Source organism: Marinobacter sp. MA (assembly GCF_048298425.1).
In the GTDB taxonomy this organism is placed as follows: Bacteria; Pseudomonadota; Gammaproteobacteria; order Pseudomonadales; family Oleiphilaceae; genus Marinobacter; species Marinobacter salsuginis.
On record NZ_CP103058.1, the window covers coordinates 685,183 to 742,853 of the forward strand.

At 56.7% G+C, this 57,671-nt stretch carries 48 protein-coding genes, 7 tRNA genes and 3 rRNA genes (1 of these 58 running past the window's edge); 44 read left to right on the forward strand and 14 right to left on the reverse strand.

The window, feature by feature from the left end:
• Window positions 1–46 precede the first annotated feature (46 nt).
• Together gluQRS and dksA are read right to left on the reverse strand one after the other, a co-directional pair.
• Window positions 47–919: a tRNA glutamyl-Q(34) synthetase GluQRS gene (gene gluQRS, locus NUW46_RS03090; protein WP_418141353.1), complete on the reverse strand. Its 873-nt coding sequence runs from the start codon at window positions 917–919 to the stop codon at window positions 47–49.
• Between the two features lie 61 nt (window positions 920–980).
• Entirely contained in the window at window positions 981–1,421 is a 441-nt protein-coding gene (gene dksA, locus NUW46_RS03095) for an RNA polymerase-binding protein DksA (protein WP_008173182.1), read from the reverse strand.
• A gap of 179 nt (window positions 1,422–1,600) precedes the next feature.
• On the opposite strand from dksA, the gene sfsA reads away from it, so the two are divergent.
• Window positions 1,601–2,332, forward strand: a complete 732-nt coding sequence (gene sfsA / locus NUW46_RS03100; RefSeq protein ID WP_418141354.1) for a DNA/RNA nuclease SfsA — start codon at window positions 1,601–1,603, stop codon at window positions 2,330–2,332.
• Here the strand turns inward: sfsA and NUW46_RS03105 are convergent.
• From NUW46_RS03105 to NUW46_RS03115, 3 genes are read right to left on the reverse strand one after another with little or no spacing between them, the layout of a single operon-like run.
• Complete coding sequence (locus tag NUW46_RS03105) at window positions 2,316–2,687, reverse strand: Rieske (2Fe-2S) protein (protein WP_209399004.1); 372 nt, start codon at window positions 2,685–2,687, stop codon at window positions 2,316–2,318. The two genes, sfsA and NUW46_RS03105, sit on opposite strands and share 17 nt — an antisense overlap.
• A complete protein-coding gene (locus NUW46_RS03110) occupies window positions 2,684–3,052 on the reverse strand; it encodes a pentapeptide repeat-containing protein (RefSeq protein ID WP_069184808.1) in 369 nt (122 codons plus the stop codon). Before NUW46_RS03110 ends, NUW46_RS03105 begins: the two co-directional genes overlap by 4 nt.
• Before the next feature lie 40 nt (window positions 3,053–3,092).
• A complete protein-coding gene (locus NUW46_RS03115) occupies window positions 3,093–4,643 on the reverse strand; it encodes an AAA family ATPase (protein ID WP_418142004.1) in 1,551 nt (516 codons plus the stop codon).
• A gap of 247 nt (window positions 4,644–4,890) precedes the next feature.
• Between NUW46_RS03115 and mrcB the strand changes: the two genes are divergently transcribed.
• Window positions 4,891–7,131: a penicillin-binding protein 1B gene (mrcB, locus tag NUW46_RS03120; RefSeq protein WP_305967285.1), complete on the forward strand. Its 2,241-nt coding sequence runs from the start codon at window positions 4,891–4,893 to the stop codon at window positions 7,129–7,131.
• Entirely contained in the window at window positions 7,128–7,709 is a 582-nt protein-coding gene (locus NUW46_RS03125; RefSeq protein WP_418141355.1) for a tetratricopeptide repeat protein, read from the forward strand. Before mrcB ends, NUW46_RS03125 begins: the two co-directional genes overlap by 4 nt.
• Before the next feature lie 48 nt (window positions 7,710–7,757).
• Here the strand turns inward: NUW46_RS03125 and NUW46_RS03130 are convergent, their stop codons facing one another.
• Window positions 7,758–8,705 carry a DUF4382 domain-containing protein gene (locus tag NUW46_RS03130; protein WP_418141356.1) on the reverse strand — a complete coding sequence of 316 codons (948 nt, stop codon included), beginning with the start codon at window positions 8,703–8,705 and terminating at the stop codon, window positions 7,758–7,760.
• Window positions 8,706–8,927: 222 nt separating this feature from the next.
• Here NUW46_RS03130 and NUW46_RS03135 point away from each other — a divergent pair, with 222 nt between their 5' ends.
• The 4 genes from NUW46_RS03135 to NUW46_RS03150 all read left to right on the forward strand — a co-directional run bounded on the left by NUW46_RS03135 (window position 8,928) and on the right by NUW46_RS03150 (window position 11,965).
• A complete protein-coding gene (locus NUW46_RS03135; RefSeq protein WP_167352719.1) occupies window positions 8,928–9,515 on the forward strand; it encodes an RNA polymerase sigma factor in 588 nt (195 codons plus the stop codon).
• Between the two features lie 10 nt (window positions 9,516–9,525).
• Window positions 9,526–10,218 (forward strand): anti-sigma factor family protein, encoded by a 693-nt coding sequence (locus NUW46_RS03140; RefSeq protein WP_069184812.1) that lies wholly within the window; start codon window positions 9,526–9,528, stop codon window positions 10,216–10,218.
• The gene (locus NUW46_RS03145) at window positions 10,215–10,589 is read left to right on the forward strand and encodes a hypothetical protein (protein ID WP_227549547.1); all 375 of its coding nucleotides are present in this window, start codon (window positions 10,215–10,217) and stop codon (window positions 10,587–10,589) included. The genes NUW46_RS03140 and NUW46_RS03145 overlap by 4 nt, the downstream gene beginning before the upstream one ends.
• A 137-nt stretch (window positions 10,590–10,726) precedes the next feature.
• Complete coding sequence (locus NUW46_RS03150) at window positions 10,727–11,965, forward strand: tetratricopeptide repeat protein (protein ID WP_418141357.1); 1,239 nt, start codon at window positions 10,727–10,729, stop codon at window positions 11,963–11,965.
• Window positions 11,966–11,999: 34 nt separating this feature from the next.
• Here the strand turns inward: NUW46_RS03150 and NUW46_RS03155 are convergent, their stop codons facing one another.
• The 6 genes from NUW46_RS03155 to NUW46_RS03180 form a co-directional block, all read right to left on the reverse strand.
• A complete protein-coding gene (locus NUW46_RS03155; protein WP_064228558.1) occupies window positions 12,000–12,920 on the reverse strand; it encodes a lipase family alpha/beta hydrolase in 921 nt (306 codons plus the stop codon).
• Between the two features lie 327 nt (window positions 12,921–13,247).
• Window positions 13,248–14,528 carry a glutamate-1-semialdehyde 2,1-aminomutase gene (hemL, locus tag NUW46_RS03160; protein WP_349343846.1) on the reverse strand — a complete coding sequence of 427 codons (1,281 nt, stop codon included), beginning with the start codon at window positions 14,526–14,528 and terminating at the stop codon, window positions 13,248–13,250.
• Window positions 14,529–14,543: 15 nt separating this feature from the next.
• Entirely contained in the window at window positions 14,544–15,203 is a 660-nt protein-coding gene (gene thiE, locus NUW46_RS03165; protein ID WP_069184817.1) for a thiamine phosphate synthase, read from the reverse strand.
• Window positions 15,200–15,958 (reverse strand): bifunctional hydroxymethylpyrimidine kinase/phosphomethylpyrimidine kinase, encoded by a 759-nt coding sequence (gene thiD, locus NUW46_RS03170; RefSeq protein ID WP_153634909.1) that lies wholly within the window; start codon window positions 15,956–15,958, stop codon window positions 15,200–15,202. Before thiD ends, thiE begins: the two co-directional genes overlap by 4 nt.
• 41 nt (window positions 15,959–15,999) lie before the next feature.
• Window positions 16,000–16,422, reverse strand: coding sequence for a protoporphyrinogen oxidase HemJ (gene hemJ / locus NUW46_RS03175; protein ID WP_418141358.1), 423 nt, complete (start codon window positions 16,420–16,422; stop codon window positions 16,000–16,002).
• Window positions 16,423–16,425: 3 nt separating this feature from the next.
• A complete protein-coding gene (locus tag NUW46_RS03180; protein ID WP_418141359.1) occupies window positions 16,426–18,201 on the reverse strand; it encodes a chloride channel protein in 1,776 nt (591 codons plus the stop codon).
• A gap of 154 nt (window positions 18,202–18,355) precedes the next feature.
• Here NUW46_RS03180 and argC point away from each other — a divergent pair, with 154 nt between their 5' ends.
• The 4 genes from argC to erpA all read left to right on the forward strand — a co-directional run bounded on the left by argC (window position 18,356) and on the right by erpA (window position 21,053).
• Complete coding sequence (gene argC / locus NUW46_RS03185) at window positions 18,356–19,393, forward strand: N-acetyl-gamma-glutamyl-phosphate reductase (protein ID WP_418142005.1); 1,038 nt, start codon at window positions 18,356–18,358, stop codon at window positions 19,391–19,393.
• Window positions 19,394–19,409: 16 nt separating this feature from the next.
• Window positions 19,410–20,150: a DUF6776 family protein gene (locus NUW46_RS03190; protein WP_069184836.1), complete on the forward strand. Its 741-nt coding sequence runs from the start codon at window positions 19,410–19,412 to the stop codon at window positions 20,148–20,150.
• A gap of 1 nt (window position 20,151) precedes the next feature.
• Window positions 20,152–20,637 carry a bactofilin family protein gene (locus NUW46_RS03195; RefSeq protein WP_069184821.1) on the forward strand — a complete coding sequence of 162 codons (486 nt, stop codon included), beginning with the start codon at window positions 20,152–20,154 and terminating at the stop codon, window positions 20,635–20,637.
• Between the two features lie 83 nt (window positions 20,638–20,720).
• Window positions 20,721–21,053 (forward strand): iron-sulfur cluster insertion protein ErpA, encoded by a 333-nt coding sequence (erpA, locus tag NUW46_RS03200; protein WP_205632679.1) that lies wholly within the window; start codon window positions 20,721–20,723, stop codon window positions 21,051–21,053.
• A gap of 11 nt (window positions 21,054–21,064) precedes the next feature.
• Here the strand turns inward: erpA and NUW46_RS03205 are convergent, their stop codons facing one another.
• Complete coding sequence (locus NUW46_RS03205; protein WP_418141360.1) at window positions 21,065–22,162, reverse strand: anhydro-N-acetylmuramic acid kinase; 1,098 nt, start codon at window positions 22,160–22,162, stop codon at window positions 21,065–21,067.
• A 7-nt stretch (window positions 22,163–22,169) separates the two neighbouring features.
• Window positions 22,170–23,579, reverse strand: a complete 1,410-nt coding sequence (locus NUW46_RS03210) for a peptidoglycan DD-metalloendopeptidase family protein (protein WP_418141361.1) — start codon at window positions 23,577–23,579, stop codon at window positions 22,170–22,172.
• Between the two features lie 305 nt (window positions 23,580–23,884).
• Here NUW46_RS03210 and tyrS point away from each other — a divergent pair, with 305 nt between their 5' ends.
• The 33 genes from tyrS to rplC form a co-directional block, all read left to right on the forward strand.
• On the forward strand, window positions 23,885–25,087 hold the full coding sequence (gene tyrS / locus NUW46_RS03215) for a tyrosine--tRNA ligase (RefSeq protein ID WP_222466618.1): 1,203 nt from the start codon (window positions 23,885–23,887) through the stop codon (window positions 25,085–25,087).
• Window positions 25,088–25,558: 471 nt separating this feature from the next.
• Window positions 25,559–27,098: ribosomal RNA gene (locus NUW46_RS03220) — 16S ribosomal RNA — on the forward strand.
• 91 nt (window positions 27,099–27,189) lie between these two features.
• Window positions 27,190–27,266 (forward strand) — tRNA-Ile (locus NUW46_RS03225).
• A 123-nt stretch (window positions 27,267–27,389) separates the two neighbouring features.
• Window positions 27,390–27,465: transfer RNA gene (locus tag NUW46_RS03230), tRNA-Ala, on the forward strand.
• A gap of 325 nt (window positions 27,466–27,790) precedes the next feature.
• Window positions 27,791–30,682: ribosomal RNA gene (locus NUW46_RS03235) — 23S ribosomal RNA — on the forward strand.
• Between the two features lie 99 nt (window positions 30,683–30,781).
• Window positions 30,782–30,896, forward strand: a 5S ribosomal RNA gene (gene rrf, locus NUW46_RS03240).
• The 16S, 23S and 5S rRNA genes sit together here with 2 tRNA genes alongside, the layout of an rRNA operon.
• Window positions 30,897–31,214: 318 nt before the next feature.
• Window positions 31,215–32,327, forward strand: coding sequence for a hypothetical protein (locus tag NUW46_RS03245; protein ID WP_418141362.1), 1,113 nt, complete (start codon window positions 31,215–31,217; stop codon window positions 32,325–32,327).
• 10 nt (window positions 32,328–32,337) lie between these two features.
• Window positions 32,338–33,417 (forward strand): hypothetical protein, encoded by a 1,080-nt coding sequence (locus NUW46_RS03250; RefSeq protein ID WP_418141363.1) that lies wholly within the window; start codon window positions 32,338–32,340, stop codon window positions 33,415–33,417.
• Window positions 33,414–33,962, forward strand: a complete 549-nt coding sequence (locus NUW46_RS03255; RefSeq protein ID WP_069184027.1) for a hypothetical protein — start codon at window positions 33,414–33,416, stop codon at window positions 33,960–33,962. Before NUW46_RS03250 ends, NUW46_RS03255 begins: the two co-directional genes overlap by 4 nt.
• Window positions 33,963–33,982: 20 nt before the next feature.
• Entirely contained in the window at window positions 33,983–36,385 is a 2,403-nt protein-coding gene (locus NUW46_RS03260; RefSeq protein WP_418142006.1) for a DUF6160 family protein, read from the forward strand.
• A 102-nt stretch (window positions 36,386–36,487) separates the two neighbouring features.
• Entirely contained in the window at window positions 36,488–37,453 is a 966-nt protein-coding gene (locus NUW46_RS03265) for a biotin--[acetyl-CoA-carboxylase] ligase (RefSeq protein WP_418141364.1), read from the forward strand.
• Complete coding sequence (locus NUW46_RS03270) at window positions 37,450–38,184, forward strand: type III pantothenate kinase (RefSeq protein WP_418141365.1); 735 nt, start codon at window positions 37,450–37,452, stop codon at window positions 38,182–38,184. Before NUW46_RS03265 ends, NUW46_RS03270 begins: the two co-directional genes overlap by 4 nt.
• Window positions 38,181–38,849 carry a hypothetical protein gene (locus NUW46_RS03275; protein WP_069184024.1) on the forward strand — a complete coding sequence of 223 codons (669 nt, stop codon included), beginning with the start codon at window positions 38,181–38,183 and terminating at the stop codon, window positions 38,847–38,849. The genes NUW46_RS03270 and NUW46_RS03275 overlap by 4 nt, the downstream gene beginning before the upstream one ends.
• 31 nt (window positions 38,850–38,880) lie before the next feature.
• A tRNA-Thr gene (locus NUW46_RS03280) sits at window positions 38,881–38,956 on the forward strand.
• 39 nt (window positions 38,957–38,995) lie between these two features.
• Window positions 38,996–39,080: transfer RNA gene (locus tag NUW46_RS03285), tRNA-Tyr, on the forward strand.
• A gap of 11 nt (window positions 39,081–39,091) precedes the next feature.
• Window positions 39,092–39,166: transfer RNA gene (locus NUW46_RS03290), tRNA-Gly, on the forward strand.
• A gap of 14 nt (window positions 39,167–39,180) precedes the next feature.
• Window positions 39,181–39,256 (forward strand) — tRNA-Thr (locus NUW46_RS03295).
• Between the two features lie 51 nt (window positions 39,257–39,307).
• The gene (tuf, locus tag NUW46_RS03300) at window positions 39,308–40,504 is read left to right on the forward strand and encodes an elongation factor Tu (protein WP_136629937.1); all 1,197 of its coding nucleotides are present in this window, start codon (window positions 39,308–39,310) and stop codon (window positions 40,502–40,504) included.
• Between the two features lie 37 nt (window positions 40,505–40,541).
• Window positions 40,542–40,617: transfer RNA gene (locus tag NUW46_RS03305), tRNA-Trp, on the forward strand.
• 33 nt (window positions 40,618–40,650) lie between these two features.
• Window positions 40,651–41,019 carry a preprotein translocase subunit SecE gene (gene secE, locus NUW46_RS03310; protein WP_418141366.1) on the forward strand — a complete coding sequence of 123 codons (369 nt, stop codon included), beginning with the start codon at window positions 40,651–40,653 and terminating at the stop codon, window positions 41,017–41,019.
• A 12-nt stretch (window positions 41,020–41,031) separates the two neighbouring features.
• Window positions 41,032–41,565 (forward strand): transcription termination/antitermination protein NusG, encoded by a 534-nt coding sequence (nusG, locus tag NUW46_RS03315; protein WP_069184020.1) that lies wholly within the window; start codon window positions 41,032–41,034, stop codon window positions 41,563–41,565.
• 118 nt (window positions 41,566–41,683) lie between these two features.
• A complete protein-coding gene (gene rplK, locus NUW46_RS03320; protein ID WP_008174831.1) occupies window positions 41,684–42,115 on the forward strand; it encodes a 50S ribosomal protein L11 in 432 nt (143 codons plus the stop codon).
• 1 nt (window position 42,116) lies between these two features.
• The gene (rplA, locus tag NUW46_RS03325; RefSeq protein WP_008174833.1) at window positions 42,117–42,815 is read left to right on the forward strand and encodes a 50S ribosomal protein L1; all 699 of its coding nucleotides are present in this window, start codon (window positions 42,117–42,119) and stop codon (window positions 42,813–42,815) included.
• Window positions 42,816–43,035: 220 nt separating this feature from the next.
• On the forward strand, window positions 43,036–43,566 hold the full coding sequence (rplJ, locus tag NUW46_RS03330; RefSeq protein WP_064228578.1) for a 50S ribosomal protein L10: 531 nt from the start codon (window positions 43,036–43,038) through the stop codon (window positions 43,564–43,566).
• 40 nt (window positions 43,567–43,606) lie between these two features.
• Window positions 43,607–43,984 (forward strand): 50S ribosomal protein L7/L12, encoded by a 378-nt coding sequence (gene rplL / locus NUW46_RS03335; protein ID WP_069184021.1) that lies wholly within the window; start codon window positions 43,607–43,609, stop codon window positions 43,982–43,984.
• A gap of 241 nt (window positions 43,985–44,225) precedes the next feature.
• Window positions 44,226–48,305: a DNA-directed RNA polymerase subunit beta gene (gene rpoB, locus NUW46_RS03340; RefSeq protein ID WP_069184023.1), complete on the forward strand. Its 4,080-nt coding sequence runs from the start codon at window positions 44,226–44,228 to the stop codon at window positions 48,303–48,305.
• A 76-nt stretch (window positions 48,306–48,381) separates the two neighbouring features.
• A complete protein-coding gene (rpoC, locus tag NUW46_RS03345; protein WP_418141367.1) occupies window positions 48,382–52,596 on the forward strand; it encodes a DNA-directed RNA polymerase subunit beta' in 4,215 nt (1,404 codons plus the stop codon).
• A 167-nt stretch (window positions 52,597–52,763) separates the two neighbouring features.
• Entirely contained in the window at window positions 52,764–53,138 is a 375-nt protein-coding gene (rpsL, locus tag NUW46_RS03350) for a 30S ribosomal protein S12 (RefSeq protein ID WP_008174844.1), read from the forward strand.
• A gap of 114 nt (window positions 53,139–53,252) precedes the next feature.
• Window positions 53,253–53,723, forward strand: a complete 471-nt coding sequence (gene rpsG / locus NUW46_RS03355; protein ID WP_008174847.1) for a 30S ribosomal protein S7 — start codon at window positions 53,253–53,255, stop codon at window positions 53,721–53,723.
• 18 nt (window positions 53,724–53,741) lie between these two features.
• Entirely contained in the window at window positions 53,742–55,847 is a 2,106-nt protein-coding gene (fusA, locus tag NUW46_RS03360; protein WP_418141368.1) for an elongation factor G, read from the forward strand.
• Between the two features lie 35 nt (window positions 55,848–55,882).
• Window positions 55,883–57,079, forward strand: coding sequence for an elongation factor Tu (tuf, locus tag NUW46_RS03365; protein WP_202348123.1), 1,197 nt, complete (start codon window positions 55,883–55,885; stop codon window positions 57,077–57,079).
• A gap of 185 nt (window positions 57,080–57,264) precedes the next feature.
• Window positions 57,265–57,576, forward strand: coding sequence for a 30S ribosomal protein S10 (gene rpsJ / locus NUW46_RS03370; protein WP_004580743.1), 312 nt, complete (start codon window positions 57,265–57,267; stop codon window positions 57,574–57,576).
• 76 nt (window positions 57,577–57,652) lie between these two features.
• Window positions 57,653–57,671: the 5' end (the start) of a 50S ribosomal protein L3 gene (rplC, locus tag NUW46_RS03375; RefSeq protein ID WP_008174858.1), read on the forward strand. Its footprint extends 620 nt past the window's final position; the window shows 19 of its 639 coding nt (coding positions 1–19); it begins with the start codon at window positions 57,653–57,655; its stop codon lies off the right edge, out of view.

A 57,671-nucleotide genomic window follows, 5' to 3' on the forward strand; every position in this document is an offset into this window, starting at 1 on the left:
CATGCTATCCGCGCTGAGGTGTGAGAAAGGCTTTATACCATGTCCCTCACCGGGATGTCAGGTGGATGGCGCCCCGGTGCCAGTTCTCCCGGCCCCATTCCAGCAAGGATTCCGGGGAACCGGTTGCCAGTTCCGAAGGAGGATTCTGGCCAAGGGCAACGAGGGCTGCGAACAGGTTGTCGACAGGCACTTCGTCGTTTAGCGCCGGGGCGTGGGTCTGCTTGCTGAGTTTCTGGCCGTGTTCGTTCAGTATGACCGGGATGTGTAGCCAACGGGGAGGGCGGGCGCCCAGAGCCCGGTAGATCTGCTGCTGTTGCGCTGTCATATCCAGCAGATCCGACCCGCGCACCACGTCCGTGATGCCCTGATCAATGTCATCAACAACCACCGCCAGTTGATAGGCGTAGAACCCCTCTTTACGGAGGATCACGGGATCATCAAGCTCAGCCCGCACGGTTTGATGCTGTGGGCCCAGGAGTTGATCCTGCCAGTGGCAGTCCTCATCTTCCAGGGCAAAGCGGATGGCGAAAGGGCGGTCACCGTCTATGGCTTTGCGGCTGCGGCATTGGTGGGGGTGTCGCCCCCCATTGGCTTGCAGTTCTTTCCGTGAGCATTGGCAGCGATAGGCGTAGCCGCTTTCGAGTAATTGATCGATGGCGGCCTGATAGGCGTCGTGACGTCTGGATTGAAACCGTACCGGTTCGTCGGGGAACAGGCCATGGGCGTCCAGGCTGGCAAGAATCTGGCCGGTCGCTTCCGGCGGCTCTCTCAGCGGATCGAGATCTTCCAGGCGAATAAACCATTGGCCGCCCTGGCTGCGGGCCTCCAGAAAGCTGGCAAGCGCAGTAACCAGTGAGCCGAAATGCAGCGGGCCGGTCGGAGAGGGCGCAAAGCGGCCCCGATAGGAAGAGTTGTTCATGATCGTCAGTCAGCCGGCGGGGCAGGAATAGCCCGCGGCCGGCAGCTGTTGAAGGTTCGGCTCAGATGCCGGTCTGGCGTTCGCGAATCTCGGCCAGAGTCTTGCAGTCGATGCACAGGGTCGCAGTCGGACGCGCTTCCAAACGGCGGATACCGATTTCCACGCCGCACTGATCGCAGAAGCCGTAGTCGTCCTTGTCGATGCGGTCGATGGTCTGGTCAATTTTCTTGATCAGTTTCCGCTCCCGGTCGCGGGTGCGCAGTTCCAGGCTGAATTCTTCTTCCTGGGTTGCGCGATCGCTGGGATCCGCGTAATTTGCGGCGTCTTCCTGCATGTGGTGCATGGTGCGGTCGACTTCTTCCATCAGCTCCTGCTTCCATTGCAGCAGCAGATCCTTGAAGTGCTGGAGCATTTCCGCACTCATGTACTCTTCACCCTTCTTCATTTCATAGGGGGTGAAGTTGGTAAAACGTTCGCGTGGTTGTTCTGCAGTCGTTGCCATTGAACCCGGCCTCTTGTTTGTACTTCACAAGAACGCTTTGCTTCCCTCCGCGTGAGCCCCCGTGGCTGCGCGGTTATACCCTGGATGAAGCATTCGTCCTGAAACGGGAATTTGCGGAAAATAGCAGATTAGTCACGGGGGTGCCAGCCTTGTGGCATCGACTTTTGTACGGAGATCACATGAAGTTTCCAGAACCGTTGGTTGAAGGCCGGCTTATCCGCCGCTACAAACGCTTCCTGGCAGACGTGCGGCTGCCGGATGGCTCGGAGGTAACCGCCCACTGCCCGAACACCGGCTCCATGCTGGGCTGTCAGCCAGAAAATGCCCGGGTCTGGCTCAGCCGCAGTGATAATCCCAAGCGCAAACTCCAGTACACCTGGGAACTGGTGGAAACGTCACCCGGGCAACTGGCCTGCGTGAACACGGCCCGGCCGAACAACCAGGCCAGGGAAGCGGTACTGGCCGGCACTGTGGTGGAGTTGGCCGGTTACCCCGAGTGCCGCGCCGAGGTGAAATACGGTGCGGAGAAAAGCCGGATCGATCTGTTGCTGTCTGGTCACGAGTCCGCGGCTGATGCCTGGGTGGAGGTCAAGAATGTTACCCTGGCCGAGGATGGCCAGGGTTTTTTCCCGGATGCGGTAACCGAGCGTGGCCAGAAGCACCTTCGTGAGCTGATGGCCCAGGTCCAGCAGGGTGATCGGGCGGTGCTGTTTTTCGTGGTCAATCACACCGGCATTCAGACCGTTCGCCCGGCGGACCACATCGACCGCAAATACGGGGAGTTGCTGCGCGAAGCCTGTGATGCGGGTGTGGAAGTGGTCGCCTACCGGGCCGACCTGAGTGAGAGTGATGGTATTCCCACGGGGGTGCTGACACTGACCGAGTCGGTGCCGGTTATTCTGGAAGTCTGATCTCGATCTGGCCGTCCTGCTCTCTCAGGTCCAGCTGGGTGAGTGCGTCGCCCTGGCAGGGGCCGGCAATGCATTCGCCGTCGCCGGGCTTGAACAGGGCGCCGTGGGTGGAGCACTGGATGAACAGATTGTCGGAATCCATAAACCGGCCCGGCATCCAGTTCAGCTCAACACCGAGATGCGGGCAGATATTCAGGTAGGCGCGGGGCGTGGTGCCGTCGAGGAACAGGAAGCCGGTAAGCGGCATGCCTGCAGGCTCCCGGGCCTTCTCCCGGAGCCGAAACTCGACGAATTGGCCCGGTGTCAGCTCGGACGCGGGACACACGGGCTGCCAGGAATGCGGGTTGTTGCTCATTTCGGCAATATGGCGTAGCGCATGCGGGTCCCGTGGTTCAGGGACATGACGATCTCATCGGCGTGCAGGCGATGTGGGAAGTAGCAGCCTGAAATTTTCGCGCTGGCGATGCTTGAGCCTTCCATTCTGGACTTCGAAAAGTCCACGCCTCTCAGGTCGGCACCGCGGAAGTAGGCATGGCGGAAATCCAGCCCCTTGGCGTCCATCCCTCTCAGATCCAGGCCCCGGAAATCGCCATGGGCGAAACTGGGGAACTCTGTGAGCTTTGCCTTCTCGGCATTGAACGCCTGCATATCCTCGCTCCGAAGAATATCGTAGAGCGGGTGGCTGATCTGATGTACTTCGTGTTCGCTTTTATCGTCCATATCTAACCTCGCGCTCGCCAGTGGGAGCCAGATGTTGTTCTTACCCGGCCTTGCCGCCGGGGATACCCAGGTGTTGACGGATACGGTCGGCAACGGCTTCCGCCACATGCTCCTGATCGGTGTGCAGGTGAATGGTGTGGGTCTTCTCTTCGGCCGTTAACGGTTCAAACCAGGTTTGCTGGGCGTCCAGCAGCTCCTCGGTGGCCTCGGAGGCATCGCCCTTGCGATTGCGGATCCATTCCCTGCGCAGATCTTCGGGCGCCTCGCAATGGATCAGGGCAAAGGGCACGCCCTGGGCTTCGGCGACGGATGCCAGCAGGGACCGCTCCTTTTCTTTCAGGCTGGCGGCGTCCACGATCACCGGGAACCCGGCCGCCAGAACCTGACCGGCCAGCTCGGCCAGTCGCTGATAGGTTTTCTCGGTCGCTTCCTCGGTGTACAGGTTGCCACCGGTCGGTGAACGTGAGCTCTCCAGCGGAGCCAGTCCATGCAGTCGCTTGCGCTCGACATCGGACCGCAGGCGTATCAGCCCCAGCTCGTTGGCCATGGCGGCGCTGACGCACGTCTTGCCGCTGGCAGAAAGGCCAGTGGTAGCCAGCAAGTAGTGGTTAGGAATGGAGCCGTAATCCTCGGCCAGTTGTGCATAGCCGCGATAGCGCTGCATAAGGTCGGCTTTTTCAGTGTCCGTGATGCCAGGATTGCCCATGGTGAACAGCGCAATCTTGGCGCGGACCATGGCGCGATAAGCCTTGTAGAGTGGCAGCAATGGCAGAGCTTCGAAGTCGTCCCGATATTCCAGATAAGTATTGAGAACCTGGTTGGCCAGGGCGCTTTCTCCCCGGGATTCCAGATCCATCAGGAGGAACGCAAGGTCGTTGATCACATCGATCCAGCGGAACGGTTCGTTGAATTCGATGCAGTCGAAGACGGTAACCTCACCCTCGAAGCGGGTAATGTTCGCCAGATGCAGGTCTCCGTGGCATTCGCGGACCATACCACTGGCACGGCGGTGGGCAATCAGCTCCCGATGCCGCTCGAAGGTGGATTCGGTCCAGGCCTGAAGGTTGTCCAGCTGCATGAGCAGATCCGGATCGTCAATCAGCGGACGGATCTGGTCAAAATTCTCTTGCATGGCGGCAAACACAGCCTCTGGTGTTCCTAACGGCTTGTCATCCGGCACGGGCGGCAACTGCTCGTGGAAGCCGGCGACCTGGCGGGCAAGGTCGGTCAACAAGTCTGAGGGCAGTTGACCCTGCTCCTGCAGGCGATCGAAAAGCTGGTCCTGGCCAAACTGGCGCATCTTGATGGCGTATTCAAAAGCCTCGCCCTCGCCGCCGAGGATCGGGGCGTCCGGTGTTCCGGTAATGGGTACCACTTCCAGATACAGCTTTTCTGCCAGCCGTCGGTTGAGTCTCAGCTCCTCTTCGCAGAAATGCTTCCGGCGATCGAGGGTAGAGAAGTTGAGGAAGCCGAAATCCATGGGCTTCTTGATCTTGTAGGCGTAATCACCGGTCAGGATTACCTGTGAGATGTGAGTTTCGATAACCTGAAAGCCATCCACGGGATGGTCGTACAGGTCCGGATTCTGCATCGACAGAATCAGATTGCCTGGGGATGTCTCACTCACCGTGTTCTCCTCGCGTTCCCTGAACCCATTGATTTTTCTTGCCCTATCATAACGGGCAGATTACAGAAATAACACATGGATGGCCTGCCTTCCTCACCGCTCCCTTCGTTATAATCGCGCCATGAAAAAATCCAAAGCATCTCCTAGCCCCAAGCGAAAGCCCTCCAGGCGTTCTTCGAACAATGGCCGTCGGCCGTGGTTCTGGCGTTTCATGTTCCGGTTATGTGCCATTGGTCTCGTTTTACTGGCCGGCTGGATGGTGTATCTGGATGCCGTTGTAACGTCCCGTTTTGAGGGTCGGCGCTTTGAAGTACCTTCCCGCGTCTATGCCCGTCCGCTTGAGCTTTTCGATGGGGCCAGTGTCAGTGCCAGCGCGCTCGAGCGAGAACTGAGCCTCTCTGGTTTCCGGAAAGGGGGCGGCGAGAAAGCGGGTAGTTACCAGCGCAGTGGCAATCGCTTCGTCATCAGTACCCGGGGCTTCTCGTTCCCGGACGGTGATGAGCCCCGGCGCCGGATCTCTTTGTCGGTCTCGGGCGATCGGGTTCAGGGTTTTTCGGTGATTCAGGGTGAAAGCGCCCCGATCGTCCGGCTGGAACCAGCGCAGATTGGCGGTATTTATCCAGCCCACAAGGAAGATCGGGTGCTGGTTCAGCTGGACGAGGTGCCGGCGCTGCTCCCCACCACACTGATGGCGGTGGAAGATCGCAACTTCTACGACCATTTCGGTATCGCGCCTCTCTCCATCGGCCGGGCCATGCTGGCCAACATCCAGGCCGGGCGCATCGTCCAGGGTGGCAGCACCTTGACCCAGCAGCTGGTGAAGAACTTCTTCCTGACTCGCGAGCAGACACTGGTGAGAAAGGCCAATGAAGCCCTGATGTCGGTATTGCTGGAGTTGCACTATGAAAAAGACGACATCCTGGAAACCTATCTGAACGAGGTTTACCTCGGGCAGGCCGGCACTCGCAGCATTCATGGTTTCGGCCTGGCCAGCCAGTTCTATTTTGGCGAATCACTGAAAGATCTGGATGTGCACCAGATCGCTTTGCTGGTGGGCATGGTCAAAGGCCCCAGTTATTACAATCCGCGCCGTCATCCCGAGCGTGCAACCGAGCGACGGAATCTGGTTATTTCCGAAATGGAAGAGGCGGGCCTGATTGAACCGGGCCGAGCGGCGAGGGCCCGCGGCCTGCCCCTTGGGGTCAGTGAGCGCCCATCCTACTCAGAAAACCGCTACCCCGCGTACATTGACCTTGTGCGGCGGCACCTGGCCCGTGACTACAAGGAAGAGGATCTGCGCAGTGAAGGACTGCGAATCTTCACCACTCTGAACCCCGCTATCCAGTATGCGGCAGAGTACGCGGTAACTGAGACCCTCCCGAGGCTGGGCAGCGGCCAGAGTTCGGAAGCCCTGGAGGCGACACTTGTGGTCACCGCGAAGGATTCCGGCGAGGTGCTGGCCCTTGTCGGTGGCCGGGATCCGCAATTCGCCGGATTCAACCGGGCGCTGGATGCCAATCGCCCTATCGGATCTCTGATCAAGCCGTTTATCTATCTGTCTGCTTTGCAGGAACCGGAAAGATACACCCTGAGCACACCGGTGCTGGACAAGAGCTTCACTCTTGAGTTCGACGACGGCAAACGTTGGCAACCCAAGAACTACGATGGCGAGGAGCGGGGTGAAGTGCCTTTGCATAAGGCTCTGTCTCGTTCTTACAACCTGCCGGCCGTTCGCGTGGGGCTGGATATTGGCGTGGACGTAGTGCGGGAGACTCTGACCGCCTTTGGCGTGGATACACCCATTTCCCGTTACCCATCCATGCTCCTGGGGTCGGTGTCCATGAGCCCTGTGACGGTCGCCCAGATATACCAGGGGCTGGCGACCTCGGGCTTCAATACCCCGCTGCGCACGATACGGGAAGTAACGGATGCCGGCGGTGAGGCGTTATCCCGCTACAGTCTTGAGGTTGAGCAGGTGGCTGATCCTGCCGCGGTGCACCTGGTGCAATACGCCATGCAGGAAACCATGCAGGAGGGCACGGGACGCTCGGCTTACTACACCGTTCCCCAGGAACTCACTCTCGCCGGCAAAACAGGAACCACTGACGATGGCCGGGATTCCTGGTTTGCCGGCTTCAGTGGCGATCTGCTTGCGGTCGCCTGGGTTGGGCGCGATGATAATGGCCCCACATCGCTGACTGGGGCCAGTGGCGCCCTGCCGGTGTGGTCGAGGTTTATGGCTCAGGTTCCCCAGCATGGTTTTTCGCCCGTGGTGCCAGACGGTGTCAACTATCACTGGGTAAATTCAGAACGGCAGGCACTGACGGACGAATACTGTGACAATGCACGACTGTTGCCTTACATTGCCGGCAGTGAACCCACGCAAACAATTTCCTGCTCCGGAAATCTGGAACGTCGGATCCGGGGCTGGTTTGAAGGACTGTTTCAATGATTGACCGACTTTCATTCAGGGCCGCCCTGATGGCGGCACTGCTGTCACTGGCCGGCTGTGCCTCCGGGCCGGGCGGTGGAATCTATGTGCCCGTTGGTGGTGAGCCCGCCGAGGCGCCCGAGCCACCGAGAACCAGCACAGACACGGAGGAGAGCGAAGCCCCGGTCTGGCGCAAGAGTGAACAGCCCGAGGCGGCGCAGGAACCCGGTGAGCCTTCCCGCTCCAGTTCCCCAAGCTATCGTGAAACCGGTGATGGCCTCTCGCCGGCTGCGCTGAGCCTGGTGCGTGAAGCCGAGCAGGTGCTGGCCCAGGGTAACGTATCCGGCGCCATCGCCCGTCTTGAGCGTGCACAACGGATTGCGCCCCGATCGGCCGAGGTGTATTTCAAGCTGTCGGAAGCCTATGTTGCTGGCAATCAGCTGGGCTCTGCCGAACAGTTCACGCTGAAAGGGCTGTCGCTGGCGGGCAGTGATATCCGGCTGCAGCGAGCGGGATGGTTGCTGCTGGCGGATATCCGCCGGGCTCGCGGGAATGTAGCGGGTGCCGATCAGGCGGAGGCGAGGGCGGCCGCCCTGTAATAAAAGCCCCTGTTAAAACAGGGGCTTTGCAGTCTACTCATCCAGCCATTACTGAGGCAGGGGGATTGGATCCGCCTCGGTTTCAGTGTCAGCGACAACGCTGACATTCTGAGTGCCTTCGAAGTCCAGTTCATCATCAGCTTCGTTGTCGTCGAGTTGGCAGCTGTAGCTGATGGTGTAGTCGCCCTCTACGAGGAATGCTGCGGTGTAGTTGTATATACCATCAATATCTTCGTCTGTGACGGGAACAGCCATAATTGGCTGGACGCCGTCACTGGTCACATTGATATCGGTCGGCTCGACGTCCGCTCCCTGATAAACGTAAACCGAGCCTGCGTAGTCTTCGGCGCAGTTTGCGAGTTCGTCGTTATTGAGCCGAGTCGAATTAATAGTAACGTAGTCCACTTCACCAGTGATCGAGCCAACCTCCAGGTTGTTAACCAAGCGAAGTGATGGCTTCAGCAGGTAATCTGCCAGCGACTGGCCCTGAGGGTTTACGATGGCTTTCCGGACATCGAAGTCGATGGTGAAATCTGTTTGCGTATCTGCAGCAACCACGAAATCACCGTTCAGCTTGAGGCCACTCTGAGTGCCGGAGGGAACGGCCAGCGATTTTTTCACGTCTGGCTGATCTTTTAACACGACGTACGACGCCAACTCTTCAGTGTTAACCAGCAGCCGAAGTTGAGTGTAATTGCCTGCGGGTACTTCTTCTTCGGTAATGAGCGGTTCACTAATTCCACCCTGAAGCTCTAACAAGTTCCACGTCTTTGGCTCATCAAAGTTGAACTCGACCCATTCACTATCCTCTGGCTTCAGCGAAATTCCTGTGAACGAGACGGTGACGTCAGAGAACTCCATTGCAGGCGCGTCAGTCACGTCAAACGAAACCGTGCCAGTGGAACCTGTGGTACCAGTGCCGTCACTACCCCCGCCACACGCGGCAATTCCGGCAGCCAGAGCGGACACGGTGAAAAGACGGATCGAACGTTTCATATAAACCTCCAAGGCTTATTTGTATTTTCGTAGCGGCTTGAAACGCTACCCAACACTCCTATCACGAGCAGGCAAGCGGCATCGTTCCAGACTTTTTGTTAACGTGTCTTAATGACGCAGATCGAACTGGCGAAGCACTTTGAGAAACGGACAAATGCATCGGCCCGGCAACTTGATATAGACTGCGCCGCTGGCATGAACCCACGCAGGTAAACAACGGCTTTGGCAATCTTTCCTTTCAAGCCCTCCAAGTCCCGGCGGTTTGACGCCTTGGTGCAGCCTCATCTGGACGCCATGTACCGGTTTGCTTACCGTTTGGCCGGCCAACAACAGGATGCTGAGGATCTGGTTCAGGATGTTGTGGTCAAGCTATTCCCAAAGCTTGATGAGCTGGAAAGCGTTGATCAGCTGCGGCCCTGGCTGAACCGGGTGGTATACAGGCAGTTTATTGACCAGGTTCGGCGCAAGAACCGTCAGGGTGATCGCCCGTTGACGGAGCTGATCGGCTCTGAGGGCCAGGCTGACTGGCTGGACAGTCTGGAATCGGACAGCGTTGGCCCGGATCTGCAGCTGGAGCAATCTCGCCTGGGGCCAGCGTTGGAACGGGTGATGATGACCCTGACTCCTGATCAGCGAACCCTTCTGTTGCTGCATGACGTGGATGGTTGGCGCCAGGAGGACATCGCGGAGGTGCTCGATATACCGCTGGGGACCGTAAAATCCCGGTTGCATCGCTGTCGGGCCGCGCTGCGAAAGAAATTGCAGCGTGAGCTGGAACCAACCGAGCCGGCCGGACGTGTGGGGGAGTGAGGTGAAGACAATGTCCTGCAACGAAATCCGGGTGAACCTGCCCGCCTACATTAATGATGAGCTTACCGCCGCTGCCAGTGAGCGGGTGCAGAAGCATGTTGCTGCCTGCCCGGCGTGCAGTAAGAGGCTTGTCTCAGAGCGTACGCTGAAACGGGAGTTGCAGGAGCAATTCAGCGTTCCTTTGCCTTCCCCGGACTTTCACAGCCGTGTTTTGAGCTCTGCCCGAGGAACCGTCAGTTCTGGTTCTGGATGGAGTCACAGGGCGTTGGGTGGTGCCATCGCGGCGGCACTGGCGCTGGGCATCGGCCTTGGTATCTTTTTGAATCCGGGCAGCGTTATTGACGAAGATGCTCCTGTCGTCGCGTTGTCGCAAAGCGACGCGGATGAGTCCGCAACAGGGATTGCCGAGCCGGTTGAGAAAACCGTGCGTCTGGCCTTCCATTCCGGCGAAGCCCTGGAAAATGTAACGCTGACTCTGGAACTGCCGCCCAATGTCGAGGTGGCCTCCTGGCCGGGGCAGCACCAGCTTAGCTGGCAGGTAAGCCTCGATGCGGGCGAGAACGTTCTTTCGTTGCCGTTGAAATTGCTTTTCCCGGGTTCTGGCGAGCTGGTGGCTCGACTGGAGACCGGAGATCGCCAGAAAACGTTCCGGGCCCCGATTCCAGACTACCCACAGCAGACCGCCGAGGATCCAGAATCATGATCAGAGAGAGACTTGCATTGAGCGCCAAGCTGGTCGGATTTCTGATGGTCGGATTATTAATGCCGGTAACAGCGCTGGCCAACGAGGATCTGGATGTTACCATGCGTATGGTAACTGACGACGCAGAGCTCACCGATTCCGTGGTGCGGGAAATTGAGTTGCCCCGCGCTATCGAAAGCCCCGAGAATCCAGGCAATGCTGGCTCCCGGGGTCTGGATGCGGCGAGTGAGGCCCGAGAAAGGGGGCGCGAGTTTGGTGAGTCCATGTCTGAAAAAGCCAGGCAGTCCCGGGAGTTGATCGAGGGCAAGCCTGAGTTGCCGGAGCGGCCGGAACGCCCAGAGCTGCCGGATGCACCAGGGCTGGATCGCTGAAGCCGGATACGTAACCGGTCCTCCGCTGCGTGGATTAATCCGGAGAGACCTGTTTGCTGGTATTTTGGCGCGCGCTGTATCTGAGTTTATTGTTATTTCCCACAGAGATTCTCCTGGCGGCTGAAGCAGAAGTCGGTATGGAGGATTTTCGTGCCGGCGTCGAAGCCTTCGAAGCAGGTAAACTGAACGTTGCCAAACAGCACTTTCAGAGTGCTGTTGATGCTGGTCTGGAATCGTCCTCTCTTTTCTACAATCTCGGTGTTGTTTGTTATCAGTTGGGCGATTATGCAGCCGCCGAAGCGGCCTTTCGTACATTGCTGGACGGCTCCAATGGCGCTCTTGCGCGCTATAATCTCGGCCTGGTTGCGCTTGCCAGGGAGAAACCTCTGGACGCCCGTCACTGGTTCGAACAGGCCTCGGCCGGGAGCGCCCCCGCCAAAATCCGGACATTGGCCCTGACCCAGCTGGATAAACTCGATAGCGGAGTTCCGGCGTCGGCCAGTGACTCTCCCGTTCGCGGCTATCTGGGCATTTCCGGTGGTTACGATTCCAATATTGCAGGCTTGCCCGAGGATACAGTGTCCAGCGAGGGTGGAGGCTTTCTCGAAGCACTGGCCGCTGGAACCTACGAACGGCCGGTCGATTCCCGATCCCGGATCACTCTCGACGTAGCCGTTTATTCTCGTGAACACCCGTCCCACGAAGAATACGATACTCAGGTCATACAGGGACGCCTGGGCTGGTCCGAGAGCAGGGTTGGCGGGGAGCGTGGTGCATTCGTGTCGTTGGTAAAATCCTGGTTCGACAATGAATCCCTTGAAACCCGATATGGTATTGAAGGTTTTTATCGTTGGAGGACGTGTTTGCCAGGGTTTGCCCCGGACCAGTGTGGAATATCCCTGGCAGCGGCGACGGTGAATGGTGGCTCCGGGTTCGAAGCCTATGACGGCCAATGGTATCGGGCACGCGTTCACGCAAGGAAGTACTTAAGGGGCTGGCGGTTCGACGGTGAATACTCGCTGGAAGTCAATGACCGGCGGGATCTGCAAACTGCCGATGAGTTTGTCAGTGTTTCTCCTACCCATCACACCTTGGAGTTTGCCGGTCGCTACCGCTGGCATCCTGACCTGGTTCTTGGCACGACTGGCACGGTTCGCCATAGTCGATACCAGGATGCCCACCAAGTGGTCTCCACCTCGGGTGAGAGTGGTCGTAGGGAGGATAACCGTCTGGAAGTCGGATTGCTGGTAGAAAAAAACCTGGACAGCCGTTGGCTGGTCCGTGGCGAGTGGCTGGTTCGGGATAACAGGAGCAGCCTTTCGCAGTATGATTATCAGCGCCAGACGCTGATGTTGACCCTGGAAGGGGCCTTCTAGCTCTGCAACGCAAAGCCAGAAGGCGGGCTACCCATTACAGTCCGGCGTTCCTTAAACGATTGGCGTGTTGTTTGAAAACCGCTTTCGGGTCCGTCTCGAACAGGCTGTGCAGTCCCAGGGCCTGATTCACTTCGTCCAGATGGTTCATGAAGTAATTGTCCCGGATTACCTTGCCAAACCGGCTGCTGCAGCGGCCCACCAGGCCGTCATTCTGGCTGAATCCGAAAGCGAGGCTGGTGGTGCCTAGAAGCGCGTCGGAGGGATCCAGTACGTTGGTCAGAACCCCGGTTCCACCCCAGGAGTAGAAGCGGACGCCGTTAGCCGAGTAGGCACCTTCACCGCAGGCGGTGGTGGGAATGCCGGCCGGCGCAAAGTTGTTGAATTCGGCACTGCCCTGGGTGGTGAGGGATTGCAGGCTCGAGCGCAGATCCTGGTTGTAACCGCCACCGGACAGCAGGTCGATCAGCCCACCCAGCGCATTACCCAGACTAGCTGCGAGGCTTTCGGCCGGGGAACCGTAGATAAGGTCGGCGACCGGCGACCCTTTATGGGGTGAGCCAACGGACGTCACCGAGGCGACCAGATCCGGCCTTACCCTTGCAATGTAACGGGCCGTGGGGCCACCGTGGCTGTGGCCAATCAGATTGACCTTGCCGTGCACTGCGGCAATGGCCTGCACCTGCGGCAGCAGGGCTTCACCGCGAGCGATGGTGCTGTCCAGGGCCGGTACCTGGGTGGTGTAGACATCGGCGCCGTATTTACGAAGATCTTCTGCAACACCGTACCAGTAATCCACGCCGGCAATGGAGTCAAAGCCGAACATACCGTGGACCAGTACAACCGGGTAACGGGTATCTGTGTAGTTTGAAGGAGTAGAGTCCCACCACCAGGCGGCAGAGGGGGCAGACCAGGCCACGGTGAGGGCCAGGGCCAGTGCTTGGATCCAGAGTTTCATTGTCGTTCCTACAGTTTGATGTTGTGTTTGTTATTCAAACTGCGGCTCAACCTAACGGGTTGCTCCAGAGACTGTCTTCTCGTACTGCATCTGCAAGGTTGCAGATCGAGTGCTTCCGTGCGCTGACTTGGTTCTTGTCATTGTTAGATTGGTGCCGTCAGAGCATCTCGGTAGAGATTAGATCAACATTTAATCAGTAGGGCTGGGAAGTCAACGGCGCAAGAGGCCAGGTAGGTGTGTTCGCTGTGGAAGTGTGATGCCTGTCACGTGGATGGCCCCGCAGGACATGTTGCGCCTGCGGGAACATCCGTCAGATGAGCAGAAAGATCAGAGCGTGGCCATGACCTTTCTTGCCGCTGCGATGGTGTCGGTGATGTCCTGCTCTGACAGCGCGGCCGTGGTGAAGCCGGCCTCAAACGCCGAGGGTGCGAGGTACACACCTTCCTTCAGCATGCCCTGGAAGAACTTCTTGAAGCGCTCGACATCACAGGCCATTACCTGGTCAAAGCGGGTGACAGAATTTTCCTCGGTGAAGAAGAACCCGAACATCGCGCCGGCACTCTGTACGGTCAGCGGTATGCCGGAGGCATCGGCGGCTTCTTTCAGGCCATCGCGAACGGCATTGGTTTTCTCGGTCAGCCGGTCATGGAAGCCGGGTTCGGAGATCGCATTCAGCGTGGTCAGGCCGGCACACATCGCCAGGGGATTGCCGCTCAGGGTACCTGCCTGATAGACCGGGCCGAGTGGCGAAATGTGCTCCATGATTTCCCGCTTTCCGCCAAAGGCGCCAACCGGAAGGCCGCCACCGATCACCTTGCCAAGTGCTGTGAGGTCCGGGGTAACGCCGTAGAGCCCCTGGGCACCACCGAGGGAAACCCGGAACCCGGTCATTACCTCGTCGAAGATCAATACAGTGCCGTGTTCGTCGCAGACTTCCCGCAGTCCTTCCAGAAAGCCCGGAACCGGCGGGATGCAGTTCATGTTACCTGCCACTGGCTCAACGATAATCGCGGCGATCTGGTCGCCCATCTCCCGGAAGCACTCTCGGACACTGTCCATGTCGTTATAGGTAAGCGTAATGGTGTGCTCGGCCAGGCTGGCGGGAATGCCCGGGGAGTTCGGCACGCCGAGGGTGAGAGCGCCGGAACCGGCCTTTACCAACAGTGAGTCCACGTGGCCGTGGTAACAGCCCTCGAATTTTACAATCTTGTCGCGACCGGTGTAGCCGCGGGCGAGCCGAACGGCGCTCATGGTGGCCTCGGTGCCTGAATTCACCATGCGGACCAGTTCGATGGAGGGCACCAGTTCGCAAACCTTCTTGGCCATTTCGGTCTCGAGGGCTGTGGGTGCGCCATAGCCAACGCCCAGATCGACCTGAGCGTGCAGGGCATCCTTGATGCGCTGGTCACCGTGGCCAAGAATCATGGGGCCCCAGGAACCGATGTAATCGATGTAGCGCTGGTTGTCTTCGTCGTACAGGTAGGCGCCCTGGGCGTGCTTGAAGAAAATGGGCGTACCACCGACACCGCGAAACGCCCGGACCGGAGAATTCACGCCACCGGGGATGTATTTCTGAGCCTGTTCGAACAGGGTTTCGGAGTGCGTCATGGATCTGGGCTCCTGTTATTCGGGAATTGAAAAAAGTGGGTGATGGCTTGCGAACAAGCGCTCGAAGGCTTTGGCTCGCAGCTCAATCTCGTCGGCAGTACCGCCAAACAGGCCACCAACCACGGCAAGCATATCGGCCCCGGCGCGGATCAGTGGTTCTGCGTTTTCTGCGGTGACGCCGCCAATGGCCGTCAGTGGGCGCCCGAAACTCTTGGCTTCGGTTAACACGCTTGGGGCTGCAGCCGGTGCTCCGGGTTTGGTCGAAGACGTATAAAAGCGCCCGAAGGCCAGGTAGTCGGCGCCTGCTTCCAGCCCGGTGCGCGCCAAAGCCAGATCGGCGTGGCACGTTATGCCGATAATCGCCTCCTCGCCGAGAAGCGCGCGGGCAGCTGCCAGTGAGCCGTCGGTTTGCCCCATATGGACGCCGGCAGCGCCCACACGTTTTGCCAGATCCGGGTCGTCGTTGATCAGCAACGGCACACCGGCATTCCGGCAAACAGCTTGCAGGTCATTTGCCTGGGCAAGTCGTACCGCCATGGGCGCATGTTTCTCGCGATATTGTACCATGACGGCACCACCGCGAAGCGCTGCCTCGACCGATTCGATCAGTGTTTCGGGTGGCGTGAGCACGCTGTCGGTGATTGCGTAGAGGCCCGGACGAAGCCCCTTGCTCATCGTTCCCACAGAATCCCTCGATCCGGTACCGGTTGGCCTTTGCCAACGTCCAACGCGTGGAGTATGGCGCGATGGACGTAGTTCTGGGCCTGCGAGATGGCCGCGCGTGGAGAGAGGCCCGAGGCTCTTCCGGCCGCAATGGCCGCGGCCAGCGTGCAGCCTGTGCCATGGTACTCGCCGCCGATACGTTCGACCTCCCATCGCATGGGGTCAGGTGCGTGATTGTAGAGGGTGTTGATAATGTGAACACCGGTGCCGTGCCCGCCGGTGGCCAATACCGATTCGCACCCGCTTTCCAACAGGTTGTTGGCAGCCTGGTCCGGGTTATCGCTGCCCCCGAGCATCGCCAGTTCAATACCGTTTGGCGTAATCATTTCTGCCAGGGGAAACAGCTTCTCTTTCATGGCGCTAACCAGCTCGTCATCGGCCAGGTCGCCGCCACCCGCAGCTTTGATCACCGGATCGGTAATCACGGGTACGCCTGGGTGTTCACGGATGAAATCCACCAGCACATCCACCACTGCCGCATTGCCCAGGGCGCCGGTTTTGATGGCGTGAATGGGGGTATCGTCAGCAAGGCACCGGAGCTGCTGGCGAATCAGCTCGGCGGAGACCGGCTCGGCGCCATAAACGTTGCGCGTATCCTGAACCGTGAGGCAGGACAGAACGGGCAAGGGGTGGCAGCCCAGCGAGGTGACTGCCTGAATGTCGGCCTGGATGCCGGCGCCGCCGGAGGGGTCGAGGCCGGAAAGAATCAGAACCTGGGGTCGGGTATAGCGTTTAATGACTCAGCTCCTCAAAACGGTTTGACAACAGCCAGGATGACGACGGCCAGAAGGATCAGGACCGGCAATTCATTGAACCAGCGGTAAAACACATGGCTTCTGGTGTTCTGGTCGTCCCGGAAGACCTTTACAAGGTGCCCGCAGTAAAAATGGTAAATGATCAGAATGGCCACCAGAAACAGCTTCGCATGCATCCAGCCCTGGCTGAAATAGCCGGTTGCATTGTAACTGATCAGCCAGACACCGAAGACGACGGTTGCGATCATCGAAGGTGTGGTAATGCCCCGGTACAGCTTCCGCTCCATGACCTTGAAGCGCTCACGGCCGGGCTCGTCCTCGCAAGACGCATGGTAGACGAACAGTCTGGGCAGATAGAAGATGCCGGCGAACCAGCACACCAGTGAAATAATATGGAAGGCTTTCACCCACAGCATTCGTCAGCTCCGTCGGTATTGGTAGTAACTCTCGATATCGGCTTTCAGAACCACGCCATAAACACGTTGGATCATTGGCGCCACGTGACGTTGTACGTAAAGGGCCTCGGCATTGGTTGCATCGAACTGGTCCAGGGCCTCCTCCAGAGTGGCCTGGTACTGCACCGGGGCAACGTCGCGACGATTGGCGGGAATGTCCATCAGGTCAATGGACTCCGGTGGTTCGATTTCCTCGTCGGCCACCAGTTTTTCCGTGTCTTCCAGATATCTCGCCAGGTCGACTGCCGGCAACAGTGCCGTGGGTCCGCTGCTGCCCTCAACCACCAGCCACTTTGGTTCCGATTTCAGGACCTTACGCGCCTCTTCCACCGTCAAGTGTCGTTCAGTACGCAGGATGCTGCGATCCATGATGGCGCCGACCGACACCCGGCGCAGGGCCTGGATCACGGGAGAATTCTGGTAGCTCAGCCCCTGGTTCTTGAGAATGGTGAGGAACAGCGATTTCTTGCCGAAGGCCTCGCTGGTCACCAGGCTCGACGTGGTAATAATCAGCATGCCCGGAAGGATGATGTTGGGGTTCCGCGTGAGTTCCATAAGTGCCATCAGGGCTGCGAGTGGCGCCTGGAGCACGGCCCCCATCATGGCGCCCATTCCGAGCATCGCGTAAAAGCCAACCGACGAGGCGTGTTCCGGCAAAATCTGTGCGCCGATCAGGCCCATGGCGCCGCCCAGGGTTGCCCCCATGAACAGCGTCGGGCCAATCACGCCGCTTGGCATGCCCAGGCCGATGGAAAGCGAGGTAATGACCAGCTTGGCGGCGCCAGCACCCAGCAATAGCCAGAACGCCAGCTCACCGTTAATGGTTTCGTTGACGGTGTCGTACCCGATACCCATGGTTTCCGGAATGAAAATGGCGAAGGGCACCATCAGAAGGCCCGCAATGGTAATGCGCAACAAAACCGGACGGTGGCGGTGCTTGCCCATGGTGTCCACCAACTGGATAAACAGCGCGGCGGCGATGCCGATAATGACGGCAATGGCCAGTATCCAGGGGATCTCCATCAGCGAGTTCATGGTCAGCGCCGGCACGCTGAAGGCCGGTTCAGCGCCATACACTGCCTGAGTCACAATCGCTGCGCTCACGGCCGCCAGAATGATTGGCGTGAAACCCGCAATGGTGTATTCCATCATCACCACTTCCATGGCGAAAATAACCCCGGAGATCGGCGTGTTGAACGACGCTGAAATGGCCGCCGCACAGCCGCAGGCCACGAGCGTCCGGATGCTGTTGTTCGGCAGGCGCATCCATTGTCCCATCAGGCTCGAGAAGGCGGCGCCCAGGTGCACTGCCGGCCCCTCGCGCCCCGCCGATTGGCCGCTGACCACCGTGGCCACCCCCGAGATAAACTGCACCAGGGCGCTACGCATGGAAATGTAGCCCTGGTGGTAGTTCAAACGCTCCATAACGTGAACGATCCCGACCTTGCGGTCGTGGGTAGCCAGCCGATGCATCAACAAGCCCAGCCCCAGGGCGCCGGCCAGGGGGAGAAGCCCCCGGGTCAGCAGGTCCAGTTCCTCGAAGGATTCGGAACCCTCTCCCGGCAGGAAATGTTCGAGCGGCCACTCGATGGCCAGGCGGAATACGAGTATGACGCCTCCGGTAAACAGCCCGGAGAGAAGGCCGAGCACGGCCAGTTGCGGTAATGCGTCAACACCGGACAATCGGCGCCGGAAAACGGGAATCAGATGCTCGGTAATCTGGTGCCAGATTTTCTGCATGAGGCCAGAGTTCCGGTGGATTTGGGTGGACGGTCAGAAGGATTCTGACAACATTGTAACGGTCGCCTTGAGGGCTGCAATAAGTCATTGGTTTATCATGGTAGACTACGACGTCAAAGCTATTAATTCTGATACGACGTCGCTGGAGAAGATGGTGATTAAAGTAGGCATCGTTGGTGGCACCGGTTACACCGGTGTGGAACTGCTGAGAATCCTCGCGGTTCACCCTGAAGTTTCGGTCAGCTGTATTACCTCCCGGTCTGAAGCGGGCATGCCGGTAGCGGACATGTACCCGAATTTGCGTGGCCACTATGACCTGGCGTTTTCCGAGCCGGATGTAGCCGTGCTTGGAGCCTGCGACCTGGTTTTCTTCGCCACGCCTCATGGTGTGGCCATGCGAATGGTTCCGGAACTGATGTCGGCCGGCGTGCGTGTGGTGGATCTTTCTGCGGATTTCCGGCTTAAGGATCTTGATGTTTGGGCCAACTGGTATGGGATGGCTCATGAAAGTCCGGAATGGGCTGAAAAGGCGGTTTATGGTTTGCCGGAAGTGGTGCGAGATGAAATCCGGACAGCCCAGTTGGTTGCCAACCCCGGTTGTTATCCTACAGCGGTTCAGCTGGGCTTCCTCCCATTGCTGGAAAAGGGGCTGGTGGATCCTGCCCGGCTGATCGCGGACGCCAAATCCGGCGCCAGCGGCGCAGGCCGGCAGGGCAAGATTGGTATGCTGCATGGTGAGATTGGTGAAAGCTTCAAGGCCTATGGCGCCTCAGGGCATCGCCATCTGCCAGAGATTCGCCAGGGTCTGTCCGGGGCGGCCGGAGGTGATGTGGGCGTAACCTTCGTTCCCCATCTGATTCCAATGATCCGCGGTATCGAGGCGACGCTGTACGCGGAGCTGAAGAACCCGGCCGATTTTGATCGGCTGCAGACGTTGTTCGAGGAGCGCTTTGCGGACGAGCCGTTTGTCGATGTCATGCCGTTTGGTAGCCATCCGGAGACCCGAAGTGTGCGCGGGGCAAACCAGTGTCGTATGGCGCTGCACAGACAGGAGCATAGCAACATCGTGATTGTCTCTTCTGTCATCGATAATCTGGTGAAAGGCGCAGCAGGGCAGGCGGTTCAGAATATGAACATCATGTTCGGCCTTAAAGAAACCATGGGGCTTGAAGCCCCGGCGCTTCTGCCTTGATGCCCAGGGAAAGATCGTGAGCGAGCAGCGAAAGCCGGCTGAGGAGTATGTGGTTATTCGCCATCGTCCCGGGTATCGTCTGCGCAGAACGGCCATACTGCTGATTTTTACCGTTGTTGCGGCAATCGCCGGATATGCAACCGGCCTGGCTCAGGGTGGTTTCCGGTTTTCCAGCGCTGAGGAGTCAAACCAGGTGTTGGAGGATGAAGTCGAGGCCTTGCGAGAGGATTATCGCAAGGCCAGGCAACAGCTGATCAACCTGGAGCGAGGACGGGTCATAGATGAGCAGGCCCTGAATCAGGCTCGCAAAACCATTGTCGAGCTGGAAACCCGGATTGTGTCACTGCAATCTGACCTGACATTTTATAAAAATATCATGGCGCCATCGGAGACCAGCAAAGGCCTCCAGGTTGACAGTTTCACGCTGGTTCCGACTCGTAATCAGGATAGCTACGACTTCAAGCTGGTGCTGACCCAGGTCGGCAACAACAAGAGCTACATTTCAGGTGTCGTAGCGGTCAATGTCATCGGTTTGCGTGATGAAGAGAAAGAGGTCATCGCTCTGCGCGACCTTTCGGAGGACATAGCCGATCTCGGCGTGAAATTCCGTTTCCGGTATTTTCAGGACGTCGAAGGTTCCCTGAAACTGCCGGAAGAATTTGAGCCGCTGGAAATCCAGGTGGTAGCCCAGGCGGAAGGAAGAAAATCCTCGCAAGCCGAGCGCACCTTTAACTGGGACGATTTAACGGAGAACTGACATGCTTGGCAAGAAAAAGCAGAAGCCGCGCCGGCCCACTGGCCACTTTGACACCCTTATTTCCTCACGAACGACTGTGGAAGGCGATGTGCATTTCAGCGGTGGGCTTCATGTGGATGGCCGAATTCGTGGGAAGGTGCTTGCCGATGAGGGCACAGATGCAGTACTGAGGGTCTCGGAGGTGGGCGAAGTGACGGGCGACATCAACGCGCCTCACGTCATCATCAACGGTACGGTAAATGGTGATGTCTACGCATCGGCACATCTTGAACTGGCGGAAAAAGCGGCCATCAATGGCAGCGTCTACTACAACCTGATCGAGATGGCGATGGGCGCCTCGGTGAACGGCAACCTGGTTCATCAGCGGGAGCCCGTCGGGCTGCTCTCCCAGGATGCCAAATCTGCCGGTGCCGGCCCTAAACAGGCTCCTGCTGGTGATCAAACAGCGGAGCCCGAGGCATCGGGCGATGGTGGAAAGTCCGAATAGTTGATTGTTTCAGTCGGGAATACCATAATCGCCTAGTTGTTCACGAATATCCGGAGGCGAACTTGAGCGCAGTTCAGCAACAAATGGCGACACCGCTGTTCTTCAGTGACAATGCCGTTGCCAAAGTACGTGAGTTGATCGAGGAAGAGGAAAACCCCGAATTGAAACTTCGCGTCTTTGTCACAGGTGGTGGCTGCTCCGGATTTCAGTACGGCTTCTCGTTTGATGAAAACCAGGACGAAGAAGACACCGTGATCGAGCGTGATGGCGTGTTCCTGCTGGTTGATCCGATGAGTTACCAGTATCTGGTGGGCGCCACGATTGATTATCAGGAAGGCCTGCAAGGGTCACAGTTCGTGGTCCAGAACCCTAATGCCAGCTCCACTTGCGGCTGTGGCAGTTCCTTCTCCATTTGATCCGGAAAACGTCAGGCGGGGTAGATGGCGCCCAGAATGCGTGGCCCGGCTGCTCCGGTGACTTCCGGGAGATTCCCGGGTTTTCCTTCCAGCGCCTGTTTTGCCAGCCATGCAAATGCCACAGGCTCTACCATCTGCGGGTCTAGCCCCAGTTCCGAGGTCAGTGAAAGTTGGGCCTCGGGCAGTGCCTTACCCAGCTCTTCCATCAAAAGCGGATTTCGCGCCCCGCCTCCGCAAACGTAAACCCGAAGGCCCCTGGTCTCAGGCAGTTGGTCGACGACGCTCGTAACGGTCAGTTGCAGCAATGTCCTTTGAATATCTTCCGCTGGAATCTCCGGATGGCGACCTACCAGTGTTCTGACCCAATCAAGATTGAACCTTTCTTTCCCGGTGCTCTTCGGGGGCGTCTTCGAAAAGTAGGCATCAGAGAGCATGTCTTCGAGAAGTTCCTGGTTGACCGAGCCCTCGAGGGCCCAATGGCCATCGCTGTCAAAAGGAAGTCCTGTCTGGTCCAGGCACCATGCGTCCATCAGTGCATTGGCCGGGCCGGTGTCGAAGCCGGTGGCCGGCGTGTTTTCACTGGCGGGGAGCCAAGTGATGTTGGCGATGCCACCGAGATTCAGAATGCAGCGGTTTTCCGTATTCGAGCTGAAAAACGCCTTGTGGAAGGCAGGAACCAAGGGTGCCCCCTGGCCTTTCGCAGCCATATCCCTCCGCCGGAAGTCGGCGACCGTCGTGACGTTCGTAGCTTCGGCAACCACGGAGGGATTGCCAATCTGGATTGAAAAAGGAGCCGTGCCGGAGGGTTGGTGCCGTATGGTTTGTCCATGGCTGCCAATGGCGCGAATCGCGGTTGGGTCAAAACCGGACTTTTGGATGACTTCGTTCGCGGCCTCGGAAAACAGCGTCCCGACGAGGGTGTCCAGTTCACCGACCTCGTCCGGTGCAGCCTGATTCTGGCTGGCAGCAAGCAGGCGATGGCGAATCTGGTCGGGGTAGGGGGTGGTATGCGAGGCGTGAATCGTTACGGTGTTGCTCTGGAAAGACACCAGCACGGCATCAATGCCATCCATGCTGGTGCCCGACATCAACCCTATCCAGGCTTCCATTCCTGGTTCAGTCGTCTGATGCCAGTGCGAGTTGCTGATAGCTCTCGCGGAAAACGTCGAACTGGGCGATTCGTTGCTCTGTGAACTGCTTGAATCGGGCCATTTCGGAGGACGGAATGGGTTTGGCATCCGGCAGTTTGACGGTGCGCGAGTTGCGCGGCGACCCGTTCAGCCTGAACTCGTAGTGCAGGTGCGGGCCAGTGACCATACCGGAGGAACCGACGTGGCCGATAGTCTGGCCCTGCTTGACCCGTGTGCCGTTCTTGATACCTTTGCCCAGGCGGCTCATGTGGGCATACAGGGTGGTGATATTGTCACCATGCTGGAGGATAACGGTTCGCCCGTAGCCACCTTTCCAGCCGGCAAATTTAACCCGCCCTGAACCTGCAGCCTTGATGGGCGTTCCGGGAGGCGCCGCGTAGTCGGTACCTTCGTGCGGGCGGACAACGTCCAGCACTGGATGTCGGCGCTGCAGATTAAAGGGAGAGGAAACCCGGGCATTAATCGGGGTCCGCAGGAAGGCTTTGCGCATGCTTTTGCCGTCCGGCGCGTAGTAATCGGCATCGCCATTGCTGTCGGTGTAGAGCAGGGCGAGGTTTTCTTCGCCACGGTTAACAAATCGGGCAGACAGGATTCGACCGGTATCGAATTTCTCGCCGTCCAGGTAGAGTTCTTCGTAAACCACTTCGAACTGGTCGCCCTTGCGGACATCGTAGACGAAGTCGATATCCCAGCCGAAGATACCGGCCAGCTCCATGGTCAAACGGTCATTTAGGCCGGCTTCCCGTGCAGCCAGATAAAGAGAGCCGTCAATGGTGCCTGATGCGAAAGCCGGTCGTGCCTCCGGTTTGCGAATTTCGGTCTCGCCGGTAAAGCTCTCTCCGTTCTTTTTAATCTTCAGGGTTTCCAGGCGATTTCTTTGCAGATCAATCGCTGCAAGTGAGCCGTCATCGGTTGTTGCAAAGCGAATAGTCTCGCCCGCGTAGAGGCGCTGCAGCTTGTCTGCCTCGCCATCACCGTGAATAACAGAAAGCATGATGCCGTCATTGAAGCCCGCCTTCTTGAACAGGGAAGAAAGGGTGTCGCCGGACTTGATCGCGAAGGTTTGCCAGTCGAATTCGGGCTGCTTCGGAGCGGCAGTCTGTTCCGGCTCTTCAACGCTTACCTGTTTGCTGGCTCCTACAGCCATTTCTGGCGCGGATGCTTCCGGCTGGGTTTCTTTGGCTGCACCGGCTGGCGGTGTTGCTTCCACAGTTGCTGCGCCGGTTTCGGAAACAGTGCCCTGCTCCAGATCCAGGGAGTAGGACATCCGCTTTGCTTCAACGTTGCTGCTGGGGCTCATAAGAATGGCAGCGGTAACAACAACCGTGGCCGCAGCAGCAATGGTAATGTGAGTTTTGGGAAACATTTTTAGCACGTATCGCACCCGTTTTAATCGGCATTACGGCAGCTTGTACTACCTAATTAAAGCTGTTGTTCAAGTATAGTCCAACAGATTACCGTATAAAATGCATGCGGGACAGCGTGGAACATTACGGTTACTGTTCCATCCTCCGGATTTCTTTCGACAGCGTTGTTATAATACGCCGCCCTGTAAACTCGGTGTTGGTCAATTTCTGGTCAGCTAACTTTAACAGGGGAACAGGTAACTCACAGATTTCTTTTGTTGAACTCTGTAACTGGCAGAATTTTTTTCAGGATCAAAGCGGGGACGTGTTGTTCATGGCATCCATTGATGAAGCGTTGGCGATAATCAAGCGAGGCGTAGACGAGCTCATTCCGGAAGATGAGCTTATCGAGAAATTGAAAGAAGGTCGTCCGCTCCGGATCAAGGCCGGTTTCGATCCCACTGCGCCTGACCTTCATCTTGGTCACACCGTTCTAATTAACAAGCTTCGTCAGTTCCAGGATTTGGGGCACGAAGTGATGTTTCTGATCGGTGATTTCACCGGGATGATCGGTGATCCGACCGGCAAGAGTGCAACGCGTCCTCCTTTAACAGAGCAGCAGGTCGCCGAGAACGCGGTTAGCTATAAAGAGCAGGTGTTCAAAATCCTGGATCCTGAAAAAACGCGCGTCATGTTCAATTCCGATTGGATGAGCAAGATGAGCGCTGCAGATATGATTAAGCTGGCGGGCCAGTATACCGTCGCCCGCATGCTTGAGCGGGATGATTTCACCAAGCGCTACCGGGCTGAGCAGGCGATCGCAATTCACGAGTTCCTCTACCCTTTGGTGCAGGGTTACGACTCAGTTGCCATGGAAGCTGATGTTGAATTGGGGGGTACCGATCAGAAGTTCAACCTCCTTATGGGTCGTATCCTGCAGAAGCACTATGGGCAGTCGCCTCAAGTGATCCTTACCATGCCAATTCTGGAAGGGCTTGATGGTGTTCAGAAGATGTCCAAGTCTCTGGGGAACTATGTGGGCGTCAACGACTCGCCTGGCGAAATGTATACCAAGCTGCTCTCCATGCCGGATGATCTCCTGTGGCGCTACTTTGAACTTTTGAGTTTCCGGCCGCTTGCCGAAGTGGAAGGCTTTCGTGAGGCTGTTGCTGGCGGAGCGAATCCCCAGGACTATAAAAAGCTGCTCGCGGAAGAGATCATTACCCGCTTTCACGATGAGGAGGCAGCCCGAACTGCTCACAAGTCCGCCGGTAACCGGGTGGCGCTCGGCGAGATCCCTGATAATGTGCCGACTGTTGAGGTGTCATTGGAGGGGCAGGCCGAGATTCCGATGGCGGCAGTGCTTCGCCTCGCCGGTTTGGTAAAGAACGGAGCGGCGGCCCGTGATGTCCTGGGGCGCGGTGCGGTATTTGTCGACGGTCAGCAATTCGAAGGTGATCGGAGGTTTGTAGAGGGTGATGATTGTGTAATCCAGGCGGGCAAGAAGAAGATCGCCCGCATCCTGATTACTGCGTGATCGATTTTGGGCGATTTTGAGTTTTTTTCAGAATCGCCGTTGACACCCCCGGGCAGGTCTGTAGAATGCGCATCTCCTTCGAGGAGCAAGCCACTTAAGCGGCTCCGAATTCGAAGGGCAACTGCTTGAAAGTAGTGAGGAAATTGGGTTTCAAAATTCTTCAGAAAGCAGTTGACAGGCAAGTAGTTCGCTGTAGAATGCGCGCCTCGAAACAAGCAGTAAGCCGGGTGATTTTCGGCGCTTTCCGGAGACGGAAAACATCGAAAAATAAACGGTTGACAAGGCGGCGGAACGATGTAGAATACGCGGCCTTGATTGAGCAACAGCTCAAACGCTCTTTAAAAAGTTAACCAAGTAATTCGTGTGGGCGCTGGCCGAGGTATTTCGGATATGAAATATCAGGACAGTGACTCGTCGAAATTGAGTTTTGTCTTGAGCAAGAATTGCGATCTTCGGATTGCTATATGATTTAAACTGAAGAGTTTGATCATGGCTCAGATTGAACGCTGGCGGCAGGCTTAACACATGCAAGTCGAGCGGTAACAGGGGGTGCTTGCACCCCGCTGACGAGCGGCGGACGGGTGAGTAATGCATAGGAAACTGCCCAGTAGTGGGGGATAGCCCGGGGAAACCCGGATTAATACCGCGTACGCCCTTCGGGGGAAAGCAGGGGATCTTCGGACCTTGCGCTATTGGATGTGCCTATGTCGGATTAGCTAGTTGGTGGGGTAAAGGCCTACCAAGGCGACGATCCGTAGCTGGTCTGAGAGGATGATCAGCCACATCGGGACTGAGACACGGCCCGAACTCCTACGGGAGGCAGCAGTGGGGAATATTGGACAATGGGGGCAACCCTGATCCAGCCATGCCGCGTGTGTGAAGAAGGCTTTCGGGTTGTAAAGCACTTTCAGTGAGGAGGAAAAGTTGGTCGTTAATACCGGCCAGCCTTGACGTTACTCACAGAAGAAGCACCGGCTAACTCCGTGCCAGCAGCCGCGGTAATACGGAGGGTGCAAGCGTTAATCGGAATTACTGGGCGTAAAGCGCGCGTAGGTGGTTTGATAAGCGAGATGTGAAAGCCCCGGGCTTAACCTGGGAACGGCATTTCGAACTGTCAGGCTAGAGTATGGTAGAGGAGTGTGGAATTTCCTGTGTAGCGGTGAAATGCGTAGATATAGGAAGGAACACCAGTGGCGAAGGCGGCACTCTGGACCAATACTGACACTGAGGTGCGAAAGCGTGGGGAGCAAACAGGATTAGATACCCTGGTAGTCCACGCCGTAAACGATGTCTACTAGCCGTTGGGACTCTTGAAGTCTTAGTGGCGCAGCTAACGCACTAAGTAGACCGCCTGGGGAGTACGGCCGCAAGGTTAAAACTCAAATGAATTGACGGGGGCCCGCACAAGCGGTGGAGCATGTGGTTTAATTCGACGCAACGCGAAGAACCTTACCTGGCCTTGACATGCAGAGAACTTTCCAGAGATGGATTGGTGCCTTCGGGAGCTCTGACACAGGTGCTGCATGGCCGTCGTCAGCTCGTGTCGTGAGATGTTGGGTTAAGTCCCGTAACGAGCGCAACCCCTATCCCTAGTTGCTAGCAGTTCGGCTGAGAACTCTAGGGAGACTGCCGGTGACAAACCGGAGGAAGGTGGGGATGACGTCAGGTCATCATGGCCCTTACGGCCAGGGCTACACACGTGCTACAATGGCGCGCACAGAGGGCTGCAAACCCGCGAGGGGGAGCCAATCTCACAAAACGCGTCGTAGTCCGGATCGCAGTCTGCAACTCGACTGCGTGAAGTCGGAATCGCTAGTAATCGTGAATCAGAATGTCACGGTGAATACGTTCCCGGGCCTTGTACACACCGCCCGTCACACCATGGGAGTGGATTGCACCAGAAGTGGTTAGTCTAACCTTCGGGAGGACGATCACCACGGTGTGGTTCATGACTGGGGTGAAGTCGTAACAAGGTAGCCGTAGGGGAACCTGCGGCTGGATCACCTCCTTAAACGAAGCCGAAAGCTTCGGTCAGAGTCCACACGAATTACTTGGTTGGCTGAATAAAGAGAGCAGATGGGTCGTTGCAGGCCCGTGTTTTTGGGTCTGTAGCTCAGGTGGTTAGAGCGCACCCCTGATAAGGGTGAGGTCGGTGGTTCAAGTCCACCCAGACCCACCAGAATTGCGTGGCTCGTCGTTGTGTCCGGACTTGCATAGCAGGCTATGCGGCGCCCGAACACGCCTAGATCCACACAATTCTATAGCTAAGGTTACAATCGACCTGGCTTGTGTGGAAGATCGAGGGGCCATAGCTCAGCTGGGAGAGCGCCTGCCTTGCACGCAGGAGGTCGGCGGTTCGATCCCGCCTGGCTCCACCAAAAGCCTGAACGATCGATGCTTTGAACTGACTTACTTCGGTTAGCAGTGTGCAGAAACAAGTGTTTCAACTTGATGAAGTTCGAAGCCCTTCTTTCTGATCACTGGGTCAGATTTGCTCTTTAACAAATTGGACGAGATAGAACACGAAGATATTTCTCTCATTATCTCCGAGAGGAATATGTTCAATGTGATAGCGATTTCAAGCGTTATCCGGTGTTGTCGTTGAAGTGGTTGTTATATCGCTTCAAGGAACTGTCTCCACCTATTGATGCCCTGGTTTACCAGGTTGTCGATGGATGGAACACAGTTGTCTTGGGGTTATATAGTCAAGCAACTAAGCGCATACGGTGGATGCCTTGGCAGTCAGAGGCGATGAAAGACGTGGAAGCCTGCGATAAGGCTCGGGGAGCTGGCAAACAAGCTGTGATCCGGGCATTTCTGAATGGGGAAACCCACCGACTTTCGGGTCGGTACCTTACACTGAATCCATAGGTGTAAGGGGCGAACCGGGGGAACTGAAACATCTAAGTACCCCGAGGAAAAGAAATCAACCGAGATTCCCTAAGTAGCGGCGAGCGAACGGGGACTAGCCCTTAAGCTAGACAACTGGTAGGAGAAGGCTCTGGAAAGTGCCGCCATAGTGGGTGATAGCCCCGTATCCGAAACCTGAGTCTGGTGAAATCGAGTAGGACGGGACACGTGATATCCTGTCTGAACATGGGGGGACCATCCTCCAAGGCTAAATACTCCTGACTGACCGATAGTGAACCAGTACCGTGAGGGAAAGGCGAAAAGAACCCCTGTGAGGGGAGTGAAATAGATCCTGAAACCGTATGCGTACAAGCAGTCGGAGCGGACTTGTTCCGTGACGGCGTACCTTTTGTATAATGGGTCAGCGACTTATGTTCAGTGGCGAGGTTAACCGTTTAGGGGAGCCGTAGGGAAACCGAGTCTGAATAGGGCGATTTAGTCGCTGGGCATAGACCCGAAACCGGGCGATCTATCCATGAGCAGGTTGAAGGTGCCGTAACAGGCACTGGAGGACCGAACCCACTGTCGTTGAAAAGCCAGGGGATGACTTGTGGATCGGAGTGAAAGGCTAATCAAGCCCGGAGATAGCTGGTTCTCCCCGAAAGCTATTTAGGTAGCGCCTCGGACGAATACCACAGGGGGTAGAGCACTGTTTCGGCTAGGGGGTCATCCCGACTTACCAACCCGATGCAAACTCCGAATACCTGTGAGTACTATCCGGGAGACACACGGCGGGTGCTAACGTCCGTCGTGAAGAGGGAAACAACCCAGACCGCCAGCTAAGGTCCCCAAGTACCAGTTAAGTGGGAAACGATGTGGGAAGGCTCAGACAGCTAGGAGGTTGGCTTAGAAGCAGCCATCCTTTAAAGAAAGCGTAATAGCTCACTAGTCGAGTCGGCCTGCGCGGAAGATGTAACGGGGCTAAAACTGGTCACCGAAGCTGCGGCTGCATACTTTGTATGCGGGGTAGGGGAGCGTTCTGTAAGCCTGCGAAGGTGTGTTGAGAAGCATGCTGGAGGTATCAGAAGTGCGAATGCTGACATGAGTAACGACAATGCGGGTGAAAAACCCGCACGCCGGAAGACCAAGGGTTCCTGCGCAACGCTAATCGGCGCAGGGTGAGTCGGCCCCTAAGGCGAGACCGAAAGGTGTAGTCGATGGGAAACGGGTTAATATTCCCGTACCTTGGATAGCTGCGATGGAGAGACGGAGAAGGCTAGGTGAGCCGGGCGACGGTTGCCCCGGTTTAAGCGAGTAGGGAGTGGACTTAGGCAAATCCGGGTCCACAATCCCGAGACGTGACGACGGCTGCTCATAGAGCGGGAAGTCATTGATGCCATGCTTCCAGGAAAATCTTCTAAGCTTCAGGCTATTCGAGACCGTACCCCAAACCGACACAGGTGGTCAGGTAGAGAATACCAAGGCGCTTGAGAGAACTCGGGTAAAGGAACTAGGCAAAATGGTGCCGTAACTTCGGGAGAAGGCACGCTGGCAGTAAGTGAAGCCCCTGCGGGTGGAGCTGAGACCAGTCGAAGATACCAGGCCCCTGCGACTGTTTATTAAAAACACAGCACTGTGCAAACACGAAAGTGGACGTATACGGTGTGACGCCTGCCCGGTGCCGGAAGGTTAATTGATGGGGTTAGCGCTTGCGCGAAGCTCTTGATCGAAGCCCCGGTAAACGGCGGCCGTAACTATAACGGTCCTAAGGTAGCGAAATTCCTTGTCGGGTAAGTTCCGACCTGCACGAATGGCGTAACGATGGGGGCGCTGTCTCTACCCGAGACTCAGTGAAATTGAAATCGCCGTGAAGATGCGGTGTATCCGCGGCTAGACGGAAAGACCCCGTGAACCTTTACTATAGCTTCACAGTGAACTTTGAGCATGTTTGTGTAGGATAGCTGGGAGGCTTTGAAGTGGGAACGCCAGTTCTCATGGAGCCAACCTTGAAATACCAGCCTGACATGTTTGAGGTTCTAACTTGGTCCCCTTATCGGGGATGAGGACACTGTGTGGTGGGTAGTTTGACTGGGGCGGTCTCCTCCCAAAGCGTAACGGAGGAGCACAAAGGTGGGCTAAGCATGGTCGGACATCATGCGGTTAGTGTAATGGCACAAGCCCGCTTAACTGCGAGACAGACACGTCGAGCAGGTACGAAAGTAGGTCATAGTGATCCGGTGGTTCTGTATGGAAGGGCCATCGCTCAACGGATAAAAGGTACTCCGGGGATAACAGGCTGATACCGCCCAAGAGTTCACATCGACGGCGGTGTTTGGCACCTCGATGTCGGCTCATCACATCCTGGGGCTGAAGCCGGTCCCAAGGGTATGGCTGTTCGCCATTTAAAGTGGTACGCGAGCTGGGTTTAGAACGTCGTGAGACAGTTCGGTCCCTATCTGCCGTGGACGTTGGAGATTTGAGGAAAGCTGCTCCTAGTACGAGAGGACCGGAGTGGACGAACCTCTGGTGTTCGGGTTGTGACGCCAGTCGCATTGCCCGGTAGCTATGTTCGGACAGGATAACCGCTGAAAGCATCTAAGCGGGAAGCCCCTTCCAAGATGAGATCTCCCTGGACCCTCGAGGTCCCTGAAGAGCCGTTCAAGACCAGGACGTTGATAGGTCGGGTGTGTAAGCGCTGCGAGGCGTTGAGCTAACCGATACTAATTGCTCGTGCGGCTTGACTATATAACACCCAAGACAATTGCGGATAACGCAGAGCCTAACCGCTCAAACGAAATCAACATCACTCAGTTCTATCCCGTCCCCCAGTGATCAACCGTTTTGCCTGACGACCATAGCGGTCTGGAACCACCTGATCCCATCCCGAACTCAGAAGTGAAACAGACCAGCGCCGATGGTAGTGTGGCGTTGCCCATGTGAGAGTAGGTCATCGTCAGGCTCCTAATACCAAAACCCCAGCATCCTCGATGCTGGGGTTTTTTATTGCCCGAAATCTGAGAAATCCCAAAACCATGACGCTGCGCACAGTGACAACGTGTAACCAGCGTTAAACTTCTGTAAAAGAACTGGCGAAAACAACACCAAAAACCGAAGCCAGCCTCAGAGACGCTCATCAGTCATCTTTTAATCAGCCGCCAACAATAAGAAGCGGCAGCGGTGAGATGTGACTATGAGTAAAACAATTTCCTCGCTTCTCCTCCTGCCTTTACTGGCCTCGGGGGTCAACGCCGATTTGCGCCCGATTTCAGACCAACAGATGTCTGAAGTTACAGGGCAGGCTTTTGTATCGGTTGATCGCCAGTACCACCCTGATGCCAACGACAATACCGCCTATACCCGGGTCAATCTTGGAATGGACATTGAAATCCAGACCAACGTAGATGTCCTGGAAATGGGGCGTTACGACCGGGAAGGTGAAAAGCCGGGCACCTCGGACGTCTATATTGAAGATTTTGCCCTCGGTTATATCAATAATCAGGCCTATTTTGACGCGAATCCCGAAGCCCCCAGGCAGCGAAAGGCTAACGGCAGTGCCTATGGTGAGGGTGAGATAGTCCCTTTCCACATCCAGAATCCCTTCCTGGAATTCGCCTTTGATGAAGACACCGATGAAGTGGTCGGCTTTCGGCTTGGGTTCGGCGAATCCATGGGCGTTCTCTCAGGGAAGATCGAAACCCTGACCGGCAATGTGAATGTGGATATCATTGATCGAGGTGAGGGGCTCTCAGAGGCAAATTCCTCCGGGAATCTGTTTGATCAACTGATTGTTCTCCTGACGCCACTCCTTGAGGGTGGTAGTCCGCTCTCCACCAAAGCCGAGCTGGTTTATGGTGCGGAGGGTGATCCAAACATTGGCGAGCTGGATCCCATAAGAGCCGAATATATTGGCATTCCGAACGGTGAGCGATTCGTGCTTGAAGGCGCCAGTGGATTTACCCGTTGGTCGGTACAGAACCTGATCGGCTGGGGATCGAGCTCCCGGATTGAGGTTCCTGACTGTTCCTTTTTCAGCTGTTCCGGCGGTGACATTTATGTCTATGCGCAGGATTGCCTTGTCCTGGGGATCGACTCTTGCTTCGACCTGGATATCTACAACAGCTTCCCCGTGGGCGAAGTCGGTGAGGTGAACGGCGAGAGGCGAATCACTGGCCCGGCTGATGGCGCCTTCATTTCCTTCCAGACCAAGGATCTGGACTGGTTGAAGGATGTAAAGAAAACAGACTTCACGCCCGAGGATTTCATCAGGGCAACCTCGGGTGCATTCTTCAATATCCCAAACGGAGCGACTGAGGTGAATCTCAACGAGGCGCTCTATGGCACCCAGCGTTACCGTACCGAGTACATCGACCGCGGCAAAGGCCTGTTCTGAGGAGCGCTTTATGACATGGTTCAGTTCCAGACAGCTTCTTGTTTCCGTATTTCCTCTTCTTACAGTTTGGAGCGTACTGGTCATGCCTGGTTATGCCGAGGCAGAGCTTCAGGGCCTCTCGGAAACGGAAATGGCTGGAATTGACGGTGCTGGTATCGGCCTGGTCTTGGAGAATTTTACATTTTCCCACGGAACAGACGAGCCGGATGCATCGGGTGAGCAGGCACGCATCTTTCGGATCGGAGGCATCAAGAGCACTGATGGTCGTGATGTCGATATAACGGTGAACCACCTCTATATCTCCGGCGCCAATAGCAACTATGGCCAGGCCTTGGGTCCGGTGAACCTTGGGCGGCTTCTTAATCCCTGGCGAATCGATGTTGTAGATGGCAACGAAATCGGCATCGCCAACAAGGCGGTTCTGGAGTTTGCGGCCAGTTCCAGGGTTTCTGCCGGCCAGGGCTACGATTGCATGGATTCCAGTGCCGGTTTAGGCAGCGGCACCTGTTCCAGTCGCCCGGCCACTGTGGATTACATTGGGGAACGTGCGGATATTGGTATGCAGATGAACGTCGCGGTGGGTGACGACCGGTCTGCCAACATCAATATTCACGCCAAGAGCGCTGTTATCGACGGCAGTTATCTGCGTCTCTGGGGGGACGATGATCGGCGCCAAATGGTTGGACAGTTCAAGCTCAATTTTTATTCTCCGGAATTGTCGATAAACGCCTGCGCACAGGATGGCTCCAGCTGTGGCTCACGAATTCTGATGAGTAATTTTGCGCTTGAGCTTGCGATTGGTAATCAGCTTCAGCCGGTGTTCTTCGATGTTGATGGTAGTGGAAACTTTGTGGTGGAGGTGGCCGCGATTCGGCGTCCTCAACCGGGCGAGATCGGTGCGGACGGCCTGAGAAGTAGCAGCGATGCTGAAGCCTGGGATTTCTACGAGTCCTATTACACCAATCCGGAATTCCGCAGCAATCTGAAGATCGGGAATTTCAGTGTAGGCGACCGTGATTTTGGCTCAGCCCGAGTCCAGGGCATGCTCATACAGCATCTGAATATAAAAACGAGGGATCTGAGCCAATGAAAGCCATCCTGTGCAGAACGTCTCTAGCCCTCGCTATTTTGCTGCTTGCTCCGCCGACCCTCGCGGAGCTCTCCCGACTTGGTGATGAAGCCCTTTCAGACATCTCGGGCCAAGGCGGGATCTATCTGTCCGGCGACATCAGTATCAACGAGATGGGTGGTCCCGTTGAGAACAGCTATTTCGGACGCTGTGACGATGCCGACAAAAAGTGCGGTGCCCGCTTTGCCTACCGGCTTAAAGAAAATGGGGGGTGGATGGTCCTTGATGATATTCGCGGTAATTTCGCGTTTGAGGGGCTGACACTACGGGTCCGCACCGTTGATTCCGGGTTCGGGGGTGATGGAGAGCAGTTCAACCGGGATGTTCTGGAACTGGGTTTGCCAAACACCGTCCGGTTCAATGACGTCCAATTCAAGATCTCCGCCAGTAGTACAGCGCGGCCAACCGACCCGGGGTTTCAACAGACCGACATATTCTCAGTGGATATGCGAGGAGAAGTTGTCATGGAAGGCAACCTGCTTGTGTTTCCTGCCGGTAATCCGTAATGGGCAAGAGGTTGATGATTATGTGGGCTCCGGACAGTAGCAGGCCATTTACCTCGACGGCTATCGGGCTGGCGTGCCTGATCAACGCCTCCTGGGTGTTTGCCGATATGAAAAGCCTCGACGACACCGCGTTGGCCAACATCAGCGGTCAGAGTGGCTTGACCATGGAGCTGGACCTTGCCTTGACAGCAGATGGTTTGTCCTACTATGACGATGACAAAGGCATTCATCTGGAAGGCTTCCGGGTTGGTTCAGCCATCGATTCGGCAGGTCAGGCGTTTCATCTGGTTCGGATCGACATCGAGGACGATGCGTCCCTGAACCTTGATTACCTGGTCGAGGATCGGAGAGTGGAGTTTGGAGATATCCGCCTCGCCGGGGCGCCGGGAGTCAGTATGGGTGGCGTCTTTTTCGACCATACCCTGGAGGGATATCTGAACATCAGCCAGGGTGGTTCCGTTGGCGGGGCGGGCTATACGTTCGACTCGGCCTACACCATGACCGGCGGCCGCCTGGGTTATCGCACCAACGGTAATGAAGTGTTCCTGGATGATATCACCATGAACGTGGAGGCCCTGGGGGTAACGCTGGATGTCGTCGGCGACACCCTGGCCCTGGATGCGCCAAGGATTGTTGGTAACTGGGAGGTTGGCGCAATCCGTTACAGCAATAACCCCCTGAATCATGGCGTATCCGTGGATTCTGGCTCGGGTCAACTGCTACCCAGTTACGGTAGCCTGAGCGGTAGCTACGATCTTTCGTCCAGCACCGGCATTACCGCCGGCGGGCGCTCCGGGGAAGGCCTTCGCATCGATAACGAGACGGTTATTCACTCGGCGACCTTCCTCTATATGGATGACGGCAAGGCTCTGGCCCTCAGGGACATCACCGGAAGCTATCGAATCAACGACCTCAGGCTTGATGTGACAACCGACTGGAGGAATCGTCCGGCCCTTGCCCTGACCCTTGGCTCCCTGGCCGGGCAGTTTAATATCGGTGCCATTGAGGTTGGCGGCAGTGGGAGAAGCATCGGAGAGGTGAACGTCAGCTTTCTGCTTGAGGACCAGGTGTTCAATGGACGCAACTATTCCAATGCGGTCTATCTCCAGGGCGGTGGTCATCCGGATGCCGGCCCCCAGGGCTTGCGGCTCGCTACGGAATGGAGCTTGCGGCTTGCCGATTTCAGCTACACGGAAGACGGGAACAGGGTGATCTTCAGCGGCCTTCAGTCTTGGGGGCAGGGTGATGTTACGGTTAACGTGACTCGCAATGAGATGATCAATGGCACCCAGTTTTTCGATGGCCTGCGCATCGGGTTTGAGGATGTCCGGGCTGGATACCGGATCAACGGTCTGCGGGTGGGCAGTGAGGATGCTCCCTTGCAGGGTGGCACTGAGCTGCTGCTGGCGCTGGGCTTTTATCCTGCCTATGAGTTTGAACTGGATGGCCATATGACGCTTGGCCCCGGTGGTGCCTCGGGTGAGGGGATTACCATCAACTCGGATGTCCGGATTCATGATGGCAAGGCCGCCATTATCGCGGTGCCCTACGATCAGGGTAACGGCGAGGTTCCGCAGAAGGGGCTCTGGATCACCGAGCTGGATTATGATTCCCACGTTCGGGGCATGACAGTCGACGTCACGCAGGAGGGGCTTGCGATTGTCAAAAGCGAAGCCTGGAGCACCATGGACATCGGCAACCTGAGGATTGGTGACAAGGAATCAGGCCGGAGTTTTGGGCGATTCGTGGTCCAGAAATATGAAACCGGGAGCAGTATGACGATCGTGCCGGGAGGCGCCGGTGATGTCTGCGCCGGTGGCGTTGGTGACAGTCCATCGTCCTGTGTCAGCTCTGGAGGTGTCTGGGAAGCCCGGGGTGAGGAAGGGCTGACTGTGCGCCTGAAGCAGGTGTTTGCAAAGGCCGCCGGTGAGGACCGAAAAAACGCGCTGACCTGGGAAACCAACCGGGAAACCAATGGCGTTGGCGAAGCTGTGAATGGAACGGGCACGCGTCTGGTTCTGAACGATATCCATACCAGCGATGGCGGTGACTTCGATGGTGATGGCGTGGAAGACAATTCGTTTGGCCTGCGCACCGACCTTTCCGTGGATGTCTACCAGACCCGGGTCGTAAAAAAGACGGACGGTCCTGACGCTCTGGGCGTGGTTGGCAACCGGGGTGACGAGAAAATCATGGATGGCGCATCAGCTTCGGGTTATCGCTATGTGGCCAATCCGACCCTGCAGGAAGCCGAAAATCGCCCGCTGGGTTTTGCCGTGAAAGCGAGAAGTCAGTTCAAGGAGCTCTCCATCAATAATATTGATCTGGTCCACCCCGTTGGCGGAGCACAAACCGCGGTATACGGTGTGAAAATGCAGAACTTCGATATCAAGGCGAACCTCACCGCGACACCGATTCCCTGATCTGTCGGCAGCCAATTCGCAAAGGCAGGCTGCCGACTTTGTCTTTTTCCTTCCCCTGGTGTTTAATCCGGCCTTACCCACTCTCATGGCTGGATGCGTGTAATGAAATCCAAGGCACTTATAGAGCTGCTCAGTGACGGACAGGTCCATTCGGGAGCTGCGTTGGCCGAAAAACTCGGGGTCAGTCGCACGGCAATCTGGAAACAGATCCGTCGCGCAATGGACGAAGGTGCGGATATTGCCACGATCCGTGGGCGCGGCTACCAACTGGTGTCCCGGGTCGACTTGCTCGACCCTGCGGCAGTGCTTGATGGAATTGCCTCCGGGCGGGAAGAGGAACTGGCGCTGACCGTGCTTGATGAAGTGGATTCGACCAATGCCGAAGTGATCCGACAGATCACGGCCGGTACCCGGGGTATTCCGGTGGTCATGGCCGACTGCCAGACCTCAGGGCGCGGGCGACGAGGACGTGTGTGGCAGAGCCCTCGGGGTGAAAACCTGTATCTGAGTATGGGCCTGACGTTTCACGGTGGTTTCGGGGTACTGGACGGGTTGAGCCTCGTACTGGGGGTTGCGGTGGCCAATGCCCTGGAGCGACTGGGAGTGCCGGAGGTCGGGCTCAAATGGCCGAACGATATTTTTCTGCCGGACGGAAAGCTTGGCGGCATCCTGGTGGAATTGCAGGGAGAACTCGAAGAGGGCCTTGTGCAAGTGATTGCCGGCATTGGCCTGAACGTCCACATGTCCCGGGCCGAGGGTGTCGATCAGCCCTGGAGCAGTCTTGCCAGGGCATGCCCGAACGTCGACTGGTCGCGGAATCAGATTGCAAGCGCCATTATCGATGGGGTTCTGGATGCGGTGCCCCTGTTTTCGGATGTCGGTTTCGCGGATTTCCGCGAGCCCTGGCAGCGAAGGGATATCTTTATGGGGAAGCCGCTTCAGGCTCGGGGTGGTGATGTTGAAGGCGTCGGCTGTGGTATCGATGACGCGGGAAACTACCAGATACGGACCCAAACCGGGACTGTTCCGGTACGCGCAGGGGAAATCAGTCTGCGAGTGGTGTCATGAAGCTTTTTATTGATGCAGGCAATACCCGGTTGAAATGGTGTCTGGATGACCAGGATTGTACTCAGGCAACAGGCAGCGGATCACTGGAAGATGAGAATCCTTTGAGCTCAGCAGGAGAGCTCATAAGGCAGGTAAGGGGTGTTGCCATATCCACCGTTGCTTCTGAAGAAAGGCGCACTCATCTGATAGGTTCACTTGCAAAGCTCTGTCCGGCGCCGGTGAAGTTCTACTGGTCCGAGCAGTCCCGTAACGGACTTGTAAACGCCTACCAGGATGTATCGAGAATGGGGGCCGATCGTTGGCACGCAATGTATGGCGCCTGGCTCGATCACAAGCAGGGTTTCGTGGTGGTGGATGCCGGCAGTGCGGTTACCATCGACTATGTGGATACGAGTGGCCAGCATCTCGGTGGGTATATCCTTCCGGGGTTGCAAATGATGCTGCGGAGTCTCAGAACGGACGCGGCGCGAATCTGGTTCGACCCTGATCAGGGATTGGCGACAGACCCGGGACGGAATACCGGGGAATGCGTGAACCATGGTCTTGCCTGGCTTTCCGGTGCCATGATCGAGCGTGTTATCGCTGACGCCCGAAAGCACGGGCTGTCTGATCTGTTGGTGACTGGCGGTGATGCGAATCGCCTGCTTGGCCTTGGGCTGCCTGGTACCCATCGGCCCGACCTGGTGTTGAGCGGCCTGCGTGCGATTCATGCCGAGGACTCGTCAGAATGAGGTGGTTGGCACTGGTGCTGGTGCTGGTCAGTATTGGCATCTATTACCTGCCAGACTTCGTCGGTCCATCCGGCGGAATGGCCAAAGTTGCCAGTGGTAGCTTGCCGCGGGTGGCCAGCCTGAAGTCTCCGGATCCTCGTAATGATGCGGTGGCGATACCGTCAGGGCGCTATGACTCGTCTTGTGTGCGCCTTGGATGGATCGAAACCGCGGAGCGTGCGCGAAGGCTAGTGGCCAAGCAGCCCCTTGCCGAGGAAGCCGGCTTCAAGGTCGAGGAAGTCGAGCGAGAGTTGCCGCCCTTGCACTGGGTCCTCATCCCGCCCCAACCTGAAGCCGTGGCGTTGCGCCAATTCCGTGACATTCAGCGCCAGGGGATTGATTCCTATCTGGTCACCGAGGGCGAGAACCGCAATGCGATCTCCCTGGGGCTATTCGAGTCCAGGGAATCTGCAATATCCGTGCTGGAAGAAAAAAAACGTCAGAATCTTAATGCGGTACTGGTCAACTTCCCCCGAAATCAGATAAGCTACGCGCTCTCTTTTGAGGCGGAACCGGAACTCGCTGAAGAACTGGTTCAGGCGGTGAAAGCGGATTACGGCAGCAATTTCGATTTCGTTGAAATCAGGCCTTGTGAAGGTGTTGCAACGCCAGAAAAAAATCCGTAGTATACCGCCCTCGCTGACGAGGCGAATGTGAGCTGGCGTAGCTCAGTTGGTAGAGCAGCTGACTTGTAATCAGCAGGTCGGGGGTTCGATTCCGTCCGCCAGCTCCACTTTAAGTTTTGACGGATTTGCGTAAGCAGGTCCGACTCGGAGGGGTTCCCGAGTGGCCAAAGGGATCAGACTGTAAATCTGACGGCATCGCCTTCGCAGGTTCGAATCCTGCCCCCTCCACCACTAAATTGCTCGCGGGCATCGTATAGTGGCTATTACCTCAGCCTTCCAAGCTGATGACGCGGGTTCGATTCCCGCTGCCCGCTCCAATTTGTTTTGTAATGCTCATGTAGCTCAGTTGGTAGAGCACACCCTTGGTAAGGGTGAGGTCGGCGGTTCAAATCCGCCCATGAGCTCCATTATTTATCCGGTCAACGTCACGATCCTGGTTGATTAGGGAGATTGGTCAAATGTCTAAGTCTAAGTTTGAACGTAATAAGCCGCACTTGAACGTGGGCACCATTGGTCACGTTGACCATGGTAAGACCACTCTGACCGCAGCGCTGACTCGTGTATGTCACGAAGTGTTCGGTACCGGTGAGAGTCGTGCCTTTGACCAGATCGATAACGCACCGGAAGAGCGTGCGCGTGGTATCACCATCGCCACCTCCCACGTTGAGTACGATTCACCGACCCGTCACTACGCTCACGTAGACTGCCCGGGCCACGCTGACTATGTTAAGAACATGATCACTGGTGCGGCGCAGATGGACGGCGCGATCCTGGTTTGCTCCGCAGCTGACGGCCCCATGCCGCAGACCCGTGAGCACATCCTGCTGTCCCGTCAGGTTGGCGTACCTTACATCGTTGTGTTCCTGAACAAAGCGGACATGGTAGACGATGAAGAGCTGCTCGAGCTGGTTGAGATGGAAGTTCGTGATCTGCTGAGCCAGTACGACTTCCCGGGCGACGACACTCCGATCATCACTGGTTCCGCGCTGATGGCGCTGGAAGGCAAGGATGACAACGAGATGGGTACTACCGCTGTCAAGAAGCTGGTAGAAGCTCTGGATGACTACATCCCTGAGCCGGAGCGTGCGATCGATCAGCCGTTCCTGATGCCGATCGAGGACGTCTTCTCCATCTCCGGTCGTGGTACTGTTGTAACAGGCCGTGTTGAGCGTGGCATCCTTAAGACCGGTGATGAAGTTGAGATCGTTGGTATTCGTGATACCCAGAAGACCACCTGCACCGGTGTTGAGATGTTCCGCAAGCTGCTGGACGAAGGTCGTGCTGGTGAGAACATTGGTGCGCTGCTGCGTGGTACCAAGCGTGACGACGTTGAGCGTGGTCAGGTTCTGGCGGTTCCGGGTTCCATCACTCCGCACACCAAGTTCGAGTGCGAAGTGTACGTGCTGTCCAAAGAAGAAGGTGGTCGTCACACTCCGTTCTTCAAGGGCTACCGTCCGCAGTTCTACTTCCGTACTACCGACGTAACCGGTTCTTGCGAGCTGCCGGAAGGTGTGGAAATGGTTATGCCGGGTGACAACGTCAAGATGAGTGTTACCCTGATTGCTCCGATCGCCATGGAAGATGGTCTGCGCTTCGCGATTCGTGAAGGCGGCCGTACCGTTGGTGCCGGCGTAGTCTCCAAGATCATCGAGTAATTGACTCGAAAGTAAGTGCGCTGAGTTGTTTCGGTGCAGGCCAGTAGCTCAATTGGCAGAGCAGCGGTCTCCAAAACCGCAGGTTGGGGGTTCGATTCCCTCCTGGCCTGCCATTTTTTAACATCCGGATACATAAGTTGATTCCTATGGAGTCAAAAGCCGTTCAGTCAGCCAGCCGTTTCGATTTCCTGAAGTGGCTGGTTGTTTTCGTTCTGATCGCCATCGGTGTGGTGGGGAATCAGTATTTTAGTGCCGAGTCTCTGCTGTATCGGGTTCTGGCTCTTGTAGGTCTCGCCCTTGTGGCGGCGCTTGTTGCCCTCCAGACCGACCGCGGTCGTCGTTTCGCGACGCTGCTGAAGGAAGCGAGAGTAGAGATCCGGAAAGTGGTATGGCCCACCAGGCCCGAGCTCGTGCAGACGACAGCGATTGTTGTGGTGTTTGTGCTGGTTGTGGCGCTTTTGCTGTGGGGTATGGACTCGCTGATCAGCTGGCTGGTCGCCGGGTTTATCGGTTAACAGGAGTGGGCAATGGCTAAGCGCTGGTACGTCGTTCATGCGTATTCTGGCTTCGAAAAGCAGGTGATGCGCACTCTCAAGGAGCGCGTTGCGCTGCACGAGATGGAAGACCGTTTCGGCGAAATCCTGGTTCCGACCGAGGAAGTCGTTGAGATGCGAGAGGGAAAGAAGCGCAAGAGTGAGCGCAAGTTCTATCCCGGGTACGTACTGGTCCAGATGGAAATGGACGACGCGACGTGGCACCTTGTAAAGAATACTCCGCGCGTCCTTGGCTTCATTGGTGGTACCAAGGATAAGCCTGCGCCAATCACCGAAAAGGAAGCGGAAGCAATCCTGCGTCGGGTAGAGAGTGGCGCTGACAAGCCCAAGCCGAAGACTCTATTCGAGCCGGGTGAGATTGTTCGTGTTATTGAAGGGCCGTTTGCGGACTTCAATGGCGTGGTTGAAGAAGTTGACTACGACAAGAGTCGAGTCAAAGTTGCCGTTCTTATTTTCGGGCGTTCAACTCCGGTAGAGCTGGAGTTTGGGCAGGTCGAGAAGGACTGACCGGCAACGAGGAATCTGAAAGCTCGCGCGCTCAAGCGACGCGGGCTTTTTGTGTCTGCTCTTGGCAGTTGTAAAAACCGGGGAGCCGAAAGGCGTTTGAACCCATAGGAGATCTATCATGGCAAAGAAAATTGAAGCGTACATCAAGCTTCAGGTTGCTGCCGGTAAGGCCAACCCGAGTCCCCCCGTTGGTCCTGCACTGGGTCAGCGCGGCGTAAACATCATGGAATTCTGTAAGGCGTTCAACGCCCAGACCCAGGACATGGAGCCTGGTCTGCCGATTCCAACTGTGATCACCGTCTACAGTGATCGTAGCTTTACCTTTATTACCAAGACCCCGCCTGCACCGGTTCTTCTTTTGAAGGCTGCTGGTATCAAGAGCGGCTCTGGTCGTCCGAACACCGAGAAAGTCGGTACCGTGACCCGCGAGCAGCTTGAAGAGATCGCCAAGACCAAAGAGCCGGATCTGACTGCTGCCGATATGGACGCAGCGGTGCGTACCATTGCAGGAACCGCCCGCAGCATGGGCCTGAACGTGGAGGGCCTGTAACATGGCAAAGCTGAGCAAGCGTCAGAAGCTTATTCGTGAAAAGGTAGACTCTACTCGCTCTTACTCGGTTGACGAGGCAGTTGCACTGCTGGTCGAACTGGGCCAGAACGTGAAATTCAAAGAGTCTGTCGACGTGGCCGTCAACCTGGGCGTTGACGCGCGTAAATCCGATCAGGTTGTCCGTAGCAGCACCGTGCTGCCGCACGGTACCGGCAAAACCGTTCGTGTTGCTGTGTTCACCCAGGGCGCCAATGCCGAAAAAGCAACCGCTGCTGGTGCAGACGTTGTCGGTATGGACGATCTGGCGGATGAAGTGAAAAAAGGCAACATGGATTTCGACGTGGTTATCGCCACTCCGGATGCCATGCGTGTTGTTGGTCAGCTGGGCCAGATCCTTGGTCCCCGTGGCCTGATGCCGAACCCGAAGGTCGGCACCGTGACCCCTGACGTTGAGACCGCGGTCAAAAACGCCAAGGCTGGTCAGGTTCGTTACCGTACCGACAAAAACGGCATTATCCACGCTCCGCTGGGTAACGTTGAATTCTCTGCCCAGAACATCAAGGAAAACCTTGAGGCTCTGGTGGCAGATCTGAAAAAGGCCAAGCCCTCGTCGGCGAAAGGTGTGTATCTCAAGAAGATCACCATTTCCTCGACTATGGGTCCTGGCCTGACTATCGATCAGAGCGGTCTCGCTATTTGATCCTTTGATTGGTGGTTGCTTTGTAGTCTGGGCGGAAGCCAAGGCTGTCAAAGACCGCAGGCCCCCGAGACCCTCTGCGTGCAGAGGGTCACAAGGGTTAAAGCAACGCCTGCGCAGACGGTGTGAAGACGTTCTCTCTGAACCCAAACACCGTTAGGAGCCCCGCGAGGGGTATATGTGGGTTTGCCGGGAAGACCCGGCGAAATCGAGGAGAAATCCAGTGGCAATTAGACTCGAAGACAAGAAAGCGATCGTCGCTGAAGTCAACGAGACTGCCGGTGGTGCTCTGTCTGTGGTTATGGCTGACTACCGTGGTGTTACCTCTGGTGACATGACGGCGCTTCGTGCCAAGGCTCGTGCCGAAAACGTGCGTCTGAAGGTTGTTCGTAACAACCTCGCTAAGATCGCGATTCGTGGTACCGAGTTCGAGTGCATCGACGAAGCCCTGGTTGGTCCGACCATTCTGGCATTCTCTATGGAAGATCCGGGCGCGGCAGCGCGTCTGCTGAAGGATTTTGCCAAAGAGAAAGAAGCGTTCGAGATTAAAGGCCTGGCCGTCGGCGGAGAGCTGATGGGTGCAGACCAGATCGACCGTCTTGCCAAGCTGCCAACACGTCACGAAGCGCTGACAATGCTGGCCGCTGTAACACAGGCACCGATCACCAAGCTGGCACGGACACTGAACGAAGTTCCTTCGAAAGTGACTCGTGCTGTAGCGGCAGTTCGCGACCAGAAGCAAGAAGCTGCTTGATTCTGTTGAACACCATTTTTTATATTTTTGGGAGAAAGTCATGGCTCTGTCTAACGAAGACATTTTGAACGCAATTGCTGAAATGAGCGTAATGGACGTTGTTGCGCTGGTTGAAGCAATGGAAGAAAAATTCGGTGTATCCGCCGCTGCAGCCGTTGCCGCTGCTCCGGCCGCTGCTGGTGGTGGCGAAGCCGCTGCTGAAGAGCAGACCGAGTTTGACGTTGTACTTACCGGTCCTGGTGAGAAGAAAGTAAACGTAATCAAGGCCGTTCGTGAACTGACCGGCCTGGGTCTGAAAGAAGCTAAGGAAATGGTCGACAGCGCTCCTTCCGTTATTAAGGAAGGCGCTAGCAAAGACGACGCTGAAGAAGCCAAGAAGAAGCTTGAGGAAGCAGGCGCTTCTGTTGAGCTCAAGTAAGAGTCGGCTGTTGATCGAAACCGTGCAATAAGCATGGACAGGCTGGTGGCTTTGGGCCACCGGCCTTTTTCTGTTGTATATGCTATAGAGTCTGGTGAGCAATTGCAGGTTGATGTCAGATCTATAACCTACAGCCAGAGTCTTGTTCAAGACGGCGCGACAAGCCGAGCAATTCGGCCCCGAAGCAGAACATTGGTTGCTTCTTGATACCAGGTATCAGGTCTAAAGCTGGGGAATGCAGATGACTTACTCCTACACTGAGAAAAAGCGGATTCGCAAAGATTTTAGTAAATTGCCTTCCGTGATGGACGTCCCCTATTTGCTGTCTATTCAGCTGGATTCGTTCCGGGACTTCCTCCAAATGGAAGCCGCTCCTGAAGACCGCCGGGAAACCGGTCTTCACGCAGCATTCAAATCCGTATTCCCGATTGTCAGTTACTCTGGCAATGCCGCGCTCGAATACGTCAGTTATCGTATTGGCGAGCCGGTTTTTGATGTCAAGGAATGCCAGCTTAGGGGCGTAACCTATGCAGCGCCGCTGCGGGTGAAGGTCCGCCTTATCATTTACGATAAGGAATCGTCCAACAAGGCGATCAAGGACATTAAAGAGCAGGAAGTCTACATGGGCGAAATGCCCCTGATGACCGAGAACGGTACCTTCGTTATCAATGGTACCGAGCGTGTTATTGTTTCCCAGCTCCACCGTTCTCCAGGTGTGTTCTTCGATCACGACAAGGGCAAGACCCATTCCTCAGGCAAGCTTCTGTACTCGGCTCGGGTGATTCCTTACCGTGGTTCCTGGCTGGACTTCGAGTTCGACCCGAAGGACTCCGTGTTCGTTCGTATCGACCGTCGCCGTAAGCTGCCGGCGTCGATACTGCTTCGTGCCCTGGGCTACACCTCCGAGCAGATGCTCGATATGTTCTTCGAAACCAGTAAGTTCAGCCTGGGCGCGGAAGTGTGCAAGCTGGAGCTGGTGCCGAGCCGTCTGCGTGGTGACATTGCGACCTTCGATATCAAAGACAATGACGGCAACGTGATTGTTGAGGAAGGTCGCCGGATTACTGCTCGCCACATCAAGCAGTTGGAAAAAGCCGGTATCAACGAGCTCGAGGTGCCAACCGAGTACCTGTACGGCCGCGTACTGGCCAAAGACATGATCGATCAGGCTTCTGGGGAAGTGCTGGTTGAGTGTAACTCCGAGCTGACCGAAGAGCTGGTTACCAAGATCCTCGACGCTGGCGTGAAGGAAATCGAAACCCTTTACACCAACGACCTGGACTGCGGACCCTTCATGTCCGACACCCTGCGTATCGATCCGACCCGCACGCCGCTGGAAGCGCTGGTTGAGATCTACCGTATGATGCGCCCGGGTGAGCCGCCCACCAAGGAGTCGGCTGAGAATCTGTTCAACAACCTGTTTTTCTCTGAAGAGCGGTACGATCTGTCTGCGGTTGGCCGGATGAAGCTCAACCGTCGTCTGCGCCGTGAAGAGAGCACCGGTGAAGGCACGCTGACCCACGAAGACATCATCGATGTTCTGAAGACTCTGATCGATATCCGTAACGGCCAGGGCAATGTGGACGACATCGATAACCTGGGTAACCGTCGTGTTCGCTGTGTTGGCGAAATGGCCGAAAACCAGTTCCGTGTCGGGCTTGTGCGCGTTGAGCGCGCGGTTCGTGAGCGTCTGAGCCTTGCTGAAAGTGAAGGCCTGATGCCGCAGGATCTGATTAACGCCAAGCCGGTGGCTGCCGCGGTTAAAGAATTCTTCGGCTCCAGCCAGTTGTCCCAGTTCATGGACCAGAACAACCCGCTCTCCGAGGTCACGCACAAGCGTCGTATCTCTGCGTTGGGCCCTGGCGGTCTGACCCGTGAGCGTGCAGGCTTTGAGGTTCGTGACGTACACCCGACCCACTACGGTCGTGTATGCCCGATCGAGACGCCGGAAGGTCCGAACATCGGTCTGATCAACTCGCTGGCGACTTACGCGCGGTCCAACTCCTACGGTTTTCTCGAGAGCCCGTACCGGAAGGTCGAAAATGGCGTGGTCACCGATGAAGTGGTTTACCTGTCCGCTATCGAGGAGAGCAACTACGTCATTGCCCAGGCCAGCGCAGCCATGGACGAGAAGACCAAGCGTCTGACTGACGAGCTGGTTACCGTTCGCCATCAGAACGAATTTACCGTTACTCCGCCGGAAAGCGTCAACTTCATGGACGTCTCTCCGCGCCAGGTAGTTTCGGTGGCTGCGTCTCTGATTCCGTTCCTCGAGCACGACGACGCCAACCGGGCACTGATGGGTGCCAACATGCAGCGTCAGGCGGTTCCGACCCTGCGTTCCCAGGTACCTCTCGTAGGTACGGGTGTAGAGCGTACGGTGGCGCAGGACTCCGGTGTCTGTGTCACGGCCCGTCGTGGCGGTGTGATTGAGAGTGTCGACGCGGCCCGTATCGTGGTTCGGGTCAATAACGAGGAAACCGAAGCGGGTGATGCAGGTGTGGATATCTACAACCTGACCAAGTACACCCGTTCAAACCAGAACACCTGTATCAACCAGCGTTCCATCGTGCGTCAGGGTGACGTGATTGCCCGTGGCGACGTGCTGGCCGACGGTCCGTCCGTGGATCTGGGTGAACTGGCCCTGGGGCAGAACATGCGCATCGCGTTCATGCCCTGGAACGGTTACAACTTTGAGGACTCCATCCTCATCTCCGAGAAAGTGGTGCAGGAAGACCGCCTGACCACCATCCACATCCAGGAACTGACCTGTGTGGCTCGGGATACCAAGCTGGGTAGCGAAGAAATTACCGCGGATATTCCGAACGTTGGTGAAAGTGCGCTGTCCAAGCTGGATGAGTCCGGTATTGTTTACATCGGTGCTGAAGTGGGCCCCGGCGACATACTGGTAGGCAAGGTAACACCGAAAGGTGAAACCCAGCTGACACCAGAAGAAAAGCTGCTGCGTGCCATCTTCGGTGAGAAGGCGTCTGATGTGAAGGACACCTCCTCCCGTGTGCCGACAGGTACCCGCGGCACCGTTATCGACGTGCAGGTCTTTACCCGCGACGGTATCGAGAAGGATCAGCGTGCCCAGTCCATTGAGAAAGAGCAGTTGGACCAGTACCGCAAGGATCTGAAGGACGAGTACCGGATTGTCGAAGGTGCCACATTCGAGCGTTTGATGAGTGCTCTGAAAGGGCAGGAAGTGATCAGTGGGCCGGGCCTGAAAAAGGGCGCTACCCTGGAAGAGAGCTATCTGGCCGAGCTGCCGCGTTCCGACTGGTTCAAGCTCCGGATGAAAGACGAGGGTTTGAACGAACTGCTGGAGAAATCCGAGCAGGGTCTGGAAGACCGCAAGAAGGAGCACGAAGCGCGCTTTGACGACAAGAAAGGCAAGCTTCAGCAGGGCGACGATCTCGCACCGGGCGTACTGAAAATCGTCAAGGTATACCTGGCTATCAAGCGTCGTATCCAGCCGGGTGACAAGATGGCCGGTCGTCACGGTAACAAGGGTGTTATTTCCTCGGTTATGCCGATCGAAGACATGCCTTACGACGAGCACGGCAACACGGTTGACGTAGTTCTGAACCCGCTGGGTGTTCCCTCGCGGATGAACGTAGGTCAGGTGCTTGAGACTCACCTGGGCGCGGCAGCGAAGGGTCTGGGTGAGCGTATCAGCCAGATGCTGGACGAGCAGCGCAAGGTAGCTGAATTACGCAAGCTCCTGGATGAGATCTACAATCACTCAGACGAAGTGTTCAAGGTGGATCTGGATTCCCTGTCCGACAAGGAAATCCTGGAGATGTGCCACAACCTTCGGGGCGGCGTGCCCATGGCAACGCCGGTATTCGACGGCGCCAAGGAAGCCGAGGTCAAGCGTATGCTTGAGCTGGCGGGTATGAGCACAACGGGGCAGACCAAGCTTTATGATGGTCGCACCGGTGATGCGTTCGACCGCCCGGTGACGGTTGGCTACATGTACATCCTGAAGCTGAACCACCTGATCGACGACAAGATGCACGCTCGTTCCACCGGTTCTTACAGCCTGGTTACCCAGCAGCCGCTGGGTGGTAAGGCGCAGTTCGGTGGCCAGCGCTTCGGTGAGATGGAAGTGTGGGCCCTTGAGGCCTACGGCGCAGCTTACACGCTGCAGGAGATGCTCACCGTCAAGTCTGATGACGTGAACGGTCGGACCAAGATGTACAAGAACATTGTCGATGGCGATCATCGGATGGAGCCGGGCATGCCCGAATCCTTCAACGTTCTTGTCAAGGAAATCCGCTCGCTGGGTATCGACATCGAGCTGGAATCCGAGTGAGCCGAATAGTTTTTGGCAGCGTGAGCGGGCACGCGAAGTGCCCGCCCGAGATTAACGCCATCCGGAGCTTTTACTGATGAAAGATTTGCTGAATCTTCTCAAGAGCCAGAACCAAAGCAAGGAATTCGACGCCATCCGCATTGGCCTGGCGTCGCCTGACATGATTCGTTCCTGGTCCTTTGGCGAAGTGAAGAAGCCTGAGACCATTAACTACCGTACCTTCAAGCCGGAGCGCGACGGTCTTTTCTGTGCCAAGATCTTCGGCCCGATCAAGGACTACGAGTGCCTGTGCGGTAAGTACAAGCGCCTCAAGCACCGCGGCGTCATCTGCGAGAAGTGTGGTGTTGAGGTTGCACTGGCCAGCGTGCGTCGTGAGCGCATGGGCCATATCGAGCTGGCCAGCCCGGTCGCCCACATCTGGTTCCTGAAGTCACTGCCGTCCCGCATTGGCCTGATGCTGGACATGACCCTGCGCGATATCGAGCGGGTCCTGTACTTCGAATCCTTTATCGTGATCGATCCGGGGATGACCACCCTGGAGAAAGGGCAGCTGCTGAACGACGAGCAGTATTACGAAGCCCTGGAAGAATTCGGTGACGAGTTCGACGCCCGCATGGGTGCCGAAGCGGTCAAGGAGCTCCTCGAAGGTATCGATCTGCAGGAAGAGGTTGATGCACTGCGTGAGGAAATCCCGCAGACCAACTCCGAAACCAAGATCAAGAAGTTCAGCAAGCGTCTGAAGATTCTTGAGGCGTTCCTGTACTCCGGCAACAAGCCGGGCGACATGGTGATGACCGTGCTGCCGGTTCTGCCGCCGGATCTGCGCCCGCTGGTACCGCTGGACGGTGGCCGCTTCGCGACTTCTGATCTGAACGATCTTTACCGTCGGGTGATCAACCGGAACAACCGTCTCAAGCGCCTGCTGGAGCTGAACGCGCCGGACATCATCGTGCGCAACGAGAAGCGGATGCTTCAAGAAGCGGTTGATGCGCTGCTGGACAACGGTCGTCGTGGCCGTGCCATCACCGGCACTAACAAGCGCCCGCTGAAGTCCCTGGCCGACATGATCAAGGGTAAGCAGGGTCGTTTCCGTCAGAACCTGCTGGGTAAACGTGTGGACTACTCCGGTCGTTCGGTGATCGTGGTAGGTCCCTACCTGCGCCTGCACCAGTGTGGTCTGCCCAAGAAGATGGCTCTGGAACTGTTCAAGCCGTTTATCTTCTCCAAGCTCGAGCACCGCGGCCTGGCGACCACCATTAAGGCCGCCAAGAAGATGGTTGAGCGTGAGGAAGGCGTGGTCTGGGATATCCTGGACGAAGTCATCCGTGAGCACCCCATCATGCTGAACCGTGCGCCGACCCTGCACCGTCTGGGTATCCAGGCGTTCGAGCCGGTTCTGATCGAAGGTAAGGCCATCCAGTTGCACCCGCTGGTGTGTGCTGCCTACAACGCCGACTTTGACGGTGACCAGATGGCGGTGCACGTACCGCTGACCCTGGAAGCTCAGCTCGAAGCCCGTGCGTTGATGATGTCCACCAACAACGTACTGTCGCCGACTAACGGCGAGCCGATTATCGTGCCGTCCCAGGACGTGGTACTCGGGCTGTACTACATGACCCGTGAGCGCAAGAGCGCCCTGGGCGAGGGTATGGTGTTTGCCGACGTCAAAGAGGCGCATCGTGCCTACGGCGCTGGCAAGGTCGACCTTCAGGCGATTGTCAAGGTTCGTGTGAAGGAAGTGGCGATTGCTGAAGATGGCTCTCGCACCGAAGAATACAAGATTGTTGATACCACGGTTGGTCGGGCGCTGTTGTTCGATATCGTGCCGGATGGCCTGTCCTACGAGCTGATCAACAAACCGATGGTCAAGAAGGCGATCTCCAACCTGATCAACACCTGCTATCGCGATGCGGGTCTGAAAGACACCGTCATTTTCGCGGATCAGCTGATGTACATGGGTTATCACTACGCCACGGTCTCCGGCATCTCGATCGGTTTCAACGATTTCGAGATTCCGCCGGAGAAGTACGAACTGGTAGACGCCGCCTCCGCAGAGGTGAAGGACATCGAGACCCAGTACGCGTCCGGTCTTCTGACCCAGGGCGAGAAGTACAACAAGGTGATCGATATCTGGTCCCGGGCCAACGACAAGGTCTCCAAGGCCATGATGGAGCGTTTGTCCAAGGAGCAGGTGATTGGTCCGGACGGCCAGCCGGTGAAAGGTGAGGACGGCGAGGATCTCATGCAGGAGTCGTTCAACTCCGTGTACATGATGGCGGACTCCGGTGCTCGGGGTTCCGCTGCCCAGATCCGTCAGCTGTCTGGTATGCGTGGCCTGATGGCCAAGCCGGACGGCTCCATCATTGAGACGCCGATCACCGCGAACTTCCGTGAAGGTCTGAACGTACTGCAGTACTTCATTTCCACGCACGGTGCCCGTAAGGGTCTGGCGGATACCGCCCTGAAGACCGCGAACTCCGGTTACCTGACCCGTCGTCTGGTCGACGTTTCCCAGGATCTGGTGGTTACCGAGCCTGACTGTGGCACCGATGAAGGTCTGCTGATGACGCCGCACATCGAGGGTGGCGACGTTGTTGTGCCCCTGGGTGACCGGGTTCTGGGTCGAGTGACCGCGCGTGACGTGTTTACACCGACCGACAAGGACAATGCTGTTGTGCCTGCCGGTACCCTGCTCGACGAGAAAACCGTCGAGATGGTGGAGCGCGCTGGTGTTGACGAAATCTGGGTTCGCTCTGCCATTACCTGCGAGACCCGCCACGGCATCTGTTCCAAGTGCTATGGCCGCGATCTGGCCCGTGGCCATGAGGTCAACGTGGGTGAGGCCGTTGGTGTTATCGCAGCTCAGTCCATCGGTGAGCCGGGTACCCAGCTGACCATGCGGACCTTCCACATCGGTGGTGCCGCGAGCCGGGCTTCCGCTGTGGATAACATCCAGGTCAAGCACGGCGGTACCGTGCGCCTGCACAACCTGAAGTCCATCGAGAAGATCGATGGCTCCCTGGTGGTGGTTTCCCGTTCTTCCGCCCTGGCCATTGCGGACGAGCAGGGTCGTGAGCGCGAGTGGTACAAGCTGCCGTACGGCGCTGTGCTTTCCGTGAAGAATGGCGATCAGGTAGAGGCCGGTGTTGTAGTTGCCAAGTGGGACCCGCATACGCACCCGATCATCGCGGAAGCCAAGGGTACAGCCAAGTTCGTCAACATGGAGGAGGGCATCACTGTCCGTACCCAGGCGGACGAGCTCACCGGTCTGTCCACTATGGAGGTTATTGACTCCAAAGAACGTCCAGCCGCTGGTAAGGACATTCGTCCGGCCATCCAGCTGGTGGACGACAAGGGCGAAGAGGTTGAGCTGCCGGGCGGCGGCACGGCGATCTTCTTCCTGCCGGCGAACGCCTTGGTCACCATGGCCAACGGCGCCAATGTCGAGCTGGGTGATGTGGTAGCCCGGATTCCGCAGGAAAGCTCCAAGACCCGGGATATCACCGGTGGTCTTCCGCGGGTTGCCGACCTGTTCGAAGCCCGTCGTCCGAAGGAATCGTCCATTCTTGCTGAAATCAGCGGCGTGGTGTCCTTCGGCAAGGAAACCAAGGGCAAGAAGCGCCTGGTGATCACGCCGAAAGACGGTGACGCTTACGAAGTGCTGATTCCGAAGCACCGTCAGCTTAACGTCTTCGAAGGTGAAACCGTTGAGAAGGGCGAGGTGATTTCTGACGGCCCGTCCAACCCTCACGACATTCTGCGTCTGCTGGGTGTGGTCGAGCTGGCCAAGTACATCACCAACGAGATCCAGGACGTTTACCGTCTGCAGGGCGTTGTCATCAACGATAAACACATCGAGGTTATCGTTCGACAGATGCTGCGCAAGGTCGAAATCACCGATCCGGGTGATACGACCCTGCTTTCCGGTGATCAGGTGGAAATCACCCAGGTGCTGGAAGAGAACGAGAAGGCCGATGCAGCCGACAAAGAACCGGCACGGTTCGAGCGTCTGTTGCTGGGTATCACCAAGGCTTCCCTGGCCACCGAGTCGTTCATTTCTGCGGCTTCGTTCCAGGAAACCACCCGGGTGCTCACCGAAGGTGCGGTTACCGGTAAGCGTGATTACCTGCGCGGCCTGAAGGAAAACGTTGTGGTTGGTCGACTGATTCCGGCCGGTACCGGTCTGGCATACCACAACGAGCGTCGTCGCAAGCGCGATCTGGAAGAGCAGGGCGTGACTGCGGCCGACGTGGAAGAAGCTCTGAGTGCCGAGCTCAACCGCGAAAGCTGAGTTGGGCCGGCGCACTGCCTCCGGGTAGTTACCTACCCGGGAGGTGGTCAAAAAGAGACCAGTCATCTTGACTGTCCGGGGGCGCAGGCTTACACTTGCGTCCCTTAAATTTTACCCCCTGCACAGGGGGTAAGTTTCATTGATATGGTTTTTTGGAGTTTGCTTACATGGCAACGATTAATCAGTTGGTGCGTAAGCCTCGTAAGCGCAAGGTAGCCAAGAGCGACGTTCCTGCTCTCCAGGCCTGCCCTCAGCGCCGTGGTGTGTGCACTCGTGTATACACCACAACGCCGAAGAAGCCGAACTCAGCACTGCGTAAAGTGTGCCGTGTTCGTCTGACCAACGGCTACGAGGTTTCCTCATACATTGGTGGTGAAGGTCACAACCTTCAGGAGCACAGTGTTGTGCTGATCCGTGGTGGTCGAGTAAAAGACCTTCCGGGTGTGCGCTATCACACTGTTCGCGGAACGCTGGACACCCAGGGTGTGCAGAACCGTAAGCAGGGCCGCTCCAAGTACGGTGCAAAACGACCCAAGTCCTGATGTCCCGAGCGGGTGTCTTTTATCGTTGCTTGTCAGAACGGTAAGAGTAAGGCTGAGTAGCATTTGCTATCTCAGGGGTTCCTGAAGACCTTTTAGATATATAAGGGCTTATCGATGCCTAGAAGAAGAGTTGCAGCTAAACGGGAAATTATCCCGGATCCGAAATTCGGCAGTGCACGTCTTGCCAAGTTCATCAACCACGTGATGGAAAGTGGCAAGAAGTCTACCGCAGAGCGCATTGTTTACGGCGCTCTGGATATTGTTGCCGAGAAATCCAAGGAAGAGCCGATCGACATGTTCGAGAAGGCCCTGGAGAACATCCAGCCGATGGTTGAGGTTAAGTCCCGTCGTGTGGGTGGTGCTACTTACCAGGTGCCTGTCGAAGTACGGCCTTCCCGTCAGAACGCGCTGGCCATGCGCTGGCTCGTCGAATATTCACGGAAGCGCGGTGAGAAGTCCATGGCTCAGCGTCTGGCTGGTGAAATCCTGGACGCCGCTGACAGCAAAGGCTCCGCTGTTAAGAAGCGTGAAGATGTTCACCGCATGGCAGAAGCCAACAAGGCGTTCTCTCACTTCCGTTTCTAATCAGCCGAGGTTTATACAGTGGCACGCAAGACTCCTATCAAGCGTTACAGAAACATTGGTATTTGTGCGCACGTTGATGCGGGCAAAACCACAACCACCGAGCGGGTCCTGTTCTATACAGGTATTTCCCACAAGATCGGTGAGGTCCATGATGGTGCAGCCACCATGGACTGGATGGAGCAGGAGCAGGAGCGTGGTATTACCATCACCTCTGCTGCGACTACGACATTCTGGCAGGGTATGGACAAGCAGTACCCTGAGCACCGGATCAACATCATCGACACCCCGGGGCACGTTGACTTCACTATCGAAGTAGAGCGCTCCCTGCGTGTGCTTGATGGTGCGGTTGTTGTGTTCTGTGGTTCCTCCGGTGTTGAGCCCCAGTCCGAGACCGTATGGCGCCAGGCCAACAAATACGAAGTTCCCCGCATGGTGTTCGTCAACAAGATGGACCGTGCCGGTGCCAACTTCCTGCGCGTTGTTGAGCAGATCAAGAAGCGTCTGGGCGCAAACTGTGTTCCCATTCAGCTGCCGATCGGTGCTGAGGACAACTTTGCCGGTATCGTGGACCTGATCCGTAACAAGGCCATCTACTGGAACGAAGCTGACTCCGGTGCGACCTACGAGCAGAAAGATGTTCCCGCGGAAATGGCAGACGAAGTCGCCAGGTACCGCGAGCAGATGGTTGAAGCGGCCGCAGAAGCCAACGAAGAGCTGATGGAGAAGTACCTCGAAGAAGGTGAGCTGTCCATCGACGATATCAAGAAGGGTCTGCGCATGCGCACCCTGGCCAACGAAATCGTTGTTGCTACCTGTGGTTCTGCGTTCAAGAACAAGGGTGTTCAGGCGGTTCTGGACTCTGTTATCGAGTTCCTGCCTGCGCCGGACGAAGTCAAGGCCATTCGTGGTGAAGTTGACGACGAAGGCACCGAGGAAACCCGTCCGGTTGACGACGATGCACCGTTCGCCGCTCTGGCGTTCAAGATCGCTACCGACCCGTTCGTAGGTACTCTGACCTTCTTCCGGGTTTACTCCGGTAAGCTTGAGTCCGGTAATGCCGTCTACAACTCGGTGAAGGGCAAGAAAGAGCGCGTCGGCCGTATGGTTCAGATGCACTCGAAGGATCGTCAGGAAATCAAAGAAGTTCTGGCGGGCGACATTGCCGCAGCTATCGGTCTGAAGAGTGTGACCACTGGTGACACCCTGTGCGACGAGAATCACAAGATCATTCTCGAGCGCATGGAATTCCCGGAGCCGGTAATTTCCGTTGCGGTTGAGCCGAAGTCCAAGGCCGACCAGGAAAAGATGGGCGTTGCTCTCGGTAAACTGGCTCAGGAAGATCCGTCTTTCCGTGTCCGTACCGACGAGGAGTCCGGTCAGACCATCATCTCCGGTATGGGTGAGCTTCACCTGGACATCATCGTTGACCGTATGCGTCGCGAGTTCAAGGTAGAGGCCAACATCGGTAAGCCGCAGGTTGCCTACCGTGAGTGCATCCGCAAGCCGGTAGACGTCGAAGGCAAATTCGTACGTCAGTCCGGTGGTCGTGGTCAGTACGGTCACGTCAAGCTGAAGCTTGAGCCGCTGCCGCTGGATGATGAAGATGGCGAAAACTTTATCTTCGTGAATGAGATTGTTGGTGGTGTTGTTCCCAAGGAATACATCCCGGCAGTTCAACAGGGTATTGAAGAGCAGATGCAGAACGGCTGTCTGGCCGGGTATCCGCTGCTGCGTATCAAGGCAACCCTGTATGACGGTTCCTATCACGACGTCGACTCCAACGAGATGGCCTTTAAGGTCGCCGGTTCCATGGCAATGAAGAAGGGTGCCCTTGAGGCGAACCCGGCACTGCTCGAGCCGATCATGCGTGTTGAAGTTGTGACGCCGGAAGACTACATGGGTGATGTTGTTGGCGACCTCAACCGTCGTCGTGGTGTCATCCAGGGCATGGACGAAGGTCCTGCCGGTAAGGTCATCCGTGCAGAGGTTCCGTTGTCGGAAATGTTCGGTTACGCCACCGACCTGCGTTCTGCAACGCAAGGCCGGGCGTCCTACGCGATGGAGTTCTCTGGTTATTCAGAGGCGCCTTCGAACATTGCCGAAGCGATCATTAAAAAGGGTTGATCCCCAGGACTTAAGAAACAGGAAGAGGTGTAACCGTGTCTAAAGAAAAATTTGAGCGTAGTAAACCGCACTTGAACGTAGGCACCATCGGTCACGTTGACCATGGTAAGACCACCCTGACCGCAGCGCTGACCCGCGTATGTCACGAAGTTTGGGGTACAGGTACCGCCAGCGCATTCGATCAGATCGATAACGCGCCGGAAGAGCGTGCGCGTGGTATCACCATCGCCACCTCTCACGTTGAGTACGATTCACCGACCCGTCACTACGCTCACGTAGACTGCCCGGGCCACGCTGACTATGTTAAGAACATGATCACTGGTGCGGCGCAGATGGACGGCGCGATCCTGGTTTGCTCCGCAGCTGACGGCCCCATGCCGCAGACCCGTGAGCACATCCTGCTGTCCCGTCAGGTTGGCGTACCTTACATCGTTGTGTTCCTGAACAAAGCGGACATGGTAGACGATGAAGAGCTGCTCGAGCTGGTTGAGATGGAAGTTCGTGATCTGCTGAGCCAGTACGACTTCCCGGGCGACGACACTCCGATCATCACTGGTTCCGCGCTGATGGCGCTGGAAGGCAAGGATGACAACGAGATGGGTACTACCGCTGTCAAGAAGCTGGTAGAAGCTCTGGATGACTACATCCCTGAGCCGGAGCGTGCGATCGATCAGCCGTTCCTGATGCCGATCGAGGACGTCTTCTCCATCTCCGGTCGTGGTACTGTTGTAACAGGCCGTGTTGAGCGTGGTGTTATCAAGACTGGTGACGAAGTTGAGATCGTAGGTCTGAAAGACACTGTCAAGACTACCTGTACCGGTGTTGAGATGTTCCGCAAGCTGCTGGACGAAGGCCGTGCCGGTGAGAACATTGGTGCGCTGCTGCGTGGTACCAAGCGTGACGACGTTGAGCGTGGTCAGGTTCTGGCGGTTCCGGGTTCCATCACTCCGCACACCAAGTTCGAGTGCGAAGTGTACGTGCTGTCCAAAGAAGAAGGTGGTCGTCATACCCCGTTCTTCAAGGGCTACCGTCCGCAGTTCTACTTCCGTACTACCGACGTAACCGGTTCTTGCGAACTGCCGGAAGGTGTGGAAATGGTTATGCCGGGTGACAACGTCAAGATGAGTGTTACCCTGATTGCTCCGATCGCCATGGAAGATGGTCTGCGCTTCGCGATTCGCGAAGGCGGCCGTACCGTTGGTGCCGGCGTAGTCTCCAAGATCATCGAGTAATCTCCTCGTTTGATCAGGAAAAAGGGGCTGATTCTTCAGCCCCTTTTTCTGTTTCAGTCGCAAAGCCTGCCTGACCTGGTCAACCAGCATTGTTGTTGACAGGGTTGGGTATTATGCATACAATGCGGCTCCTTTTTTTGAAGGTCGGCTAACAAGTAGCTGCTACGAGTGGAGTTTGGTGCATCATGCAAAGCCAAAAAATTCGAATCCGGTTGAAGGCGTTTGATTATCGCCTGATCGACCAGTCCACGCAGGAGATCGTCGATACCGCCAAGCGGACCGGCGCTCAGGTGCGTGGCCCTATCCCTCTGCCGACGCGGAAGGAAAAGTACACCGTATTGATCTCTCCGCACGTCAACAAGGACGCGCGCGATCAGTATGAAATTCGTACGCATAAGCGTTTGCTCGACATCGTTGAGCCGACGGAAAAGACAGTAGATGCTCTGATGAAACTGGACCTGGCAGCAGGTGTAGACGTTCAGATCAGCCTCGGCTAATACCGCCCGGTATTAGTCTGTGTAACTGTCATAAGGCCATAGAGGGTGAGAGCCCCGTACACTTAAGAGGTGAAACATGGCAATTGGTGTTGTCG

What these genes read in the sequence shown, in the direction of transcription:
- gluQRS (WP_418141353.1), bottom strand. Translation starts at nt 919, where the DNA reads ATGAACAACTCTTCCTATCGGGGCCGCTTTGCGCCCTCTCCGACCGGC.
- dksA (WP_008173182.1), bottom strand. Translation starts at nt 1,421, where the DNA reads ATGGCAACGACTGCAGAACAACCACGCGAACGTTTTACCAACTTCACC.
- sfsA (WP_418141354.1), top strand. Translation starts at nt 1,601, where the DNA reads ATGAAGTTTCCAGAACCGTTGGTTGAAGGCCGGCTTATCCGCCGCTAC.
- NUW46_RS03105 (WP_209399004.1), bottom strand. Translation starts at nt 2,687, where the DNA reads ATGAGCAACAACCCGCATTCCTGGCAGCCCGTGTGTCCCGCGTCCGAG.
- NUW46_RS03110 (WP_069184808.1), bottom strand. Translation starts at nt 3,052, where the DNA reads ATGGACGATAAAAGCGAACACGAAGTACATCAGATCAGCCACCCGCTC.
- NUW46_RS03115 (WP_418142004.1), bottom strand. Translation starts at nt 4,643, where the DNA reads ATGCAGAATCCGGACCTGTACGACCATCCCGTGGATGGCTTTCAGGTT.
- mrcB (WP_305967285.1), top strand. Translation starts at nt 4,891, where the DNA reads ATGTTCCGGTTATGTGCCATTGGTCTCGTTTTACTGGCCGGCTGGATG.
- NUW46_RS03125 (WP_418141355.1), top strand. Translation starts at nt 7,128, where the DNA reads ATGATTGACCGACTTTCATTCAGGGCCGCCCTGATGGCGGCACTGCTG.
- NUW46_RS03130 (WP_418141356.1), bottom strand. Translation starts at nt 8,705, where the DNA reads ATGAAACGTTCGATCCGTCTTTTCACCGTGTCCGCTCTGGCTGCCGGA.
- NUW46_RS03140 (WP_069184812.1), top strand. Translation starts at nt 9,526, where the DNA reads ATGTCCTGCAACGAAATCCGGGTGAACCTGCCCGCCTACATTAATGAT.
- NUW46_RS03145 (WP_227549547.1), top strand. Translation starts at nt 10,215, where the DNA reads ATGATCAGAGAGAGACTTGCATTGAGCGCCAAGCTGGTCGGATTTCTG.
- NUW46_RS03150 (WP_418141357.1), top strand. Translation starts at nt 10,727, where the DNA reads ATGGAGGATTTTCGTGCCGGCGTCGAAGCCTTCGAAGCAGGTAAACTG.
- NUW46_RS03155 (WP_064228558.1), bottom strand. Translation starts at nt 12,920, where the DNA reads ATGAAACTCTGGATCCAAGCACTGGCCCTGGCCCTCACCGTGGCCTGG.
- hemL (WP_349343846.1), bottom strand. Translation starts at nt 14,528, where the DNA reads ATGACGCACTCCGAAACCCTGTTCGAACAGGCTCAGAAATACATCCCC.
- thiE (WP_069184817.1), bottom strand. Translation starts at nt 15,203, where the DNA reads ATGAGCAAGGGGCTTCGTCCGGGCCTCTACGCAATCACCGACAGCGTG.
- hemJ (WP_418141358.1), bottom strand. Translation starts at nt 16,422, where the DNA reads ATGCTGTGGGTGAAAGCCTTCCATATTATTTCACTGGTGTGCTGGTTC.
- NUW46_RS03180 (WP_418141359.1), bottom strand. Translation starts at nt 18,201, where the DNA reads ATGCAGAAAATCTGGCACCAGATTACCGAGCATCTGATTCCCGTTTTC.
- NUW46_RS03195 (WP_069184821.1), top strand. Translation starts at nt 20,152, where the DNA reads ATGCTTGGCAAGAAAAAGCAGAAGCCGCGCCGGCCCACTGGCCACTTT.
- erpA (WP_205632679.1), top strand. Translation starts at nt 20,721, where the DNA reads ATGGCGACACCGCTGTTCTTCAGTGACAATGCCGTTGCCAAAGTACGT.
- NUW46_RS03205 (WP_418141360.1), bottom strand. Translation starts at nt 22,162, where the DNA reads ATGGAAGCCTGGATAGGGTTGATGTCGGGCACCAGCATGGATGGCATT.
- tyrS (WP_222466618.1), top strand. Translation starts at nt 23,885, where the DNA reads ATGGCATCCATTGATGAAGCGTTGGCGATAATCAAGCGAGGCGTAGAC.
- NUW46_RS03245 (WP_418141362.1), top strand. Translation starts at nt 31,215, where the DNA reads ATGTCTGAAGTTACAGGGCAGGCTTTTGTATCGGTTGATCGCCAGTAC.
- NUW46_RS03250 (WP_418141363.1), top strand. Translation starts at nt 32,338, where the DNA reads ATGACATGGTTCAGTTCCAGACAGCTTCTTGTTTCCGTATTTCCTCTT.
- NUW46_RS03255 (WP_069184027.1), top strand. Translation starts at nt 33,414, where the DNA reads ATGAAAGCCATCCTGTGCAGAACGTCTCTAGCCCTCGCTATTTTGCTG.
- NUW46_RS03260 (WP_418142006.1), top strand. Translation starts at nt 33,983, where the DNA reads ATGTGGGCTCCGGACAGTAGCAGGCCATTTACCTCGACGGCTATCGGG.
- NUW46_RS03265 (WP_418141364.1), top strand. Translation starts at nt 36,488, where the DNA reads ATGAAATCCAAGGCACTTATAGAGCTGCTCAGTGACGGACAGGTCCAT.
- NUW46_RS03270 (WP_418141365.1), top strand. Translation starts at nt 37,450, where the DNA reads ATGAAGCTTTTTATTGATGCAGGCAATACCCGGTTGAAATGGTGTCTG.
- NUW46_RS03275 (WP_069184024.1), top strand. Translation starts at nt 38,181, where the DNA reads ATGAGGTGGTTGGCACTGGTGCTGGTGCTGGTCAGTATTGGCATCTAT.
- tuf (WP_136629937.1), top strand. Translation starts at nt 39,308, where the DNA reads ATGTCTAAGTCTAAGTTTGAACGTAATAAGCCGCACTTGAACGTGGGC.
- secE (WP_418141366.1), top strand. Translation starts at nt 40,651, where the DNA reads ATGGAGTCAAAAGCCGTTCAGTCAGCCAGCCGTTTCGATTTCCTGAAG.
- nusG (WP_069184020.1), top strand. Translation starts at nt 41,032, where the DNA reads ATGGCTAAGCGCTGGTACGTCGTTCATGCGTATTCTGGCTTCGAAAAG.
- rplK (WP_008174831.1), top strand. Translation starts at nt 41,684, where the DNA reads ATGGCAAAGAAAATTGAAGCGTACATCAAGCTTCAGGTTGCTGCCGGT.
- rplA (WP_008174833.1), top strand. Translation starts at nt 42,117, where the DNA reads ATGGCAAAGCTGAGCAAGCGTCAGAAGCTTATTCGTGAAAAGGTAGAC.
- rplL (WP_069184021.1), top strand. Translation starts at nt 43,607, where the DNA reads ATGGCTCTGTCTAACGAAGACATTTTGAACGCAATTGCTGAAATGAGC.
- rpoB (WP_069184023.1), top strand. Translation starts at nt 44,226, where the DNA reads ATGACTTACTCCTACACTGAGAAAAAGCGGATTCGCAAAGATTTTAGT.
- rpoC (WP_418141367.1), top strand. Translation starts at nt 48,382, where the DNA reads ATGAAAGATTTGCTGAATCTTCTCAAGAGCCAGAACCAAAGCAAGGAA.
- rpsL (WP_008174844.1), top strand. Translation starts at nt 52,764, where the DNA reads ATGGCAACGATTAATCAGTTGGTGCGTAAGCCTCGTAAGCGCAAGGTA.
- rpsG (WP_008174847.1), top strand. Translation starts at nt 53,253, where the DNA reads ATGCCTAGAAGAAGAGTTGCAGCTAAACGGGAAATTATCCCGGATCCG.
- rpsJ (WP_004580743.1), top strand. Translation starts at nt 57,265, where the DNA reads ATGCAAAGCCAAAAAATTCGAATCCGGTTGAAGGCGTTTGATTATCGC.